Annotated in this window: 53 protein-coding genes, 1 pseudogene and 1 riboswitch; of the genes and pseudogenes, 22 read left to right on the top strand and 32 right to left on the bottom strand. The window is 73.1% G+C overall.

The genetic code is table 11. The features are described 5' to 3' along the window. Positions 1-144 precede the first annotated feature (144 nt). Entirely contained in the window at positions 145-423 is a 279-nt protein-coding gene (locus IF88_RS48205) for a DUF3099 domain-containing protein (RefSeq protein ID WP_051837537.1), read from the top strand. Positions 424-559: 136 nt separating this feature from the next. Continuing rightward, positions 560-823, top strand: coding sequence for a hypothetical protein (locus IF88_RS0125505; protein ID WP_051837531.1), 264 nt, complete (start codon positions 560-562; stop codon positions 821-823). A gap of 57 nt (positions 824-880) precedes the next feature. On the opposite strand, the gene moaA is transcribed toward IF88_RS0125505, so the two are convergent. From moaA to IF88_RS0125490, 3 genes are all read right to left on the bottom strand, one after another. Then, on the bottom strand, positions 881-1,870 hold the full coding sequence (gene moaA / locus IF88_RS0125500) for a GTP 3',8-cyclase MoaA (RefSeq protein WP_030716984.1): 990 nt from the start codon (positions 1,868-1,870) through the stop codon (positions 881-883). A 178-nt stretch (positions 1,871-2,048) separates the two neighbouring features. Further along, positions 2,049-3,674 carry a cation acetate symporter gene (locus tag IF88_RS0125495; protein ID WP_030716981.1) on the bottom strand — a complete coding sequence of 542 codons (1,626 nt, stop codon included), beginning with the start codon at positions 3,672-3,674 and terminating at the stop codon, positions 2,049-2,051. Beyond that, positions 3,671-4,036 carry a DUF485 domain-containing protein gene (locus tag IF88_RS0125490; RefSeq protein WP_030716977.1) on the bottom strand — a complete coding sequence of 122 codons (366 nt, stop codon included), beginning with the start codon at positions 4,034-4,036 and terminating at the stop codon, positions 3,671-3,673. The genes IF88_RS0125495 and IF88_RS0125490 overlap by 4 nt, the downstream gene beginning before the upstream one ends. Before the next feature lie 256 nt (positions 4,037-4,292). On the opposite strand from IF88_RS0125490, the gene IF88_RS0125485 reads away from it, so the two are divergent. Beyond that, positions 4,293-5,837, top strand: coding sequence for a S8 family serine peptidase (locus IF88_RS0125485; RefSeq protein ID WP_030716975.1), 1,545 nt, complete (start codon positions 4,293-4,295; stop codon positions 5,835-5,837). Positions 5,838-5,963: 126 nt separating this feature from the next. Here the strand turns inward: IF88_RS0125485 and IF88_RS0125480 are convergent, their stop codons facing one another. Genes IF88_RS0125480 through IF88_RS0125470 form a run of 3 tightly spaced genes read right to left on the bottom strand, consistent with a single transcriptional unit; the run spans position 5,964 to position 8,744 of the window. Beyond that, positions 5,964-7,007: a zinc-dependent alcohol dehydrogenase family protein gene (locus tag IF88_RS0125480; protein ID WP_030716972.1), complete on the bottom strand. Its 1,044-nt coding sequence runs from the start codon at positions 7,005-7,007 to the stop codon at positions 5,964-5,966. 55 nt (positions 7,008-7,062) lie between these two features. Then, positions 7,063-7,752, bottom strand: coding sequence for a lysoplasmalogenase (locus IF88_RS0125475; RefSeq protein WP_030716966.1), 690 nt, complete (start codon positions 7,750-7,752; stop codon positions 7,063-7,065). Next, positions 7,749-8,744, bottom strand: coding sequence for a sterol desaturase family protein (locus IF88_RS0125470; protein WP_037806973.1), 996 nt, complete (start codon positions 8,742-8,744; stop codon positions 7,749-7,751). The genes IF88_RS0125475 and IF88_RS0125470 overlap by 4 nt, the downstream gene beginning before the upstream one ends. A 113-nt stretch (positions 8,745-8,857) precedes the next feature. On the opposite strand from IF88_RS0125470, the gene IF88_RS0125465 reads away from it, so the two are divergent. Next, the gene (locus IF88_RS0125465; RefSeq protein WP_030716959.1) at positions 8,858-11,932 is read left to right on the top strand and encodes an NACHT domain-containing protein; all 3,075 of its coding nucleotides are present in this window, start codon (positions 8,858-8,860) and stop codon (positions 11,930-11,932) included. A gap of 20 nt (positions 11,933-11,952) precedes the next feature. Here IF88_RS0125465 and IF88_RS0125460 read toward each other — a convergent pair whose 3' ends face one another. The 4 genes from IF88_RS0125460 to IF88_RS0125445 are packed head-to-tail and all read right to left on the bottom strand — an operon-like array spanning position 11,953 to position 16,188. Continuing rightward, positions 11,953-13,179, bottom strand: a complete 1,227-nt coding sequence (locus IF88_RS0125460; RefSeq protein ID WP_030716956.1) for an amidohydrolase family protein — start codon at positions 13,177-13,179, stop codon at positions 11,953-11,955. Then, complete coding sequence (locus IF88_RS0125455; RefSeq protein WP_030716953.1) at positions 13,179-14,468, bottom strand: amidohydrolase family protein; 1,290 nt, start codon at positions 14,466-14,468, stop codon at positions 13,179-13,181. The genes IF88_RS0125460 and IF88_RS0125455 overlap by 1 nt, the downstream gene beginning before the upstream one ends. Positions 14,469-14,504: 36 nt before the next feature. After that, on the bottom strand, positions 14,505-15,389 hold the full coding sequence (locus tag IF88_RS0125450; RefSeq protein WP_030716952.1) for an SDR family NAD(P)-dependent oxidoreductase: 885 nt from the start codon (positions 15,387-15,389) through the stop codon (positions 14,505-14,507). A 1-nt stretch (position 15,390) separates the two neighbouring features. After that, positions 15,391-16,188, bottom strand: a complete 798-nt coding sequence (locus IF88_RS0125445) for an acetoacetate decarboxylase family protein (RefSeq protein ID WP_030716950.1) — start codon at positions 16,186-16,188, stop codon at positions 15,391-15,393. 127 nt (positions 16,189-16,315) lie between these two features. Between IF88_RS0125445 and IF88_RS0125440 the strand changes: the two genes are divergently transcribed. The 5 genes from IF88_RS0125440 (at position 16,316) to IF88_RS0125420 (ending at position 20,028) form a co-directional block, all read left to right on the top strand. Continuing rightward, a complete protein-coding gene (locus IF88_RS0125440) occupies positions 16,316-16,939 on the top strand; it encodes a TetR/AcrR family transcriptional regulator (RefSeq protein WP_030716947.1) in 624 nt (207 codons plus the stop codon). A 76-nt stretch (positions 16,940-17,015) separates the two neighbouring features. Beyond that, positions 17,016-17,993, top strand: coding sequence for a DEDDh family exonuclease (locus IF88_RS0125435; RefSeq protein ID WP_030716944.1), 978 nt, complete (start codon positions 17,016-17,018; stop codon positions 17,991-17,993). Positions 17,994-18,101: 108 nt separating this feature from the next. Beyond that, the gene (locus IF88_RS0125430; RefSeq protein ID WP_030716941.1) at positions 18,102-18,335 is read left to right on the top strand and encodes a hypothetical protein; all 234 of its coding nucleotides are present in this window, start codon (positions 18,102-18,104) and stop codon (positions 18,333-18,335) included. Between the two features lie 139 nt (positions 18,336-18,474). Then, positions 18,475-19,263, top strand: coding sequence for an SURF1 family protein (locus IF88_RS0125425; protein ID WP_030716938.1), 789 nt, complete (start codon positions 18,475-18,477; stop codon positions 19,261-19,263). Positions 19,264-19,272: 9 nt separating this feature from the next. Further along, entirely contained in the window at positions 19,273-20,028 is a 756-nt protein-coding gene (locus tag IF88_RS0125420) for an SDR family oxidoreductase (protein ID WP_030716936.1), read from the top strand. Positions 20,029-20,056: 28 nt separating this feature from the next. Here the strand turns inward: IF88_RS0125420 and amaP are convergent, their stop codons facing one another. The 8 genes from amaP to IF88_RS0125380 form a co-directional block, all read right to left on the bottom strand. Then, a complete protein-coding gene (amaP, locus tag IF88_RS0125415) occupies positions 20,057-20,614 on the bottom strand; it encodes an alkaline shock response membrane anchor protein AmaP (RefSeq protein WP_030716934.1) in 558 nt (185 codons plus the stop codon). 5 nt (positions 20,615-20,619) lie between these two features. Beyond that, entirely contained in the window at positions 20,620-21,180 is a 561-nt protein-coding gene (locus tag IF88_RS0125410) for a DUF6286 domain-containing protein (protein ID WP_030716930.1), read from the bottom strand. Continuing rightward, positions 21,177-21,545 (bottom strand): hypothetical protein, encoded by a 369-nt coding sequence (locus IF88_RS0125405; protein ID WP_030716927.1) that lies wholly within the window; start codon positions 21,543-21,545, stop codon positions 21,177-21,179. The genes IF88_RS0125410 and IF88_RS0125405 overlap by 4 nt, the downstream gene beginning before the upstream one ends. A gap of 7 nt (positions 21,546-21,552) precedes the next feature. Further along, entirely contained in the window at positions 21,553-21,738 is a 186-nt protein-coding gene (locus IF88_RS0125400) for a hypothetical protein (protein ID WP_030716925.1), read from the bottom strand. A 15-nt stretch (positions 21,739-21,753) separates the two neighbouring features. Beyond that, positions 21,754-22,191: an Asp23/Gls24 family envelope stress response protein gene (locus tag IF88_RS0125395; RefSeq protein ID WP_030716922.1), complete on the bottom strand. Its 438-nt coding sequence runs from the start codon at positions 22,189-22,191 to the stop codon at positions 21,754-21,756. Positions 22,192-22,363: 172 nt separating this feature from the next. Then, positions 22,364-23,143, bottom strand: coding sequence for an enoyl-CoA hydratase/isomerase family protein (locus IF88_RS0125390; RefSeq protein ID WP_030716921.1), 780 nt, complete (start codon positions 23,141-23,143; stop codon positions 22,364-22,366). Positions 23,144-23,309: 166 nt separating this feature from the next. Continuing rightward, a complete protein-coding gene (locus IF88_RS0125385) occupies positions 23,310-23,531 on the bottom strand; it encodes a helix-turn-helix domain-containing protein (protein ID WP_030010789.1) in 222 nt (73 codons plus the stop codon). A 384-nt stretch (positions 23,532-23,915) separates the two neighbouring features. Continuing rightward, a complete protein-coding gene (locus IF88_RS0125380; protein WP_030716919.1) occupies positions 23,916-25,514 on the bottom strand; it encodes an ABC-F family ATP-binding cassette domain-containing protein in 1,599 nt (532 codons plus the stop codon). Between the two features lie 290 nt (positions 25,515-25,804). On the opposite strand from IF88_RS0125380, the gene IF88_RS0125375 reads away from it, so the two are divergent. Then, positions 25,805-26,695, top strand: coding sequence for a neutral zinc metallopeptidase (locus IF88_RS0125375; protein WP_030716917.1), 891 nt, complete (start codon positions 25,805-25,807; stop codon positions 26,693-26,695). 63 nt (positions 26,696-26,758) lie between these two features. Further along, entirely contained in the window at positions 26,759-27,154 is a 396-nt protein-coding gene (locus IF88_RS0125370; protein WP_030716914.1) for a VOC family protein, read from the top strand. A gap of 130 nt (positions 27,155-27,284) precedes the next feature. Here the strand turns inward: IF88_RS0125370 and IF88_RS0125365 are convergent, their stop codons facing one another. Both IF88_RS0125365 and IF88_RS0125360 read right to left on the bottom strand, forming a co-directional pair. Next, positions 27,285-28,814 (bottom strand): hypothetical protein, encoded by a 1,530-nt coding sequence (locus IF88_RS0125365; protein ID WP_199808132.1) that lies wholly within the window; start codon positions 28,812-28,814, stop codon positions 27,285-27,287. A 132-nt stretch (positions 28,815-28,946) separates the two neighbouring features. Beyond that, on the bottom strand, positions 28,947-30,077 hold the full coding sequence (locus tag IF88_RS0125360; protein WP_030716908.1) for an alpha/beta hydrolase family protein: 1,131 nt from the start codon (positions 30,075-30,077) through the stop codon (positions 28,947-28,949). A gap of 354 nt (positions 30,078-30,431) precedes the next feature. Here IF88_RS0125360 and IF88_RS0125355 point away from each other — a divergent pair, with 354 nt between their 5' ends. The 7 genes and pseudogenes from IF88_RS0125355 (at position 30,432) to IF88_RS0125325 (ending at position 39,034) form a co-directional block, all read left to right on the top strand. Continuing rightward, positions 30,432-31,700 (top strand): inorganic phosphate transporter, encoded by a 1,269-nt coding sequence (locus IF88_RS0125355; RefSeq protein ID WP_030716907.1) that lies wholly within the window; start codon positions 30,432-30,434, stop codon positions 31,698-31,700. A 40-nt stretch (positions 31,701-31,740) separates the two neighbouring features. Beyond that, the gene (locus IF88_RS0125350; RefSeq protein WP_030012731.1) at positions 31,741-31,962 is read left to right on the top strand and encodes a hypothetical protein; all 222 of its coding nucleotides are present in this window, start codon (positions 31,741-31,743) and stop codon (positions 31,960-31,962) included. A gap of 158 nt (positions 31,963-32,120) precedes the next feature. Further along, a riboswitch (cobalamin riboswitch) is annotated at positions 32,121-32,207 on the top strand. Between the two features lie 58 nt (positions 32,208-32,265). Then, a complete protein-coding gene (locus tag IF88_RS0125345) occupies positions 32,266-33,225 on the top strand; it encodes a cobalamin biosynthesis protein (protein ID WP_030716905.1) in 960 nt (319 codons plus the stop codon). Next, positions 33,222-34,739: pseudogene (locus IF88_RS0125340) on the top strand (cobyric acid synthase); the annotation flags it as partial. The gene IF88_RS0125345 and the pseudogene IF88_RS0125340, both read left to right, overlap by 4 nt. Before the next feature lie 145 nt (positions 34,740-34,884). Then, on the top strand, positions 34,885-37,026 hold the full coding sequence (locus IF88_RS0125335) for a putative cobaltochelatase (protein WP_030716899.1): 2,142 nt from the start codon (positions 34,885-34,887) through the stop codon (positions 37,024-37,026). Continuing rightward, positions 37,026-37,625 carry a cob(I)yrinic acid a,c-diamide adenosyltransferase gene (gene cobO, locus IF88_RS0125330; protein ID WP_030716897.1) on the top strand — a complete coding sequence of 200 codons (600 nt, stop codon included), beginning with the start codon at positions 37,026-37,028 and terminating at the stop codon, positions 37,623-37,625. The genes IF88_RS0125335 and cobO overlap by 1 nt, the downstream gene beginning before the upstream one ends. Continuing rightward, positions 37,619-39,034 carry a cobyrinate a,c-diamide synthase gene (locus tag IF88_RS0125325; RefSeq protein ID WP_030716894.1) on the top strand — a complete coding sequence of 472 codons (1,416 nt, stop codon included), beginning with the start codon at positions 37,619-37,621 and terminating at the stop codon, positions 39,032-39,034. Before cobO ends, IF88_RS0125325 begins: the two co-directional genes overlap by 7 nt. 2 nt (positions 39,035-39,036) lie before the next feature. Here the strand turns inward: IF88_RS0125325 and IF88_RS0125320 are convergent, their stop codons facing one another. Next, positions 39,037-39,762, bottom strand: coding sequence for a ZIP family metal transporter (locus IF88_RS0125320; RefSeq protein WP_030716891.1), 726 nt, complete (start codon positions 39,760-39,762; stop codon positions 39,037-39,039). 142 nt (positions 39,763-39,904) lie between these two features. Between IF88_RS0125320 and cobC the strand changes: the two genes are divergently transcribed. Together cobC and IF88_RS0125310 are read left to right on the top strand one after the other, a co-directional pair. Further along, a complete protein-coding gene (gene cobC, locus IF88_RS0125315) occupies positions 39,905-41,350 on the top strand; it encodes an Rv2231c family pyridoxal phosphate-dependent protein CobC (protein ID WP_078893132.1) in 1,446 nt (481 codons plus the stop codon). A gap of 79 nt (positions 41,351-41,429) precedes the next feature. Next, positions 41,430-42,665, top strand: a complete 1,236-nt coding sequence (locus tag IF88_RS0125310) for a CapA family protein (protein WP_051837529.1) — start codon at positions 41,430-41,432, stop codon at positions 42,663-42,665. A 156-nt stretch (positions 42,666-42,821) separates the two neighbouring features. Here IF88_RS0125310 and IF88_RS0125305 read toward each other — a convergent pair whose 3' ends face one another. From IF88_RS0125305 to IF88_RS0125255, 11 genes are all read right to left on the bottom strand, one after another. Further along, complete coding sequence (locus IF88_RS0125305) at positions 42,822-43,760, bottom strand: SCO1860 family LAETG-anchored protein (RefSeq protein ID WP_030716885.1); 939 nt, start codon at positions 43,758-43,760, stop codon at positions 42,822-42,824. Between the two features lie 283 nt (positions 43,761-44,043). After that, the gene (locus IF88_RS0125300) at positions 44,044-45,129 is read right to left on the bottom strand and encodes an amidohydrolase family protein (RefSeq protein WP_030716884.1); all 1,086 of its coding nucleotides are present in this window, start codon (positions 45,127-45,129) and stop codon (positions 44,044-44,046) included. A 51-nt stretch (positions 45,130-45,180) separates the two neighbouring features. Then, positions 45,181-46,242 carry an aminotransferase class V-fold PLP-dependent enzyme gene (locus IF88_RS0125295; protein ID WP_030716882.1) on the bottom strand — a complete coding sequence of 354 codons (1,062 nt, stop codon included), beginning with the start codon at positions 46,240-46,242 and terminating at the stop codon, positions 45,181-45,183. A 70-nt stretch (positions 46,243-46,312) separates the two neighbouring features. Further along, positions 46,313-47,020 carry a DsbA family oxidoreductase gene (locus tag IF88_RS0125290; RefSeq protein WP_030716880.1) on the bottom strand — a complete coding sequence of 236 codons (708 nt, stop codon included), beginning with the start codon at positions 47,018-47,020 and terminating at the stop codon, positions 46,313-46,315. A 210-nt stretch (positions 47,021-47,230) separates the two neighbouring features. Continuing rightward, positions 47,231-47,437, bottom strand: coding sequence for an antitoxin (locus IF88_RS0125285; protein WP_030716877.1), 207 nt, complete (start codon positions 47,435-47,437; stop codon positions 47,231-47,233). 31 nt (positions 47,438-47,468) lie between these two features. After that, a complete protein-coding gene (locus tag IF88_RS0125280; protein WP_051837528.1) occupies positions 47,469-48,020 on the bottom strand; it encodes a GNAT family N-acetyltransferase in 552 nt (183 codons plus the stop codon). 63 nt (positions 48,021-48,083) lie between these two features. Next, complete coding sequence (locus tag IF88_RS0125275) at positions 48,084-49,532, bottom strand: peptidoglycan D,D-transpeptidase FtsI family protein (protein WP_030716869.1); 1,449 nt, start codon at positions 49,530-49,532, stop codon at positions 48,084-48,086. Between the two features lie 62 nt (positions 49,533-49,594). Beyond that, positions 49,595-50,308 carry a response regulator transcription factor gene (locus IF88_RS0125270; protein WP_078893131.1) on the bottom strand — a complete coding sequence of 238 codons (714 nt, stop codon included), beginning with the start codon at positions 50,306-50,308 and terminating at the stop codon, positions 49,595-49,597. Beyond that, the gene (locus tag IF88_RS0125265) at positions 50,305-51,594 is read right to left on the bottom strand and encodes a sensor histidine kinase (protein WP_030716863.1); all 1,290 of its coding nucleotides are present in this window, start codon (positions 51,592-51,594) and stop codon (positions 50,305-50,307) included. Before IF88_RS0125265 ends, IF88_RS0125270 begins: the two co-directional genes overlap by 4 nt. Beyond that, positions 51,591-52,601 carry a hypothetical protein gene (locus IF88_RS0125260; RefSeq protein ID WP_030716861.1) on the bottom strand — a complete coding sequence of 337 codons (1,011 nt, stop codon included), beginning with the start codon at positions 52,599-52,601 and terminating at the stop codon, positions 51,591-51,593. Before IF88_RS0125260 ends, IF88_RS0125265 begins: the two co-directional genes overlap by 4 nt. Positions 52,602-52,709: 108 nt before the next feature. Next, positions 52,710-53,492: an IclR family transcriptional regulator gene (locus IF88_RS0125255; protein WP_030716858.1), complete on the bottom strand. Its 783-nt coding sequence runs from the start codon at positions 53,490-53,492 to the stop codon at positions 52,710-52,712. 127 nt (positions 53,493-53,619) lie between these two features. Here IF88_RS0125255 and IF88_RS0125250 point away from each other — a divergent pair, with 127 nt between their 5' ends. Further along, positions 53,620-55,143 carry an aldehyde dehydrogenase (NADP(+)) gene (locus IF88_RS0125250; RefSeq protein ID WP_030716856.1) on the top strand — a complete coding sequence of 508 codons (1,524 nt, stop codon included), beginning with the start codon at positions 53,620-53,622 and terminating at the stop codon, positions 55,141-55,143. Between the two features lie 179 nt (positions 55,144-55,322). Next, positions 55,323-55,894: TerD family protein (locus IF88_RS0125245; RefSeq protein ID WP_199808131.1), on the top strand; the 572-nt coding region annotated here is incomplete at its 3' end.

Below are 55,894 nucleotides of genomic sequence, written 5' to 3'. Positions count from 1 at the left end.
TCTCCTCGCGGGTGCGGGGGCGGCGTACGGTGGGGAGGGTCCGGGCCGGGAAGCGCCCGGCTGGCGATCGGGCGGTGGAGCGTGGAACGGACGAAGCGGCAGAAGCGGAACGGGGCCGAGGTGTTCCGGATCACCGGTGCGCGGATGGGCCTCGACGAGGACGTGCGGGGCCGCCAGCGCCGGTACGTCATCTCGATGGGGATCAGGACGCTGTCGGTCATCGCGACCGTGCTGTTGTGGAACGTGCAGCGCCCGGTGGCCATCGTGACGCTCGTCGCGGGAGCCCTGCTGCCGTACGTGGCCGTGGTCATCGCCAACGCGGGGCGCGAGTCGACGCCCTCGCTGCCCTCCCACTTCATCCCCGCTCCGGTGCGGCCGGCGCTGGAGGCGGGAAACCTCAAGAAAAGCTCAGATCAATCATGAAGTTCCGGTGCACTCCACCGGGTCCTGCGTGACATACTGCTCACGCGCTCCGCATCCCCCGTCGGAGCGACGGACCGACGCCGGGCAGCTCCCCCCGTGGCTGCTCGGCGTCGCCTTTCCGTTCTAGGGTTGGGCCGTGACTTCCTCAGACACTTCCGGTGTCCCCGCCGGCCCCGACGAAACCCCCACCTGCTCCGCCAAGGGCTGCCGTGACGCGGCCGTCTGGGTCCTGGCGTGGAACAACCCGACGCTGCACACGCCGGAGCGGCGCAAGACCTGGCTGGCGTGCGAGGAGCACCGCGAACACCTCTCCCAGTTCCTGGGGGTCCGCGGTTTCCTCAAGGACGTCGTGAAGCTCGACGAGTGGGTGCAGCCGGAGGGCTCGGAGCGCCTGCGCTGACCGCGGCCGGCCGCTGAGCCCGGCAGTCGGCCGGGCCCGGCCGACTGCCCGGCCCGGTCAGCCGCCGATCGCGGACATCGGGCGGTCGGGCTGCAGGAACGACGGGTCGTCGAGGCCGGACCCGGCCTTCTTGCCCCACATCGCCACCTTCCACAGCCGGGCGATCTCCTCGTCCGGGGCGCCCGAGCGCAGGGCGGCGCGCAGGTCCGACTCCTCGGTGGCGAACAGGCACGTACGGATCTGGCCGTCGGCCGTGAGCCGCGTACGGTCGCAGGCGCCGCAGAACGGGCGGGTGACGGAGGCGATGACGCCGACGGTGGCCGGGCCGCCGTCGACCACCCAGCGCTCGGCCGGGGCGGAGCCGCGCTCGGCGGCGCCTTCCTCGGTGAGCGTGAAGCGGGTGCGCAGCGACTGCAGGATGTCCCCGGCGGTGATCATGCCGTCGCGCTTCCAGCCGTGCTGGGCGTCGAGGGGCATCTGCTCGATGAAGCGGAGCTCGTACTCGTTCTCCACGGCCCAGGCCAGCAGGTCGGGGGCCTCGTCGTCGTTGAGCCCGGGCATGAGGACGGCGTTGACCTTGACGGGGGTGAGGCCGGCCTCGCGGGCCGCGGCCATGCCCTCGATGACGTCCTTGTGCCGGTCGCGGCGGGTGAGGGTCTTGAAGACCTCGGGGCGCAGGGTGTCCAGGGAGACGTTGACCCGGTCCAGGCCGGCCGCCTTGAGGGCCTGCGCGGTGCGCTTGAGACCGATGCCGTTCGTGGTCAGCGACATCTTGGGGCGGGGTTCCAGAGCCGCGCACTGCTCGACGATCCCGACCAGGCCGGGCCGGAGCAGCGGCTCGCCGCCGGTGAAGCGGACCTCGGTGATGCCGAGCTGTGTGACGGCGATGCGGATCAGCCGGACGATCTCGTCGTCGCTGAGCAGATCGGACTTCCCGAGCCACTGCAGCCCCTCTTCGGGCATGCAGTACGTGCAGCGCAGGTTGCACCGGTCGGTGAGTGAGACGCGCAGGTCAGTGGCCACGCGGCCGTAGGTGTCGAGAAGCACTGTGGGCCCCCTCCCCTGTCCGGATCTAGAGGTACGCGCGACATTTGGATCTACTTCACGCGTTCTGTTTCGAGCCTACGCGACGCCCGTGTCGCGAAGATGTGCCCAAATGAACGAGACGTAACGTGGCCGCGTCGTAGGGACCTACGACGCGGCCACGCTGGGTGTTCGGATGATGTCAGTGCGCCCCTGTTCCCGTGAGGGAGCGCACCTCCAGCTCGGCGAACTTCTGGGGGTCGGCCTCCTCCTTGGAGAGGACGGTTCCGAGCCAGCCCAGGAAGAAGCCGAGGGGGATCGAGATGATGCCCGGGTTCTCCAGCGGGAACCAGAAGAAGTCCGCGTCCTTGAACATCGAGGTGGGCTTCCCGGAGACGACCGGGGAGAAGAGCACCAGGCCGACCGCCGAGATCAGCCCGCCGTAGATGGACCAGAGCGCGCCCTGGGTGGTGAAGCGCTTCCAGAAGAGGCTGTAGAGGATCGTCGGCAGGTTGGCGGAGGCGGCGACCGCGAAGGCGAGCGCGACCAGCCCGGCGACGTTGAGGTCGCGGGCCAGGGCCCCCAGGCCGATGGCGACGGCGCCGATGACGACCGTGGACCAGCGGGCGGCGCGCACCTCCTCCTTCTCGGTGGCCTTGCCCTTGCGGATCACGTTCACGTACAGGTCGTGCGCGAAGGACGAGGAGGAGGCGAGGGTGAGGCCCGCGACCACGGCGAGGATGGTGGCGAAGGCGACCGCGGAGATCACGGCGAGCAGGACGGCACCGCCGGTGGAGTCCGGGCCTCCGCCGACCGCCTGGGCGAGCAGCGGCGCCGCCGTGTTGCCCGCCTTGTTGGACTTGATGATCTCGTCCCGGTCGAGCAGGGCCGCGGCGCCGAACCCGAGGGCGATGGTCATCAGGTAGAAGGCACCGATGATGCCGATGGCCCAGTTCACGGACTTCCGCGCGGCCTTCGCGGTGGGCACCGTGTAGAAGCGGATCAGGATGTGCGGCAGGCCGGCGGTGCCCAGGACCAGGGCGATGCCGAGCGAGATGAAGTCCAGCTTCGAGGTCGAGTCCTTGCCGTACTTCATCCCCGGCTCGAGGAACTTCGCCCCCTGTCCGCTGTTCTCCGCGGCCTTGCCCAGCAGGTCGGAGATGTTGAAGTTGAACTTCACCAGCACCAGGAAGGTGATGAGGAGGGTGCCCGCGATGAGCAGGACGGCCTTGACCATCTGGACCCAGGTGGTGCCCTTCATGCCGCCGATGGTCACGTAGACGATCATCAGGACGCCGACGAGCGCGACGATGGCGACCTTGCCGCCGTCGCTGGTGATGCCCAGGAGCAGCGAGACGAGCACGCCGGCGCCCGCCATCTGGGCGAGCAGGTAGAAGATCGAGACCACGATGGTGGAGGTGCCGGCGGCGGTCCGGACGGGCCGCTGGCGCATCCGGTAGGCGAGCACGTCGCCCATCGTGTAGCGGCCGGAGTTGCGCAGCGGCTCGGCGACGAGGAGCAGGGCGACGAGCCAGGCGACGAGGAAGCCGATGGAGTAGAGGAAGCCGTCGTAGCCGAAGAGGGCGATGGCTCCGGCGATGCCGAGGAAGGACGCGGCGGACATGTAGTCGCCGGAGATGGCGAGGCCGTTCTGGAAGCCGGTGAACTGGCGGCCGCCCGCGTAGAAGTCGGCGGCGTCCTTGGTCTGGCGGCCGGCCCAGACGGTGATGATCAGGGTGGCGACGACGAACAGCCCGAACAGGGTGATGATCAGCGGACGGTGCTCGGAGGCGCCCGCGGCCGTCGTCAGGTGGAGCGCGCCGCTCATTCCCCCGCCTCCATCCGCGCCTTGATGGCCTCCGCCTTGGGGTCGAGCCGGGTGGCGGCGTGCCGCGCGTACAGCCAGGCGATGAGGAAGGTCGTCGCGAACTGGGCGAGGCCGAGCACGAGGGCGACGTTGATGTTGCCGAAGACCTTGGTCCCCATGAAGCCGCCCGCGTAGTTGGACAGCAGGACGTAGAGCAGGTACCAGGCGATGAAGGCCACGGTGAGCGGGAAGGCGAAGGAGCGGTAGGAGCTCCGCAGTTCGGCGAACTCGGCGCTCTGCTGGACGCTCGCGAAATCTTCGGCCGTGGGGCCGGCCAGGGGCGTTCCCGCGCTGCCCGGCGGCGGCGCTGCTTCGGTGGTCACGGGGGGATCTCCTTGTGACGCGGGTGCGGTGGGGACGACGGACAAAACAACCTCCGTGTGGGGGGCCGGTGGTGCTGAGCCCCCCTGTCAACGGCACGTACGGCGTGTCGGGACGGTTCAACACCCATGGATCTTCGGAATCCGATTTCTCGAACTGATGGCGCAGGGACGAACGGCAGCGCTAGGTTCGCTTGTCATGAACCCGTCCGACGCGACCGCGTGCGGACGGCTTTTCCAAAGATGATCTGGAGAACCCATGGCTCATCTGGGATCCGTCCGCCGGCGCGCCCTCGCCGTGCCGGTCGGCCTGGCGCTCACCGCCTCGCTCGCCTTCCTGCCCTCGGTCCCGGCCTCCGCCGCGCCGCTCGGCGACACGGCGGACGCGGCGACGGCTTCGAAGCCCTCCACCTCCGGGCCCGAGCTGTCGTACGTGGCGAACCTGAACGCGTACGCCACCGTGAAGGCGGCGAAGAAGGCCGTCGAGCGGGCCGGCGGAACGGTGGTGACGGCCTATGAGCAGATCGGGGTCGTCGTCGCACATTCCCAGAACCCTGACTTCGCCAAGCAGCTGCGCGCCCAGCGCGGTCTGTTCGTGTCGGTCGGCGCCACCCGGACGGCCCCGATGCAGGCGGTGCAGACCACCGAGGAAGGCGCGACGCAGCGGTTGAACGCGGCGGACGCCGCCAAGGCCGCGGCGCTCGCCCAGGAGGGTCAGGAGCCCCTGGAGCCCAACCAGTGGGACCTGCGGACGATCAAGGCCGACGAGGCTCACAAGATCAACGATGGCAGCCGGAACGTCACCGTGGGCGTCATCGACACGGGTGTGGACGACACCCACCCCGATCTCGCCCCGAACTTCTCCAAGGACCAGTCGGCCAACTGTGTGGGCGGCGTCGCGGACACCACCGAGGGCGCCTGGCGTCCGTACCCCGACGGCAGCGACCACGGCACGCACGTGGCCGGCACCATAGGCGCCGCGCGCAACGGCCTCGGCATCAGCGGTGTCGCACCGGGCGTGAAGATCGCCGCGATCAAGGTGAGCGAGCCCGGGACCAGCCTCTTCTACACCGAGGCGGTCGTCTGCGGCTTCATGTTCGCCGCCGAGAAGGGGATCGAGGTGACCAACAACAGCTACTACGTCGACCCGTACCTCTTCAACTGCAAGACCGACGACGACCAGAAGGCGCTGGTGGAGGCCATCGGCCGGGCCACCAGGTACGCCGAGCGCAAGGGCACGCTCCACGTGGCCTCGGCCGGCAACTCCGACCAGGACCTGGCGGCCGACTCCCTCGTCGACGAGACCAGCCCGAACGACACCACCCCGGTGCCGCGCACCGTCGACCCGAGCGTCTGCCTGGACCTGCCCACGCAGCTGCCGGGCGTGGTCACCGTCTCGGCCACCGGCGACAAGGGACTGCGCTCGTACTACTCCAGCTACGGCCTCGGGGTCGTCGACGTCGCCGCCCCCGGCGGGGACAAGTGGCAGGTCCCGGCCACCCCGGACGCCAACGGGCGCGTGCTGTCGACCGTCCCGGGCGGCGGCTACGGCTACAAGCAGGGCACCTCGATGGCCGCCCCGCACGTCGCGGGCGTCGCGGCGCTGCTCAAGAGCGCCCACCCCGGGGCCACGCCCTCCCAGCTGCAGGCCATGCTCAAGGCGCAGTCCACGAAGGCGGCCTGCCCGGCGCAGATCTACGACGCCGCGGGCGCACTGGTCAACGCCACCACCTGCAAGTCCAAGTGGGGCCAGACGGGCTACTACGGATACGGCGTGGTCGACGCGCTCAAGGCCGTGAAGTAGCCCCCGCGGCAGGAGCGGAGGACGGGAAACGGACGGGCCGGGCGGGGATCACCCCGCCCGGCCCGTCCGTTCAACGAGTCATCCGGCCATCAGTCCGACCGAGCATCCGGCCATCCGGCCATCCGGTCAGGGCGTGATCAGCACCTTGAGCGCGCTGCGGTCGTCCATCGCGCGGTAGCCGTCCGGGACCTCGTCCAGGGACACGGCCCGGTCGAAGACGGGCGACGGGTCGATCGCGCCGCTGAGCACGTCCTCCAGCAGCTCCGGGATGTACGCGCGGACCGGGGCGACGCCACCGCGCAGGGTGATGTTGCGGTCGAACATCACGCCGAGGTCGAGGCCGGTGCCGCTGCCGTGCGGGACACCGACGTAGCCGACGGCCCCGCCGTCGCGGGTGATGTTCACCGCGGTGCGCATGGACTGCTCGGTGCCGACCGCCTCGATGACCGCGTGGGCGCCCCGGCCGCCGGTGAGCTCGCGCACGGCCGCCTCGGCGGCCTCGCCGCGCTCGGCGACGACGTCGGTGGCCCCGAAGAGCCTGGCTATGTCGGTACGGACGGTGTGGCGGCCCAGTGCGATGATCCGCTCGGCGCCCAGGCGCTTGGCGGCGAGGACGCCGCACAGGCCGACCGCGCCGTCGCCGACGACGGCGACCGTGGAGCCCGGGCGGACCCCCGCGCCCAGCGCGGCGTGGTGGCCGGTGCCCATGACGTCGGAGAGCGCGAGCAGACCGGTCAGCAGGTGGTCGTCGGAGACGGCCTCGGCGGGCAGCTTGACCAGGGTGCCGTCGGCGTGCGGGACCCGGACGGCCTCGCCCTGGCCGCCGTCGTGGCCGACCGAGCCCCAGAAACCGCCGTGGTCGCAGGAGGTGAACAGGCCCTCCTTGCAGTACTCGCAGGTGCCGTCGGACCACATGAACGGCGCGACGACCAGGTCACCGGCGCTCAGGCCGGCCACGGCGGAACCGGTCTCCTCGACGATGCCCAGGAACTCGTGGCCGATGCGCTGGCCGGGCTGGCGCGCGGCCTCGCCGCGGTAGGCCCACAGGTCGCTGCCGCAGATACAGGCGCGCAGGACACGGACGACGGCGTCCTCGGGGCGCTGGATCGCAGCGTCGGGCACCTCCTCCACACGGATGTCGTGCGGGGCGTGGATGACGGTGGCGCGCATGGTGGTGCAGTCCTCCGGCTCGGGGTTGTTCAGTCTTGTACGACTGAGGACCGTCCTACGGTACGCCTGCTTCCCGGGTGGCTGTCGAACCGGTGGCCAGGAGGTACTGGGCGGCCACGTAGGTGGCCATGATCCAGAAGTCCGGGCGGGGCAGCTGGGGCCATGCGGCGACCCCGGAGGCGATGAGGGTGTCGGAGAGCAGGAACAGCGCGCCGCCGATGCCGGCCCGCAGGCCGAGGGCGCTGGAGCGGAACGCCATGGCGGTGAGCAGCAGGCTGTAGCCGGCGACCGGGATCCGCAGGTCGCCCGGCAGGTCGGACCAGAGCAGGGCGACTGTCCCGAGGAGGGCGAGTGCGTACGCGCCCCCGAGCAGCGGGTTCGCGGGCCGCTTGCCGAAGAGGACGAGGTAGCAGACGTGCCCGACGGCGAAGGAGCCCATGCCGACGAGGAACGCGGGCTCGGCGTCGAAGAGCAGGGCCAGGTCCCCGCCCCAGCCGAACAGCAGGGCGGCGACCAGCGGCCGGGGCGCGCCGCGGGTGATCACGTGGGCGACGAGCAGCGGCATCAGCAGCGGCTTGGCGACGAGGTGCCCGAGGTGCCAGTCGGCCAGCAGCGAGACGAGGTCGACGGCGGTGGCCGCGGCGAAGGCCACGAGGGCGAGGCGGCCGAGGCGGTCCCGGCCGGCCGGCGCGCGGCCGGCGGCCCAGGAGGGGGCCGGGCGTTCCGGGGACGGAGCGGTGCTCACGCGGTGGTCTCCCGTACGGAGGTCCGGGCGTCGGCGGCGGCGTCCACGGCGGGAGCTCCGGCGGGGGCGTGGGCTTCGGCGGCGACGTCCACGGCGGGGGCTTCGGCCGGGGCGTGGGTTTCCGGGGCGGGGGCCGCGGCGGCGGCCGGGGCGGCGGCCGGGGCGGCGGGCTGCCAGCCCGGACCGCGGAAGACCCGTCCGGCGCGCTCGCGCCAGTTCGCGGCGGCGCGCACGTCCTGTGCGATGGCCGCGTACTCGTGGGTGGCCACGCGCAGCGGGTTGTGGGTGTCGATGTTCTTGGTGAGCCCGTAGACGGGCCGCTCCGTCTCCCCCACCCAGGAGCCGAACATCCGGTCCCAGACGATCAGGATCCCGCCGAAGTTGCGGTCCAGGTATCCGCCCTGCGAGGCGTGGTGGACGCGGTGGTGGGAGGGGGTGTTGAAGACGTACTCGTAGGCGCGGGGCAGCTTGCCGATCCGCTCGGTGTGGACCCAGAACTGGTAGAGGAGGTTGAGTCCGTAGCAGAAGGGGATCGCCGCGGGGTGGACGCCGAGGGCCACCATCGGGAGGTAGAACCACCAGGTGGTGGCACTGGTCCAGGGCTGGCGCAGGGCGGTGGTGAGGTTGAACCGCTTGCTGCTGTGGTGCACCACGTGGCAGGCCCACAGGATGCGGATGACGTGGTGGAGCCGGTGCTGCCAGTAGTAGAGGAAGTCCTGCGCGAGCAGCATCAGCAGGGCGGTCCACCACAGGAACGGCACCCGCAGCGGGGTGAGTTCGTAGACCGCGGTGAAGACGGCGACGACCGGGATCTTCCACAGCAGGTCGAAGCCGATGCTGCCGAGCCCCATGGTGATGCTCGTGGCCGCGTCCTTGGTGTCGTACCCGGCCGCGTCCTCGTCGGGATGGATCCGGTAGCTCACCACCTCCAGGACGGTGAGCAGCACGAAGGCCGGTATGGACCACAGCACGACATCGGGCAGGTTCGGCATGAGCGCACCATAGAGGCGCCTCCGGGGGGACCGCTAGAGGTTGTTACCGATCGGTATCCATCGGGGTTACCGATGGTTCGCGAGATGATGTCCAGCCGAGGGGACGGTGGGGGATGACAGGTTTGGAGACGGCTCTTTTACGTACGGCGGGCACCGCGGCGGGGACACTGCTGCGGTCGCGCCTCGGCCAGGTACCCGGAGCGGGACTCGCGGACGCACCGGTGCGCCCGGCCGCCCGCTGGCGCCGCCCGGTACGGCTGGGCGAGCCCGAGATCCGCCGGCTGGCCGCGACGCTGGCGGACCGGCTGGGCGCGGCTGCGGCCAGGTTGCCGGAGCACGAACGGCTGGCCGTACTGGACACGGTGGCCGGGGCCTTCGCCCGGGCGGGGGCGGTGGACGTCGACGCCCTCTTCGCGGCGGACCTGGACCCGGCGGTGCTGGCGGCCGCCCTGCCCGTCCCGCCCGGGGCCGGCCTGAGCGCGGCGGCCGAAGCCGCGTACCGGGACCTGGTCCGGCTGTGCTGCGCCCACGTGCTGGAGTACGTGACGACCCTGCCGGGGTTCGGGGCCCGCGCGGGGGTGGAACTGGTACGCCGGACCGGCGAGTTGGCCCAGGCGGTGGACCGGCTGGCGAGCCGCTCCGACGGGGCCGCGTACGCCTTCGAGGAGCGGTACGCGCAGTACGTCGCCGACACCCACGGCCGCCTCCAGCTCTTCGGCCTCACCCTCAGCCGCTCCCGCCGGGAATGGCCGCTGGACGTGGCCTACATCAGCCTGGCGGTGAGCGGCGAACAACCGCTGCTGCCCGGCGGCCCGGAGGCGCACCAGACCCCGTTGAGGGCCGAGCAGGCCCTCGCCTCAACCGAGCGGGTCCTGCTGCGCGGCCCGGCGGGCTCGGGGAAGTCGACGCTGGTCCAGTGGCTGGCCCTCAACGCCGCCCGGCAGACGGACGGCCCGTGGAGCACCTGCGTCCCCTTTGTGCTGCGCCTGCGCTCCTTCACCTCGTCCGACAGCCTGCCGCTTCCCGAGGACTTCCTGCGCGCCAGCGGCGTCCCCCTGTCCGCACCGCCGGGCTGGGTGGAGGACCTCATGCTCAGCGGCCGGGCGCTGGTCCTGGTCGACGGCGTGGACGAGGTCCCGCAGCGACTGCGCGCCCGTACGGAGACCTGGCTGCGCTCGCTCGTCTCCGCCTTCCCGAGGGCCCGGTACGTGGTGACCACCCGGCCGTCCGCGGTCCCGGAGGACTGGCTCGCGGGCCAGGGGTTCACCACGCACTCCATGCTGGCGATGGAGCAGCAGGACATCCGGGCGTTCGTCGCGCACTGGCACGCGGCGGCCCGCGCGGAGGGGCAGGAGGCGGACGCGTACGAGGCCTCTTTGCTGGAAGCCGTGGGAGCCCGCCGCGACCTGGCCCGGCTGGCCACCAACCCGCTGATGTGCGCGCTGCTGTGCGCACTGAACCAGGACCGGCGGATGCAGCTGCCGCGGGCCCGCAAGGAGCTGTATGACGCCGCGCTGGACATGCTGCTGGTCCGGCGGGATACGGAGCGGGAGATCAGCGGGGTCGAGGGGGTCTACCTCACCCGGGACGAACAGATCGCTCTGCTCCAGCGGTTCGCCTACTGGCTGATCAGGAACGGCCAGGTGGAGGCGGGGCGGGACGAGGCCATCGGGATGGTGGACGAATGGCTGGCCGCGATGCCGCAGGTGCGCGGGCAGGGCGATGCGGAACAGGTCTTCTCCCACCTGCTGATCCGCAGCGGGCTGCTGCTGGAGCCGGCACCGGGCTCGGTGCTCTTCGTCCACCGCACCTTCCAGGACTACTTGGGCGCCAAGGCGGCCGTGGAGTCCCGCGACTTCGGTGTCCTGGTGAAGAACGCCCACGACGACACCTGGGACGACGTCATCCGCATGGCCGTGGGCCACGGCCGCCCCGACGAGCGGACCCACATCCTGCGGGGCCTGCTCCGCCGCGCCGACAAGACCAAAGGCGCCCGCAGCCGGCTGATCCTGCTCGCGGCGGCCTGCCTGGAACACGCCCCCGAACTGGACCCCGCCGTCCGGGCCGAGGTACAGGCCCGAACCGGGGAACTGCTACCGCCCACCCGGTTCTCTCAGGCGGACGAACTGGCGAAGGCGGGACCGCTGGTGCTGGAACTGCTGCCGGCCACGGAGCACCTGAACGAGGACGAGGCCGCGGCGGCGCTGCGAACGGCGTGGCTGGTCGGCGGCGACCAGGCGCTGGAGTTCCTGACGCGCTCACGGACGGACGACCGACAGAAGGTGAGGCAGCAACTGGCACACGGCTGGCCGCGGTTCCCGGACGCCAAGGCCTATGCCGAGACCGTTCTGGCCCACACCCGGCTGGAGGACGTAATGGTTCCGCTGGTCTGCGGGGCTCAGCTGGCCGCGTTGGACCACCTGCGCGGCCTCCATCAGCTCCACCTCACCTGGGACGGGGACCTGCCCGCCGAGGTCATGGCCCAGCGGCAGCTGACGCACCTGACGCTGTTCCGGAACACCGCCCTGACCGACCTCGGGCCTCTTGCCGGATTCGAGAACCTGATCTATCTGGGTCTGTACCACTGCCGGAACGTCTCGGGCCTGGAAGCGCTGACCGCGTTGCCGCTCGACTACCTCAGTCTGACGGCCGTTGCGGACACTCTCAGGCTCGCTCCTCTGACGGACATGGACGCGCTCCGCCAGCTCAGCCTCAATTACCGGCCGGCCGGAACGGACCGGGTGTCGGACCTGCCGGCCCATCCCCGGCTGCACACACTCCACCTTCAGCCCGACGCCTCGCCGCTGGCCCTGGACGACATAGCCCCCTGGCCGGAGCTGCGCTGGCTGACGCTCTGCGGCCGCCGGCAGGCCGCGGACTTCGCCGGGCTTCGCGGCACCGACCGGCTGACCGGACTCCAGATCCTGGACCACGAGGAACTCGACGCGGCGGTGGCTCTGCGCTGCCCTCGGCTGACCTCCCTCTTCCTGAACAACTCCCGGACCCCCGGTGGGCTGCACGCGCTGAAGGAGCTTCCCGAACTGACCAGGCTCAGTCTGTACAACGGTGGTGCATACGACCTCACGCCTCTCGCGGACCTGGACCGGCTCGCCATCGAGGTCGGCCACAACGTCCGGCTCAGGGGAGCCGATGCGATCCCGCCGGAGCGGCTCACCTACCCCTGGTGAGCCGCTCCTGCAAGGCCTGGCTACCAGACCCGGACCGAGCCCCCCTTGGCGAAGGCCGGGCTCGTGGCTTCCGATGGGGTGTGCGTCAGGGGTTCGGCTACCTCCGCGACCGTCGGGCCGTGCTTGGCCGCGAGGGGGTCCAGGAGGGAGAGGTCGAAGCCGTAGACGCGGGCCGCGTTGCCGCCGGCCATCGCCGCGACCTCCTCGCGCGGGAGGCCCGCGTAGGCGATGCGGAGGCCTTCGCGGGAGAAGGGGGTGGTGCCCTCGTCGTGCGGGTAGTCGCTGCCCCACATGATCTTGTCGAGGCCGATCCGGTCCCGGAGCGGGACCTCGTGGGGGCGCATGAAGCTGGCCCCCACGAAACAGTTCTCCCGCCAGACCTCGCTCGGGCCGCTGCCCATCGACTCCGCGAGGCCCGCCCCGAACTTGGCCTCCGCCGTGGCCGAGGCCGCGACCAGGCGGCCGTGGTAGTAGTCCAGCATCTCCAGCACGCCCGGGATCCAGCCGGATCCCTGTTCCGTCAGGACCAGTTTGAGGCCCGGGTTGCGGCGGAAGGCACCGCCGAAGATGAGGTGCCACAGGGCGCGGTGCGAGAACCACGTGGTCTCCACCATGAAGACCGCGCGGGCGGCCGGTTCCTCGCCCAGCGGCGGGGACGCCGAGCCGCCGTGGTGGTTGACCGGGACGTCCAGTTCGTCGCAGACCGCCCAGATGGGGTCGTACGCCGCCGAGTAGAGCTCCGGGACCGGGGAGCCGGGCGGGACGCCGGGCAGCAGGATGCCGCCCGTGAGGCCCGCCTCCTTCGTGCGGCGGATCTCCTTCACCGCCGCGTCCACGTCGTTGAGGAGGATCTGCACCACGCCCGCGCGCCGGCCCGGCGCGTCCGCGCAGAAGTCCGCCAGCCAGCGGTTGTGGGCCTGGAGGCCGGCCCAGCGCATCTCGTACTCGGCGGCCGTCGGCGGCTGCGCCATGAGCGAGGCCTTGGGGAAGAACGGCGGGATGGTGTTGGGGAAGACGACCTCGGCGACGATGCCGTCCGCCTCCAGCTCCGCGAGGCGCCGCGCGGAGTTCCAGTTGCGGTCCGCCGTGTCCGCGAGGAGGTCCTCGTACGGGTTCACGTAGCCGGCGGCCCAGGCGTCGAAGTCGTCGTGGTACCGCTTCTCCAGGTACGGCTTGTAGTCCAGCAGGTCGGCGCCCGCGTGGCAGTCCGCCGAGATGACCGTGTAGCGGTCCTGGCCGTCCGTCATCACGAGACCCCCAGTACCGGGAAGTCGCCGCCGGTGAGCCAGTGGCGGCCCGTCTCGCGCGAGCGTGCCCAGGAGGCCGCCACCGCCGCCTGGTCCGGGGACTGGCCCAGCTCGGCCTGGGTGGGGCCGATCCGGCGGGCGACGGGAGCGAGCTTCTGCGTGTCGAAGCCGAAGACCTCGGCCGCCGCGAGGCCGAGCATCCGGCGGGTCTCGTCGACGGGGATGTCGTGGAAGGTCTTGCGCAGCCAGTTCCGGGTGTCGGGCCAAGTGCCTTCCGGGTGCGGGAAGTCCGAGCCCCACAGGATGTTGTCCACGCCGATCTCGTAGCGCTGGGCGAGTTCGCGCCGTTTGGTGTTGGTGGCGCAGACGAAGACCTGGCGGTCCAGGTACTCGCTCGGCGGCCGCTTCAGCTCCTCGAACGGGGAGAGCTTCTTGCCGCCGTGCGCGCCGAGGTAGAGCCGGTCCATGAACCACAGCTGGTTCGGCAGCCACCAGCAGCCGGATTCCGCCACGCCGAACTTGAGGCCGGGGTGGCGCTCGAAGACCCCCGACCAGAGCAGGAACCACAGCGGGCGGGCCGGCCACCAGGTGACCTCGGAGACGAAGATGCCCAGGTGGTCGCCGTACTCGTGGCGCGGCGAGGACCCGGAGTGGGTGACGATCGGCATCCGCGTCTCGGCCGCCGCCGCCCACACGGGGTCGTAGCGGCGGTCGTGGTAGGGCGCCTTGTCCACCCACATGGCGGGGATCATCAGCGCGCCCAGCCCGGACTCCTTGGCCCGGTGGATCTCGGCGACGACCTTCGACGGTTCGCCCGTGATGGGGAGCAGGGCGACCCCGCAGTGCCGCTCGGGATGCTCGGAGACGAACTCCGCCAGCCAGCGGTTGTGGGCCTGCGCGCCCGCCATGCCGAGCTCGGGGTCCTGGTCGCCGGAGAGGCCGAGGCCCACTCCGAAGGGGGCCGCGGTCTGGCTGTCGACGGCGTCCGCGTCGGGGAAGACGACTTCGGCGGCCACGCCGTCGCCGTCGAGTTCCTTCAGCCGCTGCCCGGTGTCCCAGCCGCCCCGCAGGCCTTCCTCGTGGTCGTGGAACCACTTCTCGGCGAAGGCCTCGTTGCGGACGCCGAGCCGGGTGGCCTCCGCGCGGCGGGCGTCGCGCTCGCCGAGGAACTCGTCGAACTGGGGGTGGAAGCGGGAGTCGAGGTAGGGCCGGTACCGCTCCGTGGGCAGGCCCGCGTGGCAGTCGGAGGAGATGATCAGGTACGGATCTTCGTAGGGTGTGTCACTCACGATGTCACTCACGATGTCACTCACGACGAACGCCCCTCAGTCGAGGATGAAGCTTTCCAGGTAGGCGGGGTTGGCACGGTCGAGCATCGACTGCGACCGGGCCCGGATCTGCCGGTCGCTGTGCTCACTGGCCGGGAGCATCCAGAAGCGGTCGGTGCGGATGCCGTCGAGGACGTGCTCGGCGACCTCCTCGACGGGGGTGAATTCCACCGCGTGGCCGGCCTGCCTCATCGCTGCCTCGTACTGGTCGAGGCTGCGGTACGGGGACTTGCGCGGCCGCTCCTTCGCGTACCGCTCGGGCCGGTTGCGGTGCGACTCCCACAGTCCGGTGCGCAGCATGTGCGGGCCGGGGAAGAGGACGGAGGCCCCGACGGCGGCGCCCTCCGCCTTGAGGTGGGCGTAGAGCGACTCGGTCATGGTGACCACGGCCGCCTTGGTGACGGCGTAGACGGAGGCGGTGGGCAGGGGGGCGATGCCGCCGTCGCCGGAGGAGGTGTTGACGACGTGGCCGGGCGCGCCGCCCGCGATCATGCGGGGGACGAAGGCCTGGATGCCGTGGAAGACACCCCACACGTTGACGGAGAAGGCCCATTTCCAGTCGTTGGGCTCGTGCTCCCACATCCGGCCCTCGGCGCCGGAGCCGACGCCGGCGTTGTTGCACAGCACGTGCACGGCGCCGAAGGTCTCGTACGCCGCGTCGGCCAGCGCGGTCACGGAGTCGCGGTCGCTGACGTCGACGAGCCGTGCGAGCACCTGGGCGCCGTCCGCGGTGAGCTCGTCGGCGGCCTTGCGCAGGGCGCCCTCCTCCACGTCGGCGAGGACCACCCTGAGTCCCTCGGCGGCGAAGCGGCGGGCCATCGCGAGGCCGATGCCACTGGCGGCTCCGGTGACGACGGCCACCTGTCCCGGTTCGATCCGCATGTCAGACACTGCCTTCCGGAGGACCGTCGAGGATCTGCATCGGGTCGTCGTAGCGCTGGTGGATGTACGGGAGCAGGGCCTGGGCGCTGACCTGTTCGACGACCCGGCCCTTCTGGTCGGTGGTCTTCTCGCCGATGGTGATCTCCACGATCCGGCGGACGGGCAGGTCGGCGACGGGGTCGAACATCGACTCGCGCAGGACGATGTCCCCGGTGATGTGCTCCAGCTTGCGGACCTTCTCGTTGCGCGTGCAGTGGACGAGGACGGGGTCGGCGTCGAAGCCCGAACCGTCCACGGCGGGCAGGAACTTGAAGTAGAAGTCGGTCTTCTGGGTGGGCTCGGGCAGCGGCAGCGCGCGGTCCACCGCCCCGCGCACCTCGACGAAGGCGATCCCGTGCCGGGCGAGGGCGGCCCGGACGACGAGGCCGTCGCGTTCGACGGTGACCTCGCCCAGCTTCTTCGGCTCGCCGAAGACCTCGCGGCCGCCGATCAGGGCGCGCTCGTGGGTCATCGGCATGACCAGCGGGTACCAGCCGTCGACCCCGCCGTGCTGGGCGGCGACGGCCACCGAGCCGGCGCCGAGCGGGTAGCCGGGCAGGTCGACCTTGCTGATGTTGGCCCGCACGAGGGGCCGGTCGGCCGGCTTCAGGGGCGGCGGCAGGACCGCCGCCACGACGTCGGGGTCGCTCTCCCAGACGGCCACCACGCCGGTGGACCAGATGGCGGGGAGCTTGGAACTCTTCTCGCGCGACGCCGCGATCTCGGCCTCGGTCCGCGCTCCGTACCGTACCCGTGCCATGTGTCGCCCCATCCCTCGTCATTGAGCGGAGTCAGGTTCTGTAACACAGTTACACCGCCACCGATGAAGGGTAAAGACCCGTGCACGCACCAGAACTGACACTCCGACAGATCGGTGGCCCGCGACCATGGCCAGATCAACGCTGACCCGCGACGAGGTGCTGGACGCCGCCGTGTCCCTGGTCAAGCAGCACGGTCCGGCCGCCCTCACCATGCGCAAGCTCGCCGCCGAACTGGGCACCGCGGTGACGTCCATCTACTGGCACGTCGGCAACCGCGAATCGCTGCTCGACGCCCTCGTACGGCGGACCGTGGAGGAGATGGGCGCGATCAGGCCCGTGGGCCGCACCCCCGCCGACCGCATCCTGTCGGTGGCCCGGACCCTGCGCCGCGAACTGCGCGAGCGCCCGCACCTGATCGCGATGGTCCACGAGCGCGGCCTCACCGAGCGGATGTTCCTGCCCGCGCAGCAGGCGCTCGTCCACGAGGTGCACGCCGCGGGACTGCGCGGCGCCCGGGCGGCCGACGCGGTGCGCGCGATCCAGTTCCAGATCGTCGGCTTCCTGCTCGTCGAGCGCAACCGTGAGCGCTCCCCCGCCCAGTCCCCGGCCGAGAGCGAGCTCTGGGACCCGGCCGCGGCCCCCCACGACCCGGCCCTCGCCCGCGCCCTGGCCCGCCCGGCCGACCCGGAACGCCTGTTCCTGCTGTCCGTACGCGCCCTGACGACGGCCCTGCTGAAGGCCGGCTCTTGAGCGCCGGCGAACCTGTCGCGGAGCCGGGCCGAGGAGGCATCGCGGCAACGGCTGTCAGTCGGGGCCGATATCCTCTGTGACCATGCTCGACGACCGTACGACCGCAGAGACGACGTGGCCGACCGCCTACCCACAGGGGTACGCGGTCGTCGACGTGGAGACGACCGGGCTCGCCCGCGACGACCGGATAGTCTCCGCCGCCGTCTACCGTCTCGACGCGCAGGGCAATGTCGAGGACCACTGGTACACCCTGGTCAACCCGCAGCGGGACCCGGGACCGGTGTGGATCCACGGGCTGACGAGCGAGGTGCTCGCCGGCGCCCCGCTCTTCAAGGACATCGCCGAGGAGTTCGCCGGCCGGCTCGCGGACCGGGTGCTGGTCGCGCACAACGCCATCTTCGACTGGCAGATGATCGCCCGGGAGTACGCGCGGGCCGCCGAGACCGCGCCGGTCCGTCAGCGGCTGTGCACCATCGCCCTGTCGAAGGAACTGGACCTCCCGCTGCCCAACCACAAGCTGGAGTCGCTCGCCGCGCACTTCGGCGTCGTCCAGCAGCGCGCCCACCACGCGCTCGACGACGCCCGGGTGCTGGCGGAGGCCTTCCGCCCGTCGCTGCACGCGGCCGCGCAGGGCGGCGTACGGCTGCCCCTGCTGGAGTGCCGGCCGCTGACGGAGTGGTCGGACTCGGCCGCCGCCCCGCGCGTGGGGTACCAGTCCTCCTACCGGGGCGGCGGCTGGCGGCCCTCGCGCAAGCGGCCGCCGTGCCCGCACCCGAATCCGGGGCGGTACAAGGACGGCGAGCCGCTGAAGCAGGGCATGCGGATCGCCTTCTCCGGTGACACCTCGGTGGAGCGGGAACTGCTGGAGGACCGCGCGGTCGAGGCGGGTCTGCACATCGCGACGAGCGTGTCGCGGCTCACCAGCCTCCTCGTGACGAACGACCCCGACTCGGCGACGTCGAAGACGGTCAAGGCGAAGTCCTTCGGCACGCCGGTCGTCGACGAGGCCGCCTTCACCCAGCTGCTGCGGGACGTGGCCCCGGCGGAGTCCTGAGCCCGAGCCACGGCGACGGGAGGTGCCGTTGCGCCGGCCGGGTGCAGGCGCGGCGACTCACCCCGCTGGATCTTGTTCCGCTCCCCCGCCGTGCGCAGCATTCGGCGCATGGCACGTTGTGAGGTCTGCGGAAACGACTACGGCATGTCCTTCGAGGTTCATGCACAAGGAGCGGTTCACGTCTTCGACTGCTTCTCCTGCGCCATCCACCGCATGGCGCCCGTCTGCGAGCACTGCCGGGTCTCGATCATCGGGCAGGGCGTCGAGGTCTCGGGGCAGTGGTTCTGCGGGGCGCACTGCGCCCGCGCGGAGGGGAAGGTGGGCATCGTCGACCGCGTCTGACTCCCCCGCCCTTCCCCCTCCTCCTTCCCCTCGTCCTTCCCCTCGTCCTCCCCCTCGCCCCTCCCCCGATCACGTACCCGTGACCCCGGACGGCCACCCGGCCGCCGGGGTCCTCCGCGCTGGGGGTACCGTCGTGGGCGTGTACCGCTTTGTGCTGACCCGGCAGTGGGTGTGCCTCACCCTCATCACCCTCGCCCTCATCCCCGTGATGATCAAGCTGGGGTTCTGGCAGTACCACCGCCATGAGCACCGGGTCGCGCAGAACCAGCTGATCGAGGCGAACCTGCGGGCGAAGCCGGTCCCCGTGGCCGAGGTCACCTCCCCCGGCCACAAGGTCCCCCGCGCGGACTTCTGGCGTGCGGTCACCGCGACCGGCACGTACGACTCCGCGCACGAGGTCGTCGTACGGATGCGCACCGACAACGACGACAAGGTCGGCTTCCACGTCCTGACCCCGCTGGTGCTCCCCGACGGCCGGGTGGTCCTGGTCAACCGGGGCTGGGTGCCGGGCGGCGACGACCCCCGCGCCTACCCGCCGGTGCCGGCCGCCCCCGCGGGCGAGGTCACCGTCACCGGCCGGCTGAAGGCCGACGAGACGAGCGGCGGCAGCGGCATCAAGGACCGCAAGGGCCTGCCGGACCGCCAGGTCATGCTGATCAACAGCGCGCAGCAGGCGGAGTACCTGGGCCGGCCGGTCCTCGGCGGGTACCTGGAGCTCACCGCCCCGTCCCCCGAGGCGGGCCCGGAGACCATCGCCGATCCCGACCACGATTCGATCGGCCCCCACATGGCGTACGCCGTCCAGTGGTGGCTGTTCGCGGCCGCGGTGCCGGTCGGCTGGGTGGTCCTCGTACGGCGGGAGAAGCGCGACCGCGAGGAGGCGGCGGCCAAGGCCGAAGCCGTCGAACAGGAGCCCGCGACGGCGTAGCGTGTCGGCATGGATCTTGGACTGAAAGACCGTGTCTACATCGTCACCGGGGCCACGCGCGGCCTCGGCTTCGCCTCCGCCCGGGAACTGACCGCCGACGGCGCGAAGGTCCTCGTGACGGGCCGGGACGAGAAGCGGGCGGCCGACGCCGCCGCCGAGCTCGGCCCGAACGCCGTGGGTGTCGCGGCGGACAACTCCGACCCGGCGGTGGCCGGGCGGCTCGTCGCCACCGCGCGCGAGCGCTTCGGCCGCCTCGACGGCATCCTCATCAGCGTCGGCGGCCCGGCCCCCGGTTTCGCGGCCGACAACACCGACGAACAGTGGTCGGCGGCCTTCGAGTCGGTCTTCCTGGGCGCGGTCCGCCTCGCGCGGGCGGCGGCCGCCGAGCTGGGCGAGGGCGGGGTCATCGGCTTCGTCCTGTCGGGCTCGGTCCACGAGCCGATCCCCGGGCTGACCATCTCCAACGGCCTGCGCCCGGGCCTGGCGGGCTTCGCGAAGTCCCTCTCGGTGGAGCTCGGCCCGCGCGGGATCCGGGTCGTCGGCCTGCTCCCGGCGCGCATCGACACCGACCGCGTGCGGGAGCTCGACGCGCTCGGCGGCGACGCCGACGCGGCCCGCGCCGGGAACGAGTCCCGCATCCCGCTGCGGCGTTACGGCGCCCCGGAGGAGTTCGGCCGCACGGCGGCCTTCCTGCTGTCCCCGGCCGCCTCGTACCTGACGGGCGTCATGCTCCCGGTCGACGGCGGCTCCCGCCACGGCTTCTGACCCGCTGTGGGGCTCCGCCGTGTCCGGGCTAAGTGACGCGCTGCGCCCGGTGTGACGTCACCTTGAGGCGGGCCTCGGCCGGGAGTTCGGCGAGGCCCGCCGAGGTACGGGCGTGGGTCAGGACCGGGCCCGCGACGGCGGCCAGCGTGTCGGCGGGCACCGCCTGGGGTTCCAGTTCCAGCGCGACCCGCAGCGCGGGCGAGCCGCGCCGCCCGCGCAGCGCGACCCGGCAGCCGGCGACCCCGTCCAGCGCGCCGGCCTCCGCGGCCACCGCCTCCTCCAACGCCCGCCCGCGCAGCAGGGCGAAGGCCCCGTCGCCGGTGTCCACGACCACCGCGGGCAGCCGCGAGCGCCTCAGCTGGGACAGCAGCCACCACAGGGCCAGCAGCACGACCACCCCGAGCCCGGCGAGCACCGCCCACCACCACCAGCCGTCGGCGTGCCAGTACCGGTGCCTCGCCCCGGCCGTCAGCAGCGGCGCGTGCCGCCCGTGCAGCGGCCACCAGCCCGTCAGCAGCACGATGCCGGCCGCCAGCAGGACCGCTCCGGCCACCGCCAGCAGGATCCGGTTCACCACCCCGAGCATCCCGCTCACCTCCTGACCCGTACGCGCGCCCGCGGCGGGTGCGCGAGGCCCAGTTCCTCGATGCCGACGGCGAGCACGGCGTCCAGGTCGGCCCGTACGTCGTCCAGTTCGCGGAAGTGCGAGGTGGCCCGCACCCCGACGTGGGATCGGCCCACCTTGACCCGGACCGAGCGCACCCCGGACACCTCCATGGCCCGGTCCCGCAGGACCTGCGCGGCGTCCTTGCGGCCGAGCCCGGCGTGTACCGCCGCGCCCTGGCCGGGCGTCCGCATGGTCAGGATCCGGCGCAGCCCGGGGGTGAGCGCCAGCAGCAGGAGGACCGCCCCGGCCACGGCCAGGGCCCCGCCGGTCAGCTGTACCGACAGGTCGGCGGGGGTCGCCGTCTCCAGTCGGTGGGCGAGGTCGCGGCGCCAGCTCATGGCGGGCCGGCCGGACCGTACGGCGGCCAGGTCGTACAGGAACAGGGCCGCCACCCCCAGCACGGCCAGGGCGGTGAGCGCGGCGGGCACCCGGCGGGCGGAGCGGAACCGGTGGGCGCGGCCGGGGCCGGGGCCGGGGGCCGTCACCGCAGCCGCCGGTCCCGCCCTGCGGCGGTCCGGGTGTGGGCGGAGTGCAGGTGTTCGACCTCGATGTCCACCTCGGGCACGGTCATCTGCGCGCACTCCTCGACGCGCAGGGCCACCCGGGCGCGTACGGCGGCGCACTGGGCGGCGACGTCGGAGGGGTAGTCGAGCTCCAGGCTCAGCCGTACCCGTGCGATGTCGTGGTGCACGCTGACGGTGGCGTGCGGGGGCGCGCCCGAGGGGGCGGCGAGGGCCTCCCCGGCGGCCTGGGCGGCGATCTTGGCGACGACCCGGTCGGCGATGAGGGTGGATCCGCGGTCGGCGGCGGCCACCCGCGGCGGGGTGGCCCGTGGCTGGGTGGTGGTCATCGGCCCCTCACCCGCGCCGGTCGTCACGGCGGCGGAACAGGTCCCCGGCGTCCAGGTCCCCGTCGAGGAAGCGCCCGACGACGAACCCGAGGGCGCCGAGGGCCGCCACCAGGAGGAAGGCGCCGAAACCGCCGAAGTACCCGGCGAACGCCAGGGCCATTCCGGCGAACAGGCCGGCGATCGCCATGCTCATTGCGACTCCTCTCGACTAGTGGAGACGGGGCTCCGGCTCCTCGTCGGGCTCGTCCGGCAGCTTGACGTCGCTGACGGCGATGTTGACCTCGACGACCTCCAGGCCGGTCATCCGCTCGACCGCCGAGATGACGTTCTCACGGACCGCCCGCGCCACGTCGCGGATCGACACGCCGTAGTCGACGACGATCTCCAGGTCGAGGGCGGTCTGGACCTCGCCGACCTCCGCCTTGACCCCGCGGCTGACGGAGGCCTTCTGGCCGCCGGGCACGCGGTCGCGGACGGCACCGAAGGTACGGGAGAGGGCGGTGCCGCTGCCCATGGCGTGTACGCCGACCACCTCGCGGGCGGCCAGCCCGGCGATCTTCTCGACCACGCCGTCGGAGATGCTCGTGCGTCCCCGGTCGCCGGGTTCCTTGGCGGAGTCACCGCGGCCTGGTGCGGATTCGGTCATGGCGTGCCCTTTCGCGCGTGCGGAACCGGACTCACTCCGCTCCACGTTAGGCGCGCGGCCGCGCCGGCGCGTCGGGACTACGCCGCTCGGCCGGATCCGGTTCCCGGGTTCCGCCCGTACCTGGAGCTCCGCCGGGTACGGGCGGGGGCCGGTCCCGCAGTGGTGCCGTGGGCTAGTCGGACAGCCCCGCGAGGTCGCGCAGACGGCGGGCCTGGGCGGCGCGCTCGGCGGTGCGCTGGTCGTCGTACGGGCGGGAGTGCGCGGCGCGCAGGAGTGCCTTGGTCTCGATCACGGCGTCCCGCGGCGGGGCCAGCAGGGCGGTGGTGAGGTCCTGGACGGCGGCGTCGAGCTCGTCGGCCGGGACGACCAGGTTGGCGAGGCCGACCCGCTCGGCTTCCTCGGCATGCACGAAGCGGCCCGTCGCGCAGATCTCCAGCGCGCGGGCGTAGCCGACCAGGGAGGTCAGGGGCTGGGTTCCGGCCAGGTCGGGGACCAAGCCCAGGCTGGTCTCGCGCATGGCGAACTGCACGTCGTCCGCGACCACGCGCAGATCGCACGCGAGCGCGAGCTGGAAGCCGGCGCCGATCGCGTGCCCCTGCACGGCGGCGACGGAGATGATGTCGTTACGCCTCCACCAGGTGAACGCCTCCTGGTACTCGGCGATCGTGGAGTCGAGCAGTTCGTCCGATCCACGTGCCAGATCGAGGAAGGACGGCTCGCCCTCGAAGCCTTCGGGGGTGAACGCCTGCCGGTCGAGCCCTGCGGAGAAGGACTTGCCCTCACCGCGCAGCACGACGACCCGGACGGTGCCCGGCAACGACCTCCCGGCCTCGGCCAAAGCCCGCCAGAGCGCGGGGGATTGGGCATTTCGCTTGGCCGGATTGGTCAGTGTCACCGTGGCGACCGTGTCGTCGACGGTGAGTCGTACGCCGTCCTTGTCGAGCAGAGCCATCTGTGTATGCCTCCGGTGTGCAGTCGGCCGCAAGCCCGGCCTAAGTGACTGCACAGTAACCACCCAGTCGGCCACGGAGCCGACCGGGGGTCACCGAAGGAAACGTCGGAACTGTGAGCTGTGGAGCCGTTGGAGCCTTGGAGCGTTGGAACCGATGGGACCGGGGTCAGGCCGTAGCCGCCTTCTTACCGCGCGTCGCGCCTCCGCGACCGCGCAGCGAAACCCCGGACTCACTGAGCATCCGGTGGACGAATCCGTAGGACCGACCGGTCTCTTCGGCCAGCGCCCGGATACTCGCACCGGAGTCGTACTTCTTCTTCAGGTCTGCCGCGAGCTTGTCGCGCGCGGCGCCGGTTACCCGGCTGCCCTTCTTCAGAGTCTCGGCCACCCGTGCCTCCTCATGGGAAGTGCGCTCTGGACTTCTCATGATCACCCCTCCCACGCTTCCTGGCCACCCATTCAGCAAGGTCGGTACGGCGGCATTTCTCAAGCCGTGGACACGCGAGCAGAACGGAATCTTCTCTTCCGCCGCATGACTTCCGTCACACTTCGCCGCCCCCGCCGGGAATCGCCAGGTCAGAGGCGGGGCAGCGGAAAAAGAGCGGCCCCGGTCGCGCACCTTCACGGGTGCGGCCGGGGCCGTCGAACGACGCGCAACGGTACGAGACCGTCTCACTCAGATGATGGATCACCCCTGAGCCGAATGATCCATAAGGAACTGGATCAGGGTCACCGCAGGCCCGGACCGTGATCGGACCGAACCCCTCCGGGGTCAGGCGAGCGCCACCAGGTCCCGGTAGTCCGGGCCCCACAGGTCCTCGACGCCGTCCGGGAGCAGGATGATCCGCTCCGGCTCCAGCGCCTCGACGGCGCCCTCGTCGTGCGTGACGAGGATGACCGCGCCCTTGTACGTGCGCAGGGCGCCCAGGATCTCCTCGCGGCTGGCCGGGTCGAGGTTGTTCGTGGGCTCGTCGAGCAGCAGCACGTTCGCCGAGGAGACGACCAGCGTGGCCAGGGCCAGGCGGGTCTTCTCGCCGCCGGAGAGCACCCCGGCGGGCTTGTCCACGTCGTCCCCGGAGAAGAGGAAGGAGCCGAGCGTCTTGCGTACGGCGACGAGGTCCAGGTCGGGCGCGGAGGAGCGCATGTTCTCCAGGACCGTACGCTCCGGGTCCAGGGTCTCGTGCTCCTGGGCGTAGTAGCCGAGCTTGAGGCCGTGACCGGGGACGACGGTGCCGGTGTCGGGCTTCTCGGTGCCCGACAGCAGGCGCAGCAGGGTGGTCTTGCCGGCGCCGTTGAGGCCGAGGATGACGACGCGGGAGCCCTTGTCGATGGCCAGGTCGACGTCGGTGAAGATCTCCAGCGAGCCGTAGGACTTGGAGAGGCCCTCGGCGGTCAGCGGGGTCTTCCCGCAGGGCGCCGGGTCCGGGAAGCGCAGCTTGGCGACCTTGTCGGAGACGCGGACGGCGTCCAGGCCGGCGAGCAGCCGGTCGGCGCGCTTGGCCATGTTCTGCGCGGCGACGGTCTTGGTGGCCTTGGCGCGCATCTTGTCGGCCTGCGAGTTCAGGGCCGCGGCCTTCTTCTCGGCGTTCTGGCGCTCGCGCTTGCGGCGCTTCTCGTCGGCCTCGCGCTGCTGCTGGTAGAGCTTCCAGCCCATGTTGTAGACGTCGATCTGGGCGCGGTTGGCGTCCAGGTAGAAGACCTTGTTGACGACGGTCTCGACCAGGTCGACATCGTGGGAGATCACGATGAAACCGCCGCGGTAGTTCTTCAGGTAGTCCCGCAGCCAGACGATGGAGTCGGCGTCGAGGTGGTTGGTGGGCTCGTCGAGGAGCAGGGTGTCGGCGTCCGAGAAGAGGATCCGGGCGAGCTCGACGCGGCGGCGCTGACCGCCGGAGAGGGTGTGCAGCGGCTGGCCGAGGACCCGGTCGGGCAGGCTGAGCGCCGCGGAGATCGTGGCGGCCTCGGACTCGGCGGCGTACCCGCCCTTGGTGAGGAACTCGGTCTCCTGGCGCTCGTACTGCTTGAGCGCCTTCTCACGGGTGGCACCGGCGCCGGTGGCGATGCGCTCCTCGTTGGCGCGCATCTTCTTGATCAGTACGTCGAGACCGCGCGCGGACAGGATCCGGTCGCGGGCCAGGACGTCGAGGTCGCCGGTGCGCGGGTCCTGCGGGAGGTAGCCGACCTCGCCCGAGCGGGCGATGGAGCCGGCGGCGGGCTGTCCCTCGCCCGCGAGGCACTTGGTGAGGGTGGTCTTGCCCGCTCCGTTGCGGCCGACCAGGCCGATGCGGTCGCCCTTGGCGACGCGGAAGGAAGCGGACTCGATGAGGATGCGGGCGCCGGCGCGCAGCTCGACGCCGGTGGCGGTGATCACGGAAATACTCCAGGGCGGGTCGGGACGGCGGAAGGGGGGCAGGACGCGATGCTTCGACGCCGCTAATCCGCGAGGAGATTTGCCATGGGAGACATTCTACCGGGGGTGTGCAACTGGTTTCCGGGCGCGGGCCGGACCGCCCGGCGGCCGGGAGCCGCTCCGCCGCGCCCTCCGTTCGGCTCAGGCATCCCGGGGAGCGCCGGGGCGCGTACCGGCAGGAATGGGCCGATACTCGCCGCAGGGGCGGCTGCCCGGCCCGCCCGGTCCCACGAAGAGAGGGCGGTGCGGGGATGCAGTTCGACGACGACGCCAACCTGGACACCTCCGAGGTCAAGGATGTGCGCGGCAGCCGCGTCCCCGGCGGGAGGGCCACGATCGGCGGCGGCCTCGTCGGCATCATCGCGCTCGTCCTGGGACTGCTCTTCGGGGTGGGTCCGGACCAGCTGGGACTCTCCTCCGGGGACCAGGAGCCGGGGCCGGCCGCGTCCTCCGTCAACGAGGTGCAGCAGGAGTGCAGGACGGGGCGGGACGCGAACGCGCGGGAGGACTGCCGGCTGGTCGCGGTGGTCAACAGCACGCAGGACTTCTGGAGGCAGGAGTTCGCCCGGCGCGGCGGCCAGTACAGCCCGGCGTCGACGGTGTTCTTCACCGGCCGGGTGAACACCGCGTGCGGGGCGGCCACCTCGGCGGTGGGCCCCTTCTACTGCCCCGCGGACCGGCAGGTCTATCTGGACCTCGGCTTCTTCAACGAGCTGCGGACGAAGTTCGGCGCGAGCGGCGGCCCCTTCGCCCAGGCCTACGTCGTCGCCCACGAGTACGGGCACCACATCCAGAACCTGCTCGGCACGCTCCAGCGCTCCCAGGACGGGCGGCAGGGCGCGAACAGCAACGCCGTCAAGGTCGAACTGCAGGCCGACTGCTACGCGGGGGTGTGGGCGCACAACGCGACGCGCACCCCGGACGAGTCCACCGGGCGGCCGCTGATCACGAACCTGACCGACCAGGACATCAGGGACGGGCTGGACGCGGCGGCCGCGGTCGGCGACGACCGGATCCAGGAGAAGTTCCAGGGCCGGGTGACCCCGGAGTCCTGGACGCACGGCTCGGCCGAGCAGCGGCAGCAGTGGTTCTACCAGGGCTACCGCACGGGCGACATGGCCCAGTGCAACACCTTCCGCTGACTGTCGGTGCCGCCTGCCATGCTGGTGTGACGCGGGTCACCGTCACGAGAGGGAGTGATCGTCATGGCAGGCGTTCCGTCCATCTGTCCCACGCTGCTCTACCGCGACGCGAAGGCCGCCATCCGGCTGCTGACCGAGGCCTTCGGATTCAGCCAGGTCGCGGTGTACGAGGGTGAGGACGGCTCGGTGGTGCACGCGGAGCTGGCCTACGGCAACGGCATGGTGATGCTGGGCAGCAAGGGCACCGGCGGGGTCTTCGACAAGGCCATGGAGGGTGCCGGCCCCTCGGGGGTCTATGTCGTGGTCGACGACGTGGACGCCCACCACCGGCGTGCCGCCGAGCACGGGGTGGAGATCGTGATGGAACCCAAGGACCAGGACTACGGCTCGCGCGACTACATGGCCCGGGACGGCGAGGGCAACATCTGGAGCTTCGGCACGTACGCGCCGCCGGTCTGAGCCCCGCGGCGCCGCCGCGCCGCGGGCCGGAGGCGTCCCGGTGCCGGTGCTTTCACGGACCCGCGGCGGACGCCCCCGGCAGGGACGGGCCCGGGCGCGACGCCTCATGCTGCGCCGCGCCCGGCAGGGGCTAGGCGCCGCCGGTGTGGACCTGGAAGGCGGCCCGGCGGACGGCCTTGGCCAGGGCCGGGTCCGGATGGGCGGCGGCCAGCGCGACCAGGACCTGCACGGTGCGCGGATGGCCGACGGCGCGGACCTCGTCCAGCAGCCGGGGGACGGTGGTCCGGACGGCCGAGTCCAGGTGGCGGGCCAGCAGCTCGGCCTCGCCGTGGTCGGCGATGGCGGCCGCGGTGTCCACCCAGAGCCAGGTCGACTCCTCGGCGGTGAGGACGTCCTGCGCCTCGTCGGGGTCGATCCCGTCGTGCTCGGCGAGCCAGAGCAGGGCGTAGGGCCGCAGGGTGGGCTCGCGCACGGTCGCGCGCACCTCGGGTTCGGCGGGGGCGCCGACCACGCGCAGCGCCTCGAAGGCGAGGCCGCGCAGCAGGGCGTCCTCGCCGCGGGCGGCCTGGAGCAGCTCGGCGACGGCGTGGCCGACGGGCCGGGCGGCGAGCCAGGCCTGGTACTCGGCGCGGGCCGGGCCGGGGGTGAGCCGGGCGCAGCCGTGCAGCATGGCGGCGGCGGACTGCTCGATGTTCCCGGCGGGGCTCTGCGCCGCGACGCAGATCTGCTCCAGCTTGACCCAGACGGCCCAGCTGCCGAGCGGGGTGAGCGCGGCCCGGGCGGGGCCGAGGGTGACGGCGTCCACGGCGGCGAGTCCGCCGAGCGCCCAGCGCAGCAGCCGGGCGAGCGGGACGGGGGCGGGCCGGGCCTCCGCGGACCCGGCGGGCGCGGGCCGGGCCTGCCCGTCCGGGTCGGGGACTGAGGCCGGGGCGGGGGCGGGGGCCGGGGCTGAGGCCGGGGCCTGGGCTTCCGGTTCGCCGGGGGTGGTGGTGCGGGCCGCCGCGGGCTCGGCCTCGTAGGGGATCTCGCACCGCTCGTCGCGCAGTTCGGTGACGCGCTGGCCGAGCAGGTCGAGCAGGTCGGGGACGGTCACCGGGCCGTCGGAGAGCTGGAGCAGGGAGAGGAGCTGGGGCATCGCCTCGACGACCTCGGCGACGGCCGCGGGCGCGATGTCGGCGGGGGCGGGGTGGACGAGCGACCAGGCGTCGAAGAGGGCGACCCAGCCGCGCAGCACGGCGGTGTCGTCGCGGTCCCAGGCCCGCAGCCGCCAGCCGGGCCGGGCGTGGCCGCCGTGCACCTCGACCAGTCCGGCGAGCCGTGCGCGGTCCCAGCCGACGCGGATCTGCCCGTGCGTCAGGCCCAGTTCCCCGGCGGCGCGTTCGACGTCCGAGGGCGGCAGGGCGCCCGTGGGTGCGGGCCGGCCGCCGTCTCCGGCGCCGAGGTTGCGCTCGGCCCAGCGGGTCAGGCGTACGGCGTCGGCGAGCGAGGCCCGGGCCCGGTTCGCGAGGTCGGCCGTGGCGGGGGTGCCCGCCGGGGGCCTCGGGGCGGGCCGACTGCGTCGGTCGGTCACCGCCTTGCGTGCCGCGGCGACGGAACGCGGGGAGACGAGTCGGAGTCTGGAGTCGCGAGCCAACTGCTCATCAGGCTTTCGGGACGTCACGGAAGCAGTCTCGCCCGTCACTGGCCGAAAGCCCAAACGGAATCAGCCGTTACCACCACCTGCCCGCGGTGCAGACCGGGACAACACGCCCGCAGGACCTGGTCCGTCACACGGCCTTCACATGACGGGCCCTCACATGAGGGGGGTGAGGAAGCGGCGCAGGGCCTCCTCGTAGCCGGCCGGGTCGGCGTTCCACATGGCCCCGTGCCCGGCCCCGGGCACGGTGTGCAGGCTGACGAGGTCGGGGCGGGCCGCGGCGAGCCGGCGGGAGGGGCCCCAGGGGGCGAGGGCGTCGTCCGGTCCGTGGAAGATCAGTACGGGCACGCGCAGGGCCCCGGGATCCGCCCCCGGCGGCCGGCGGTCGGCGCGCAGGCCCGCGCGGCCCTCGGCGGCCCAGACGGCCAGCGGCAGCACCACGGCGGGGGTGCGGCGCGCCGCGGCGAGCCCGCGCAGGGTCGTGTGCCAGTCGAGCACCGGCGAGTCCAGGACCAGTCCGGAGATCCGGTCGGCCAGCGCGGAGCGTTCGGCGGCGTGCAGGGCCATGGTGGCGCCGGTGGACCAGCCGTAGAGGACCACGCGGCGGGCGCCGTAGCGCACGGCGTAGCGGATGGCGGCGTCCAGGTCCCGCCACTCCGATTCGCCGAGGTGGCCGATGCCGTCGGGGGAGGCGGGGGCGCCGAGGTCGCCGCGGTAGGCCAGGTCCAGGACGGGCAGCCGGTGGCGGTGCAGCAAGGGCATGACCACCATCGGGTGCTCGCGGGTGCCGCCGAGCCCGTGCGCGGCGATCACCCACGTGTCCCGGGCGGCGGGCACGAACCAGGCGGGCAGCGCGCCGAGCTCCCCGGGGACGTCCACGTCGGCGTGGTCGAGCCCGAGGGCGGTGCTCGGGTTGCCGACGTACACCTGCGGCGTGAGGGTGACGCGGGTGCCGGGGGCGAGGGCGCCGTGGTTGACGGTGAGGAGCCGCCGTACGACGGTGTCCGGGTAGTGGTCGGCGTCGGCGACCACGGGGCCGACGACGGCGTGCACCCCGGGTGCGACCAGGCCGTAGGTGCCGGGGCGCAGGGAGGCCAGCGAGCGGGTCAGCGAGACCCGGCCGGCGGCGGTGGAGTGGACGCTGAGCCGCTGCCCGCCGGGGAGCGGGCGCCCCGGTTCGGAGCGCAGGGCCGCGTCGGCGGCGTACCGTCCGGCCGCGACCGCGGCCGCACCGGCGCCGAGGAGGGCCGTGGTGACGGCCGCTGCCGTTGCTGTCGCGGTACGCACCGTTCCAGTGTCCCGGCGGGGCGTGCGGAGGGCCACCGGAACACACCGGAGCGCCACCGACGGCTCATCGGAAGAGATCGCTCCGCCGTTCGCCGCGGGAGCGCCGCGGGCACAGTGATCTAGGTCTCTTTCCTGGGTCCGGGCAGGGGGTCCCCTACCCCTCCGCCGCGGTCCGGAGGGGTGCATTCACCCGGCTTTGACGTGCATTTATCGAGCTATCTACGTCAGAATCAGGACGAATATCCCGATCGCACCCCGGGCCAGTACACCGCTCCGCCCGAGCCAGTTCACCTTCCGTTCATCCAGGTTGCCTACGGTCGCCGAGCCACTGACGTCAAACAGAAGCCTGGGTAAATGGAGCACATAACGCTTCTCCTCGGGATCGTGATCATTACCGCTCTCGTGTTCGACTTCACGAACGGTTTCCACGACACGGCCAACGCGATGGCCACCACCATCTCGACCGGCGCCCTCAAGCCCAAGACGGCGGTGGCCATGTCCGCCGTGCTCAACCTCGTCGGCGCGTTCATGTCCGTGGAGGTCGCCAAGACGATCTCCAAGGGGCTCGTCAACGAAGAGGGCATCCAGCCAGAGGTGATCTTCGCCGCCCTGGTCGGCGCGATCCTCTGGAACCTCGTCACCTGGCTGGTCGGACTGCCCTCCAGCTCCTCGCACGCCCTGATGGGCGGCCTGATCGGCGCCGCGGTCGCCTCCGCCGGCATCGGCGCGGTCAACGGCAGCGTCGTCGTCACCAAGGTGCTCATCCCCGCTGTCGCCGCTCCGCTGGTGGCCGGCACCGCCGCGTTCCTGGCGGCCAAGCTCACCTACAAGCTGGGCGACAAGGTCGGCGAGAAGACCTCCGCCAAGGGATACCGCGCCGGTCAGATCGCCTCGGCCGGTCTCGTCTCCCTCGCGCACGGCACCAACGACGCGCAGAAGACGATGGGCATCATCACCCTGGCGCTCATCGCCGGCGGCGCGATCGCACCCGACGCGAACCCGCCGGTCTGGGTCATCGTCTCCGCCGGCATGGCCATCGCGATGGGCACCTACCTGGGCGGCTGGCGCATCATCCGCACCATGGGCAGCGGCCTGACCGACCTGCACCCGCAGCAGGGCTTCGCCGCCCAGACCTCGGCCGCGTCCGTCATCCTCGCCTCCTCGAACCTGGGCTTCTCGCTCTCCACCACCCACTCGTGCTCCGGCGCGGTCATGGGTGCGGGCCTGGGCCGCAAGGGCGGTGTGGTCCGCTGGTCCACCGCGACCCGCATGTTCGTCGCCTGGGGCCTGACCCTGCCGGCCGCCGCGCTGGTCTCGGCCGGTGCCGAGCTGGTCATGCGCATCGGTGACGTCGGCATCGCCGCGGTCACGCTCTTCCTGATCGGCTCCTGCCTGGCCATCTGGTTCATCTCGCGCCGCCAGGTCGTCGACCACAACAACGTCAACGACGTGGAGACCGCCCGCGCCGAGGAACCGGGTGTCGTCACCACGGCGATCGCCGCGGTCACCGTCCCGCCGACCGTCGCCGCCGCCGGCACCATCGCCGCGGTCACGGACGAGGACCTCAAGGCCACCATCCCCGCCGCGACGCAGACCCCGGCGGCTCCGGCCGCCGCGGTCTGACCGAGACAGACAGAGACCCGGACATTCAGAAAGCGGCAGTATGAAGATCGACTGGGAAGCGCTCGGCTCCGTCTTCGGGGTCAGCCTCTTCGCCACCGTCGCCCTCGTGGCCCTCTTCACCCTGGGCCTGGTGGGCCTGTCCAAGCACGAGACCGCCACCGAGCAGGGCGGCACCGCCACCCTCGCCCGCAGCGGCGCGTACGCCTGCTTCGCGGTCATCGCCGCGGCCGTGGGCTACGGGATCTACCTGATCGTCGCCTGATCATCCGCCCCGCGGCCGATCAGGCGTGAAGGCTCCCTCCGGGTTTGTCCCGGAGGGAGCTTTTTGCATCCCGCACCCGTACCGCGCCGCAGGTCAACGGCGAGTTGACGGGCCTTCTCGGTGCGTGGTGGACTGCCCGAGCCAATACGGCGGCATGGAGAGGAAGTCCGGTGCGAATCCGGCGCGGTCCCGCCACTGTCACCGGGGAGCTCACGCCGCGCGTGCGCCCCGGGAGCCAGGAACTCTCGCCGCCGGACACGTCGAACCAGGGCGCGGACCCTGAGTGAGGACATACCTGCCACCATGCGTGCCGATCGCGTCTTCGCGTACGGCGTCACGGCGGGCCTGATCGGCGACCGGATCCTCGGTGATCCCCGCCGAGGGCACCCCGTGGCCGCCTTCGGACGGGCCGCCGCCGCCGTCGAACGAGCCCTGTGGCGCGACGACCGCGCCCGCGGCCTCCTGCACACGCTGGTGTGCGCCGGAGGCGCGGCCGCCGTCGGCGCGCTGGGCGCCCGCGCCGTGCGCTCCCGGCCCGCTGCCGCCCGTATCGCCCTGACCGCCGCCGCCACCTGGGCCGTCGTCGGCGGTACCTCGCTGGGCCGGGAGGCCCGCGCCATCGGCGGGGCGCTCGCCGCCGGGGACACCGAGGTGGCCCGGGAGCGTCTCCCGCACCTGTGCGGGCGCGACCCGCAGTCCCTGGACGGGCAGCAGATGGCCCGCGCCGTCGTGGAGTCGGTCGCGGAGAACACCTCCGACGCGGTGGTCGGGGCCCTGGTGTGGGGTGCTGTCGGCGGCGTCCCCGGCTTGCTGGCCTTCCGCGCCGTGAACACCCTGGACGCGATGGTCGGCCACAAGTCCCCCCGCTACCTGCGCTACGGCTGGGCCTCCGCCCGGCTCGACGACCTGGCCGGCTGGCCGGGGGCCCGGCTGACGGCCGCCGCCGCCGTACTGGCCGGTCCCGACCGGCGGGGAGCCGTACGCGCCTGGCGTGCGGACGCCGCCGCGCACCCGAGCCCGAACGCCGGGCCCGTCGAGGCCTCCTTCGCGGGAGCGCTCGGCGTACGCCTGGGCGGCACCCTGGCGTACGGCGGCCGCGTCGAGCACCGGGCGGTGCTGAACGGCGGGGCCGGCCGGTCGGTGGAGGTCGCGGACATCGAGCGGGCGGTACGGCTGTCGCGACAGGTGACCTGGCTGGCGCTCGGGGCCTGTGTGGCCGCGCGGACGCTGGTCTCCGGCAGGAAGAGGAAGGGACGTCGATGAGCGGCGCGAAGCTCGGCGGCGGACTCCTGGTCGCCGGTACCACGTCGGACGCCGGCAAGAGCGTGGTCACGGCGGGCATCTGCCGCTGGCTGGCCCGCCAGGGCGTGAAGGTGGCGCCGTTCAAGGCGCAGAACATGTCGCTGAACTCCTTCGTCACGCGGGAGGGCGCCGAGATCGGGCGCGCCCAGGCGATGCAGGCCCAGGCGGCCCGCGTGGAGCCGACCGCGCTGATGAACCCGGTGCTGCTCAAGCCCGGGAGCGACCGCAGCAGCCAGGTGGTGCTGCTGGGCAAGCCGGTGGGCGAGATGAGCGCCCGTGGCTACCACGGGGGCCGGCAGGAACAGCTGCTCGGCATCGTCACGGACTGCCTGGAGCAGCTGCGGGGCACGTATGACGCCGTGATCTGCGAGGGGGCGGGAAGTCCGGCCGAGATCAACCTGCGCCGGACGGACATCGTGAACATGGGCGTCGCGCGGGCCGCGCGGTTCCCGGTGGTCGTGGTCGGGGACATCGACCGGGGCGGGGTCTTCGCGTCCTTCTTCGGGACGACGGCGCTGCTGTCGCCGGAGGACCAGTCGCTGATCTCCGGCTACATGGTGAACAAGTTCCGCGGCGACGTGTCACTGCTGGAGCCGGGCATGGAGATGCTGCGCGGCCTGACCGGACGGGCCACGTACGGGGTGCTGCCCTTCCGGCACGGGCTGGGCATCGACGAGGAGGACGGCCTGCGGGTGTCCCTGCGCGGTGCGGTGCGCGAGTCCGTGGTGGCGCCGCCCGTCGGCGAGGACGTGCTGCGGGTCGCGGTGTGCGCGGTGCCGCTGATGTCGAACTTCACGGACGTCGACGCGCTCGCGGCGGAGCCCGGGGTCGTGGTGCGGTTCGTGGACCGGGCCGAGGAACTGGCCGACGCGGACCTGGTCGTCGTACCCGGCACCCGGGGCACGGTGAAGGCCCTGGCCTGGCTGCGCGAGCGCGGGCTCGCGGACGCGCTGCTGCGGCGGGCCGCGGAGGGGCGGCCGGTGCTCGGCATCTGCGGCGGGTTCCAGGTGCTGGGCGAGCGGATCTCGGACGAGGTCGAATCGCGGGCGGGGGAGGTCGACGGCCTCGGGCTGCTGCCCGTACGCGTCCGCTTCGAACGGGAGAAGACCCTGGCGCGGCCGGTGGGCTCGGCGCTCGGGGAGCCTGTCGAGGGGTACGAGATCCACCACGGGGTGGCCGAGGTCCTCGGCGGGGAGCCCTTCCTGGACGGCTGCCGGGTCGGGTCGGTGTGGGGAACCCACTGGCACGGCTCGCTGGAGTCGGACGGCTTCCGCCGGGCGTTCCTCCGTGAGGTGGCGGCGGCCGCGGGGCGCCGGTTCGTCCCCGCCCCGGACACCTCGTTCGCCTCCCTCCGCGAGGAACAGCTGGACCTGCTGGGCGACCTGATCGAGGAACACGCCGATACGCGTGCGCTGCTGAAGCTGATCGAGTCCGGTGCGCCCACGGGCCTGCCCTTCCTCCCCCCGGGCGCCCCGTGACGGGCCGAGCCCTGCGGGGCTCTCCCCGACGCTCTGAAATACAGCCCCGCCGGCGTTCGAGGCGCGGGGTCCGGGGCGGAGCCCCGGCAACGGCGCCGCACACGGCAACGGTCCACACGACCTTCCAAGGAGTGAGCAACGCATGAGCACGCCCTATCCGTTCACCGCAGTGGTCGGCCAAGCCGACCTGCGGCTGGCGCTCCTGCTCAACGCCGTGAGCCCGGCGGTCGGTGGTGTGCTCGTGCGCGGCGAGAAGGGGACCGCCAAGTCCACCGCCGTGCGCGCGCTGTCGACCCTGCTGCCGCAGGTCGACGTCGTGCCCGGCTGCCGGTTCTCGTGCGCGCCGGCCGCGCCCGACCCGGCCTGCCCCGACGGCCCGCACGAGCCCGGCCCCGGCAGCGCCCGCCCGGCCCGCATGGTCGAGCTGCCCGTCGGCGCCTCCGAGGACCGCCTGGTCGGCGCCCTCGACATCGAACGGGCTCTCGCCGAGGGGGTGAAGGCCTTCGAGCCCGGCCTGCTCGCCGACGCCCACCGCGGGATCCTCTACGTCGACGAGGTCAACCTCCTCCACGACCACCTGATCGACCTGCTGCTGGACGCCGCCGCCATGGGCGCCTCGTACGTCGAGCGCGAGGGCGTCTCCGTCCGGCACGCGGCCCGCTTCCTGCTCGTCGGCACGATGAACCCCGAGGAGGGCGAGCTGCGCCCGCAGCTGCTCGACCGGTTCGGGCTGACGGTCGAGGTCGCCGCCTCCCGCGAGCCCGCCCAGCGGGTGGAGGTGGTGCGCCGCCGGCTCGCGTACGAGGACGATCCCGCGGGCTTCGCCGGCCGCTGGGCCGGGGACGAGAACGAGGTCCGCGCCCGGGTGGTGGCCGCGCGGGCACTGCTCCCGCAGGTCGTGCTCGGGGACACGGCGCTGCTGCAGATCGCGGCGACCTGCGCCGGTTTCGAGGTCGACGGCATGCGGGCCGACATCGTGATGGCGCGCACCGCGACCGCGCTGGCCGCCTGGGCCGGGCGGACCTCCGTACGGAAGGAGGACGTACGGCAGGCGGCGCTGCTGGCGCTCCCCCACCGGCGGCGCCGCAATCCCTTCGACGCGCCCGGGCTCGACGAGGACATGCTCGACCGGATCCTGGACCAGTTCCCCGACGAGGAGCCCGAGCCGGACCCGGAACCCGACCAGAACCCGGACCCGGACGCCGATCCGGATTCCGAGGGCCCGGACGACAACGGCGGTGGCCCCGACGGCGGTGGCGGGGTGCCCCCGCAGAGCGGCGGCCCCCAGGGCTCGGACGCCCCGGCGGATTCCACCGACACCGGCGGACCCACCGAGGCCCCGGGCGAGACCCCGTCGGACGCCCCCGAGTCCCCGCAGCCCTCCGCCCAGGAGGCCGGCGGGCCCGAGCAGGCCGCCGTACGGGCCGCCGAGCCGTTCCGGACCAAGATGCTCAGCGTGCCGGGGCTCGGCGAGGGCGCGGCCGGACGGCGTTCGCGCGCCCGCACCGCCCACGGCCGGACCACCGGCGCCCAGCGCCCCCGCGGCCACCTGACGAAGCTGCACCTGATGGCCACCGTGCACGCGGCCGCCCCGCACCAGAGGGCCCGCGGCCGGGACGGGCGCGGCCTGGTCATCCGCAAGGACGACCTGCGTCAGGCCACGCGGGAAGGCCGCGAGGGCAACCTCGTCCTCTTCCTCGTCGACGCCTCCGGCTCCATGGCCGCCCGGCAGCGCATGAGCGCGGTCAAGGGCGCCGTGCTGTCGCTGCTCCTGGACGCGTACCAGCGCCGGGACAAGGTCGGCCTGATCACCTTCCGGGGGGCCACGGCCGAGCTGGCGCTGCCCCCGACCTCCTCGGTGGACGCGGCCGCGGCCCGACTGGAGCAGCTGCCGACGGGCGGCCGCACCCCGCTGGCCGCCGGGCTGCTGAAGGCCCACGAGGTGCTGCGGATCGAACGGCTCAGGGACCCCTCGCGCCGGCCGCTGCTCGTCGTCGTCACCGACGGCCGGGCCACCTCGGCCGGCACCGCCGCGGGCCGGACGGACAGCACCCCGCGGGAGCTGGCGGGACGCAGCGCGCGGCTGCTGCAGGCCGGGGGCGTCGCCTCGGTGGTCGTGGACTGCGAGTCGGGACCCGTCCGGCTGGGGCTGGCCGGCGTACTGGCCGCCGACCTCGGCGGACCCGCCGTCACGCTGGACGGGCTGCGGGCCGACTCGCTGGCCGGGCTCGTGAAGAACGTACGTACCGCAGTGACATCCGACAGCAACAGGAGGGCCGCGTAATGCCTCAGGGACAGCCGTCCGTCGTTCCGGACGACGGACTCACCACGCGTCAGCGCCGCAACCGCCCGCTCGTCTTCGTGCACACGGGCCCCGGCAAGGGCAAGTCGACGGCGGCCTTCGGGCTGGCGCTGCGCGCCTGGAACCAGGGCTGGTCGATCGGGGTGTTCCAGTTCGTCAAGTCGGCGAAGTGGAAGGTCGGCGAGGAGAACGCGCTCAAGGTGCTCGGCGCCTCCGGCGAGGGCGGCGCGGTCGCCTGGCACAAGATGGGCGAGGGCTGGTCCTGGGTCCAGCGGGACGCGCAGCTCGACAACGAGCAGGCGGCCAAGGAGGGCTGGGAGCAGGTCAAGCGCGATCTGGCCGCCGAAACGCACAAGCTGTACGTGCTGGACGAGTTCGCGTACCCGATGCACTGGGGCTGGATCGACGTCGACGAGGTCATCGAGGTGCTGCGCGACCGTCCCGGTACCCAGCACGTGGTGATCACGGGCCGCAACGCGCCGGAGAAGCTGGTGGAGTTCGCGGACCTCGTCACCGAGATGACCAAGGTCAAGCACCCGATGGACACCGGCCAGAAGGGCCAGAAGGGCATCGAGTGGTGACCTCGTTCAACGTTCCCCGGCTGGTCATCGCCGCGCCCTCGTCGGGCAGCGGCAAGACCACCGTCGCCACGGGCCTGATGGCGGCCTTCTCGGAGCGCGGCCTCGCCGTGTCCCCGCACAAGGCCGGGCCCGACTACATCGACCCGGGCTACCACGCGCTGGCCACCAGCCGGCCGGGGCGCAACCTCGACGCCTTCATGTGCGGGCCGGAGCTGGTCGCCCCGCTGTTCGCGCACGCGGCGGCCGGGTGCGACCTCGCCGTGGTCGAGGGCGTGATGGGGCTCTACGACGGGGCGGCGGGCCGGGGCGAACTGGCGTCGACGGCGCAGGTCGCGAAGTTGCTGCGGGCGCCGGTGGTGCTGGTGGTCGACGCCTCCTCGCAGTCGCGGTCGGTGGCGGCGCTCGTCCACGGATTCGCGTCGTTCGACCCTCAGGTGCGGCTGGGGGGCGTGATCCTGAACAAGGTCGGCTCCGACCGGCACGAGGTGATGCTGCGGGAGGCCTTGGAGGAAGCGGGGATGCCGGTGCTCGGCGTCCTGCGGCGGGCTCCGCAGGTGGCCACGCCCTCGCGCCACCTGGGCCTGGTGCCGGTGGCGGAGCGCCGCGCGGATGCGCTGGCCGCGGTGGCGGCGCTGGCCGAGCAGGTCAGGGCGGGCTGCGACCTGGACGCCCTGATGGCCCTGGCCCGCACGGCCCCGTCACTGGCCTGCGAGGCGTGGTCTCCCAATTCAGCCTCGCCGGCGTTTGAGGCGCGGGGTCCGGGGCGGAGCCCCAGCGACGGCGCCGCACCCGCGGACCTCAAACGGCCGGTCGTCGCCGTCGCGGGCGGGGCCGCGTTCACGTTCTCCTACGCCGAGCACGCGGAGCTCCTCACCGCGGCCGGGGCGGACGTCGTCACCTTCGACCCGCTCCGGGACGAGGCGCTCCCCGCCGGAACCACCGGCCTGGTGATCGGCGGCGGCTTCCCCGAGGTGTACGCGCCGGAGCTGTCCGCCAACGAACCGCTCCGCGAGGCCGTGGCCCGCTTCGCCGAGGCGGGCGGCCCGGTGGCCGCCGAGTGCGCCGGGCTGCTGTACCTCGCGCGGTCGCTGGACGGCAAGCCCATGTGCGGCGTGCTCGACGCCGACGCCCGGATGTCGGACCGGCTCACCCTCGGCTACCGCGAGGCGGTCGCGGTGTCGGACAGCGCGCTCGCCGCCAACGGCACCCGGCTGCGCGGGCACGAGTTCCACCGGACGGTGATCGAGCCGGGCGCCGGGGCCGCGCCGGCTTGGGGGTTCACGCACCCCGAACGCCGGGTCGAGGGCTTCGTACAGCAGGGCGTGCACGCCAGCTACCTGCACACGCACTGGGCGGCGGAGCCGTCCGTCGCGCTCCGCTTCGTCGCAGCGGCGGCGGCCCGGCCGTGAGATCAGTCCGCGATGCCCACCACGAGCCAGATCCCGGCCACCCCGCCCACCGTGCACATCAGCGTGGACAGGGCGGGGTGCCTGTGGTGGGCCTCGGGCAGGATCTCGGCGGCCGCGAGGTAGAGCAGGACGCCGCCGAAGAACCCGAGGTACGCGCCGAGAGGTTCCTCCGGAAGGGTGAACAGCAAAGTGGACGCCGCGCCGACGACCGGGGCGACGGCGTCCGCGAAGAGCATCATCAGGGCCTTGCGGCGGTCGTTCCCGTAGAGGCGGGTGAGCGTGTACGTGTTGAACCCGTCGGCGAAGTCGTGGGTGATGACCGCCAGCGCCACCGCCACGCCCATCCCGCCGCCGACCTGGAACGCGGCGCCCAGGGCCACGCCGTCGGCGAGGCTGTGGCCGACCATCGCCGCGGCCGCGGTGAGCCCGACCTGCGGGACGCGGGCGCCGTCCTCGGCGCCGTGCGCGGCCTGGCGGACCGCCAGGAGCCGCTCCACGACGTGGGCGACCAGGAATCCGCCCACGAAGAGGAGCAGGGCGAGCGGGACGCCGAACACCTCGTCGCCCGCCGCGTGGAGGGACTCCGGGAGCAGGTCGAGGCCGACGACTCCGAGCATCAGCCCGCCGGCCAGGCCCAGCACGAGGTGGCGGCGGTCGGTGACGCGCTGCGCCGCCCATCCGCCCGCCAGGGTCATCAGGAACGCGCCCAGCGCCACGATCACGGCCATGTGCCCCTGAATACAGACTCCGCGCCCCGCGCGCACTTCCGCGCGCGGGTAGCGGGCATCGGAGTGTTGACGACGTACCGCTGCCCGTGACGTACGGGTGCGGTGATGTGCGGGTGATGTGCCGGTGAGGGTGAGGGTGACGATGACTACGGAGGGAGGACTCCCGGTGGGCGATTACACGACCCGTCTGGTGGTCGGGGTCGGCGGACGCGCGGGGGTGTCCGTCGCGGAGGTCTGCGCCCTGATCGAGGAGACGCTACGGGGGGCCGGGCTGACCGCGGAGGCGGTGACGGCCCTGGCCACGGTGGAGTCGAAGGTGGACGAGGCGGGGATCGCGGGCGCGGCGGAACGTTTCGGCGTACCCCTCGTCGGCCATCCCGCCGAACAGCTGGCCGCGATCGACGTGCCGCATCCCTCGGACACGGCGCGCGGCGCCGCCGGGACCCCTTCGGTGGCGGAGGCCGCGGCCCTCGCGGCGGGCGGGGAACTCCTGGTGCCCAAGCGGCGGTCGGTGGCGGCCACGTGCGCGGTGGCCACGGCACACGCGCACGACCTGCGCCACCACGGGGACGCCGAGGTGGCCGACGCCGGCTCCACGCTGGTGGACCTGGCGGTCAACGTACGGGCCGACACCCCGCCGGCCTGGCTCAAGGAGCGGATCGCCGCCTCCCTCGGGGACCTCGCCGCCTACCCCGACGGCCGGGCGGCCCGCGCGGCCGTGGCGGCCCGGCACGGGCTGCCGGTCGAGCGGGTGCTGCTGACGGCGGGCGCCGCGGAGGCCTTCGTCCTGATCGCGCGGGCGCTGGGCGCCGTACGGCCGGTGGTGGTGCATCCGCAGTTCACCGAGCCGGAGGCGGCCCTGCGGGACGCGGGGCACCGGGTGGAGCGGGTGGTGCTGCGGGCGGCGGACGGGTTCCGGCTGGACCCGGCGGCGGTGCCCGAGGACGCGGACCTGGTGGTGATCGGCAATCCGACCAACCCGACGTCCGTCCTGCACCCGGCGGCGACGCTGGCCGCGCTGGCCCGGCCGGGCCGGATCCTGGTGGTGGACGAGGCGTTCATGGACGCCGTCCCGGGCGAGCGGGAGGCCCTGGCCGGACGGATGGACCTGCCGGGGCTGGTGGTGCTGCGGAGCCTGACGAAGACCTGGGGGCTGGCGGGACTGCGGATCGGTTACGTGCTGGCCGAGCCGGAGGTGATCGCGAAACTGGCGGCCGCGCAGCCGCTGTGGCCGGTGTCGACCCCGGCCTTGGTGGCGGCCGAGGCCTGTGTGGCTCCGGCGGCGCTGGCCGAGGCGGAGGAGGCGGCGCGGCGGATCGCGGTGGACCGGGCTCATCTGCTGGCCGGGCTCGCGGAGTTCGACGAGGTGACGGTCGTGGGAGTGGCGGAGGGGCCGTTCGTGCTGATCCAGGTGGCGGGGGCCGCGGAGGTCCGCACCCGGTTGCGCGCCCTCGGCTTCGCCGTCCGCCGCGGGGACACCTTCCCGGGGCTGGACCGCTCCTGGCTGCGGCTGGCGGTCCGGGACCGGGTGACGACGGGCCGGCTGCTCCAGGCCCTGGACCACGCCCTGGCGCTCGCCGCGCGTTGAACCGGGGCCGGGCCGGCGCCGGGCCGGAGGGGTGGGCCGCGCCTACGATGGCGGGACAGGCGGAGAACGGGGGCGGTCCATGAAGGTGGCGGGGCGGATAGGGGTCGGCCTGGCGGGGCTGGTGGTGATCGGCGGCGGGGTCCTCGCCGCGCCGCGGCTCCTCGACCACGGCGGCAGGGCGACGGCGCCCGAGCAGCGGCTGCGGGGCGAGCCCGTACCGGCGCCGAGCGCCGCGTCCCCCGCGCCCACCGGACCGGGGCACGGGCCCTTCACCCTGGTGGCGACCGGCGACATCATCCCGTACCCCTCGATCGTCCAGCGGTCGGCGGACGACGCCGGCAAGGCCGGGGAATACGACTTCCGGAAGATACTCGCCGGGGTCAAACCTCTGGTCTCCGCCGCCGACCTGGCGATATGCCACCACGAGATACCGTACGGGCGCCCCGGCGGCCCCTACACGGGCTATCCCACCTTCAAGGCCCCGCACCAGCTGGCGGACGCCCTCAAGGACGCCGGGTACGACGGCTGTTCCACCGCCTCGAACCACACCCTGGACGACGGCTACGAAGGTCTCGCCCGCACCCTGGAACACCTCGACCGGGTCGGCATCCCGCACGTCGGCTCGGCCCGCAGCGCGGAGGAGGCCAAGGCCCCGGCCCGGCTCACGGCCGGCGGCGCGCAGGTCGCCCAGCTCTCGTACACGTACGGCACGAACGGCATCCCGCTCCCCCAGGACAAGCCGTGGGCCGTGAACCTGATCGACAAGGACCGGATCCTCGCCGACGCCCGCGCCGCCCGGGCCGGCGGAGCGAACGTGGTGGTGGTCAGCGTCCACTGGGGCACCGAGTGGCAGACGGCGCCGGACGAGCAGCAGGAGGAACTGGCGCAGGCGCTGACCGCCTCCCGCTCGGCCGACGGCCTCCCCGACATCGATCTGATCATCGGCACGCACAACCACGTGCCGCAGCCCTACGAGAAGATCAACGGCACTTGGGTGGTCTTCGGGATGGGCGACCAGGTCGCCAGCTTCGTACCGGCCGACAAACTGCGCGGCAACCAGTCCTCGGTCCCCCGGTTCACCTTCGCCCCGGCGGCGGCCCACCCCGGCCGCTGGGAGGTGGTGAAGGCCGAATACCTCACGCAGTACTCGGACATGGGGCCGCCGTTCCGTGTCGTCTGCGCCTCCTGCGCGGCCTCCGACACCTCCCTGCCCGCCGCGAAGCGGAGCGAGTACGCCCGGATCGACCAGCAGGTCACCGAGGCCGTGATGTCGCGCGGCGCGGGCGGGCAGGGGCTGGAGCACGCCACCCACTGAGCGGCACGCCCACCGTCGAGCCCGCCCGCCGTGGAGCAGGCCCGCCGTCGAGCACGCACGCCGTGGAGCACGCCCCCGCTGAGCACTCCCCTCCGTGTGCTCCTCGGGGGCGGCGGCCGGGTGGTCCGAGCGGCCCGGGTGGGTCCGGACGCGGTCCTACGAGGCCCTGCCCCGTCGGGTCACCAGGAGCGCGACCCCGCCGATGCCGAGCAGGAACAGCGCCCCGCCCGCGACGTAGGGGGTCAGTGAACCGCCGCCGGTCTCGGCCAGGTTGGCGTCGGCGGTGACACCCGGGGCGATGCCGGAGCCGGTGCCCGTCCCGGTCTGGGGCTTGACGTCCGGGTCCGCCGCCGGCGGGGCCGACGAGGGCGCCTGGCCCGTCGGGGTCTCGCAGTGCGCCTCGGCGAGCACGATCTCGCCGTCCACCTGGGCCACGTTCAGGTTCAGCGGGTTCACCGAGACCTTCAGGCGCAACGCGGCCGCGGCGGCCGTGGTGGAGGTGGTCTGCGTCCCGGACAGCTCCAGGGTGACCACGCCCACGCCCGGGACCTCCAGCGTGGTCGGGCCGCCCGCCGACAGGGTGACCTTCTTGCCGAGCGCCGTCACCTTCCCGAGGACGTTCGCGCTGGCCACTGGCTTCTTGCCCGCCTCGCAGACGGCCTTGGAGGTGACCTTCTCCACCTCGATGAGGGAGAGCAGGGGCAGCCCGGGCACGTGCACCGAGGCCTTGGCGAGGTTCGCCTCGGCCTCCGCCCGGTTCTTGTCCGCGGTCGCCTTGGACGTGGCCACGTCGGCGCGCAGGACGCTGACCGGCTTGTTCCCCTCGACCCCGTCGAGGGTGACCGTCAGCGCCGTCTTCTCGGCCGTCGCCGGGGCGCTGACCTCGTTGAGGGTCGCCTTCATCGGAACGTGCACGGTCTTGTTGAGCAGGCCCACGTCGAGTCCCGCGCGCAGGACGACGGCGCCGGCCTTGCCCTCGCCGCCCGCCCCGGCTCCGCCTCCTCCCGTGGCGAGGGCGGGCGGGGCGGTGAGGAGGGCCACCGCTCCCGTGGCGAGCAGGACGGCCGCGGGCATGCGGAAGGTGTTGCTGTTCAAGGTGGTGGAACCCCCGGGGAGATGGGTGCCGTCGCGCCGCCAATGGGAGACATTGCGCGCGCCGACGGCCTCGACCCCGGAATCTTTACGCACTCTGAGTGAACGGGCGGCAACCCGACGTGAGTTCACTCCAAAGGGTGGTTTCCATGCATGTATTCGATTTGCCGCACCTCAGGAGGAACGCGAGTTCCCTCCTTTCACGGACGGCCGGTCCGTGCGGCCGTCTCCAACGACCGACGGGGCTCCGATGTCACGCGCCGTCAACAGGGCGCCGACGCACGGCTCAGGCCCTGACCTCGCCGTTCACGACGACCCGCGACGGCTGCGCCAGCGCGCGCACGTCCGCCCGCGGGTCGGCGCCGTAGACCACGAGGTCCGCCGGCGCCCCCTCCGTGAGACCGGGCCTGCCGAGCCACTCGCGCGCCGCCCAGGTCGTGGCCGAGAGGGCGTCCAGCGGCGGGATCCCGGCCTTCACCAGCTCCTCCACCTCCGCCGCGACCAGGCCGTGCGGCAGGGAACCGCCGGCGTCGGTGCCGACGTAGACCGGGATGCCCGCGTCGTAGGCGGCCCGTACGGTGTCGTACCGGCGCTCGTGGAGCCGCCGCATGTGCGCCGACCAGCGGGGGAACTTCGCCTCGCCGCCCGCCGCCATCTTCGGGAACGTCGCGATGTTCACCAGGGTCGGGACGATCGCGACCCCGCGCTCCGCGAACAGCGGGATGGTGTCCTCGGTGAGGCCGGTGGCGTGCTCGACGCAGTCGATGCCCGCCTCGACCAGGTCGCGCAGCGAGTCCTCCGCGAAGCAGTGCGCGGTGACGCGGGCGCCCAGCCGGTGCGCCTCGGCGATGGCCGCCTCGACCTCGGCGCGCGGCCAGCAGGCGGCCAGGTCCCCGGCGTCGCGGTCGATCCAGTCGCCGACCAGCTTCACCCAGCCGTCGCCGCGCAGCGCCTCGCGGCCCACGTACGCGACCAGGTCGGCCGGCTCGATCTCGTGCGCGTAGTTGCGGATGTAGCGGCGGGTGCGCGCGATGTGCCGGCCGGCTCGGATGATCTTCGGCAGGTCCTCGCGGTCGTCGATCCAGCGGGTGTCGGAGGGCGATCCGGCGTCGCGGATGAGGAGGGTGCCGGCGTCCCGGTCGGTGAGGGCCTGGCGCTCGGCGGTCGCGGCGTCGACCGGGCCGTGGGAGTCCAGTCCCACGTGACAGTGCGCGTCGACCAGCCCCGGCAGTGCCCAGCCGGTCACCGTGGTGACCTCGCGGGCCCCGGGCGGGCGCTCGTACGAGACCCGCCCGCCGACCACCCAGAGCTCGTCGCGGACCTCGTCGGGCCCGACCAGCACCCGCCCCTTCACGTGCAGCACATCGCTCATGGCGGCACTGTACGTGCGCGCCCTGCGGGCACGACCGGGCCCCCGGTCACGTCAGGGCGCGGAGAGGGCGTCCAGCAGCCGGTCCACGTCCGCCTCGGTGGTGTAGAGGTGGAACGAGGCCCGCAGGGCGCCCGCGCGGGCGGACGTGGCGACGCCGGCCGCCTGGAGGGCGGGCTGCCGGTCGGCGAGGCCCGGCACCGAGACGATGGCGGCCCCGCCGGGCACGGGCTCGTGGCCGAGGCGGGCGAGCCCGGCCCGGTAGCGGGCGGCGAGGGCGGTGTCGTGGGCGTGGACGGCCTCGATGCCGATCCGCTCCAGCAGGGCCAGCGAGGGCTCGGCCGCGTGGTAGGCGAGGAAGGCCGGGGACTCGTCGAACCGGCGCGCCCCACCGGCCAGTTGAGGCATCGGTCCGTAGGTGGCGTCCCACATCGACTCCGCCGCCACCCATCCGGCGTGCAGCGGGATCAAGGTGTGCTGGGCCTCCTGCGAGACGGTCAGGTACGAGACCCCGCGGGCGCCGAGCAGCCACTTGTAGCCGGCGGTGACCGTGTACTCGTACGGCGACGCGTCGAAGGGGAGCCAGCCCGCCGCCTGGGTGGCGTCCACGAGCATCCGGACCCCGTACGCCGCCGTCGCCGCGCGCACCGCGGACAGGTCGGCCATCCGCCCGTCCGCGGACTGGACGGCGCTCAGTGAGACCAGGGCGGTGTCCGGGCCGACGGCCTCGGCGAGGGACTCCAGCGGCGCGAAGCGGACCTTGAGGTCGCCGCGCACCACGAAGGGGTTGATCACGGAGGCGAAGTCGCCCTCCGGGCACAGGACTTCGGCGCCCGGCGGGAGCGAGGCCGCGACGAGGCCGACGTGGGTGGCCACGGCCGAGCCGACGGCCACCCGCTCGACGTCCACCCCGACCAGGCGGGCGAAGGCGGCCCGGACCCGGTTCACGCGGTCGAAGTCACCGAATCCGGCGGGGACTGCGGCCCCCGCCGCCTCGGCCAGCTCACGTACGGCCGCGACGGCGGAACGCGGGAGGACCCCGCAGGTGGCGGTGTTGAGGTAGGCGGTGGAGTGGGCGAACTCGGCACGGGTCGCTTCGGCGATCGGAAGATCCATGCCTTCAACTCTGCGCCAGGAACGACCCAAAGTCTATTGCCAGGTTTCCTGCGCCTACCCCAAGTGATCCTTATGCCTGCGGGACCGCGCACGCCCCGTCGGGCTCACACGCCTCGGCCCCGGCGGCCGGCTCCTCGACCTCCCGCCCCGCCCACGCCTGCTCCAAGGCCCGGGTGAACACCTCGGCCGGCTGCCCGCCGGAGATCCCGTAGCGGCGGTCGAGGACGAAGAACGGCACGGCGTTCGCACCCAGCTCGGCGGCCTCGCGCTCATCGGCGCGGACCTCGGCGGCGTAGGCGGAGTCGTCGGCGAGCACGGCGCGGGCCTCGGCCTCGTCGAGCCCGGCCTCGACGGCGAGCACGACCAGCGTCTCGGGGTCGAAGACGGAGCGCTCCTCGGCGAAGTTGGCCCGGTAGGCGAGGTCGAGCAGCTCCTCCTGCCGGCCCCGGGCGGCGGCCAGGTGCAGCAGGCGGTGGACGTCGAAGGTGTTGCCGTGGTCGCGGCCCTCGGTCCGGTAGTCGAGCCCTTCGGCGCGGGCGCTGGCGGCGACGTGCTCCTCCATGCCGCGCGCCTCGTCGAGGGTGCGGCCGTACTTCTTGGCGAGCATCTCCACGACGGGAGCGGTGACCCCCTTGGCACTGCCCGGGTCGAGCTCGAAGGACCGGAACACGACCTCCACCTCGTCGCGGTGCGCGAACTCGGCGAGTCCCTTCGTGAAACGGGCCTTGCCTACGTAGCACCAGGGACAGGCGATGTCGGTCCAGATCTCGACGCGCATGATCCTTCTTCTCTCCGGGTTCGGGGGACAAAACGGTTTCACCTTCAACCACCCCGGGCTCCGTCTCATTCCCCGGACATGCCAGGGGTGCGGGCGTGCGGGCGCGGGCAGCGGACGCGCGGGCAGCAGGCGTGCGGGCAGCATGCGGGGACTGCACCGCCGGGTGAGCGGGCGCAGTCCCCGTGGGCATGCGGGTCCGGAGGCCGGTCGTCAGCGCTGGGGCGGCCGGGGGTCCCCGGGGGCGGGGGGCTCGTTGCCGCGGATCTGCTCGTTGAGCTTCTGCTGCGCCGTGTCGACCTGGCTCTGGTACTTGTTCCCGGTCCTCGTGTCGAAGGCGTCTCCGGCCTTCTCGACTCCTTGGCGGGCCTGGTCAGGATGTCCCTTGATCAGGTCTTTGAGCTTGTCGAGCATGGACATGAGGCGTCCTCTCTACGGAATGCCGGTCGCTTCAAGCTTCTCCGCGAAGGGCGCTGTCCGCACCCGGAGCGTCCGCGGGCCGCTCGACCGGGTCGGCGGCGGGCGGGGGACCGATCCGGAGCCAGAGGGTGCGGTGGGTGCCCGTGTGGGAGGTGGACGGGTCCGGGCGCCAGCCGTGGGCGGCGTAGAAGGCCTGGGCGCGGAGGTTGTGCTCGTAGACCTCGAGGCGGACCCGGCTGACTCCGGCGCGGCGCCAGACGTCGAGGCAGGCGGCGTGCAGGGCGGCGCCGGTGCCGCGGCGCCAGTGGACCGGGTCGACGTGGAGCTGGGTGAGGGTGGTCTCGCCGTGCTCCGTGCGGAAGGCGGCGACCCCGGTGAGCTCGCCGTCCTGTTCGGCGCAGAGCACCGCGCCCTCGGCGGGGTCACGGGCGACGGCCCGGGACCAGCCCTCGCGGGTCCGCTGGAGCTCGGCGTCGCCCGCGTAGGCCTGTTCGGGGATGTGGCCCTGGTAGTACGTGGCCCGGGCCCGGGTGTGCAGGGCGGCGATGGCGTCGAGGTCTGCGGGCTCCGCGGCTCTGATCACGGGAAGGCAAACGCGCCGGAAACCCCTTGGGTTCCCGGCGCGTCGGCCCTGACCGCGGCGCGGCTACTTCTTCAGCCACGCCTCCATCATCTTCTGGGCGATGGGGGCGGCCAGCTTGCCGCCGCCGATCTCGGAGCGGTCGGTGTCCGAGTTCTCGATCACCACGGCGACCGCGATCTGCTTGCCGCCCAGCTTGCCGTACGAGGTGAACCAGGCCAGCGGGGCGAGGCTGTTGTTGACGCCGCGCTGGGCGGTACCGGTCTTGCCGCCCACCTCGGCGCCCGTCACCTGGGCCGGCTTGCCGCCGCCCTCGGTGGCGACCGTGCGCATGGCGTCCCGGATCATCGACGCGGTCTTCTCGTTCATCACCTGCTGGGACTTCGGGTCCTTGAAGCTCTCCAGCACGTCGCCGTTGCCGTCGGTGACCTCGGAGACCAGGTGCGGGGCGACGAGCCTGCCGCCGTTCTCGATCGCGGCCGTCACCATCGCCATCTGGAGCGGCGTGGCCTGCACGTCGAACTGGCCGATACCCGTCTGCGCGACCTGGTCGATCGACATCTTCTTCGACGGGTACTTGCTCGGCGGGTTCGTGCGGACCGGGGTGTCGATCTGGACGTTGAAACCGAGCTTCTCGGCCGTCGCGCGCATCTTGTCCTGGCCGAGCTTGGACGCGAGCTCGGCGAAGACGTTGTTGCAGGACAGCCGCAGGGCGGTGCGCACCGAGACGTTGTTGCATGCCGCGGAGCCCGCCTCGCTGGGCAGCAGGGTGCGGGTGCCGGGGATCGTGTACGGGTCGGCGATGCCGGTCTGCTGGTCGAGGTTGGTGACGAGGCCGTTCTCGATGGCCGCGGCGAGGGTGACCAGCTTGAAGGTGGAGCCGGGCGCCTGCGGCTTGCGCAGCGCCACGTTCTCCAGGGCCTTGCCCTTGTCCGCGGAGAGTTCGGCCCAGGCCTCCTTGTCGTTGGCGCCGGCGATGCTGCCCGGGTCGAAGGAGGGGTTGTTCACCACGGCGAGGATCTCGCCGGTCTTCGGGTCCATGGCGACCGCCGCGCCCTGCTTGCCCTGGAGCGCGTCGTAGGCGGCCTTCTGCACGTCCTTGTCAATGGTGGTCAGGACGTTGCCGGGGGCGGCCCGCTTGTTGGTGAGCATGTCCATCACGGTCTTCAGCCGGTTGTCCGAACCGTTGAGGACGTTCTTGTAGATGCCCTCCAGCATGGTCGTGCCGTAGGCCTGGGAGCTGTACCCGGTGATCGGCGCGTAGAGGGGGCCGTCGACGTACGTCCGCTTGTAGCCGAAGTCCTTGCCGCCCGTCTTCACCGAGCCGGTGATCGCCTCCCCGCCCACGATGATGTTGCCCAGCGGGTTCTCGTACTGCCCGATGAGGTTCCGGCGGTTGTGCTTGTCGTCTGCGAGGGCCTGGCCTTGGTATGCCTGCACCCAGGTGACGCGGACCAGCAGGGCCAGCACCAGGAGCAGACAGAAGACCGACGCACGCCTGATCGTCTTGTTCATCCCCCAGAAGGACGTCTCGGTGGCCCCAGCCGTTCCGCTCTGCCCCGATTGTGGCGGGGTTCTCAGCTTTTCTTCATGATGAAGCCCCCCTCGTAGGCCGCGATGACCGCCTGGGTGCGGTCGCGGGAGCCGGTCTTGGTGAGGACCGACGCGACGTGCGTCTTGACCGTCTGCGGTCCGACGCCGAGGCGCTCGCTCATCTCGTGGTTGGACAGCCCGGTGGCCATCAGGCGCAGTACGTCGGCCTCGCGGTCGGTGAGCCGGGCCACCCAGGGCGCGGTCGCGGGCGGGGCGCCGGCGGCCGTGCGGGCGGCCGCGAGGGAGCGCACCGCGGCGGGGAAGAGCAGTGAGTCGCCGCGGGCGACGAGCCGGACCGCGCCGATCAGCTCGTCGGGGTCGGCCCGCTTGAGGAGGAAGCCCGCGGCTCCCGCGCGCAGCGCGTCGTAGACGTGGGCGTCGTTCTCGAAGGTGGTGACGACCACGATCCGGGGCGGCTCGGCCATGGTGGCGAGGATCTGCTCGGTGGCCCGGATCCCGTCTATCTCGGGCATCCGGACGTCCATCAGCACCACGTCCGGGGCCAGGGAGCGGACCAGCGGGACCGCTTCGGCGCCGGTGGCGGCCTCGCCGACGACCTGCAGGTCGGGCTCTGCCTCCAGGATGACCCGCAGCGCGGTGCGGACCATCCGCTCGTCGTCGCAGAGCACGATGCGCAGCCGCGGACGGCCCGCCGGCGCGGACGCGGTCGCCTCGGCCGTCGGGTTCGGCGGGTTCATCGGCCGCCCCCCGCGAGCGGGAGGACGGCCCGCAGCCGCCACCGGTCCCCGTACGGTCCGGCCTCGACGCTGCCGCCGAGCAGCGCGGCCCGTTCCGCGGAGCCGCGCAGTCCCCGGCCCCCGGTGGTGCGGGGTTCCCGTTCGCCGGGGGCGGCGGGCGCATTGGTCATGATGATCTCCAGTTCACGGTGTCCGTTCTCATGGCCGGCCCGTACCCGGATCCGCAGGTCCACCGGGCCGGTGCCGTGGCGGAGGGCGTTGCTGAGGCCCTCCTGGACGATCCGGTACGCCTCGCGGGAGGCGATCGCCGGAAGCCCTGCCCAGTCCCCGCCGGGGCCGGTGTCCTGGTGTGCGGTGACGGTGACGCCGGCCGCCCGGGTGCGGGCCAGCAGCCCGTCGAGGTCGACCGCGAGGGTCGGCGCGGGCGCGGCGTCCGGCCGGGCGGGGTCCCCGTCCCGCAGCAGGCCCAGTACGGCGTCCAGCTCGCCCACCGTCCGCCGCGTGGTGTCCTCGATCGCGGCCAGCGCCTCCCGTACGAAGCCGGGATCGCGCTCCAGCATCCGCCGGGCGGCGACCGCCTGGAGGGTGACGGCGCTCAGCGCGTGCCCGACGGCGTCGTGCAGCTCCCGGGCCAGCCGGTTGCGCACCGCCAGGTCGGCGGCCCGCTCCTCGGCGGCGGCCAACCGGTCCGCCGCCGTCGGCCCGAGCAGTACGGGCGCCATCCGGGCCACCAGCGCCCCGGCCCCCGCGGCGCACAGGACGAGCCCGGCCAGCAGGCCGATCCCGAGCAGGGGGGCCACGTACGGACCGGCCTCGGTGCCGAACCAGCCCAGTCCGAGCTCGGTCTCCCGCAGTCCGCTCACGAGCGGCAGCGTGATCAGCACCACCGCCATGGGCGGCACCGCGAGGGTCATCCCGCTGACCACCGCGCCGACCCCGAGGTGCAGGGTCCACCACGCCGAGGTCCGCCCCCGCGCGGCCCAGGACCGCGCCGGCCCTTCCGCCAACCGCTCCCCCGGCACCCCGCACATGGCCCGGACGGCCGCCACGGACAGCGGCCGGACCAGCCCGAAGACGGCGGTCACCGCGACTAGCGGCAGGGCCGCCGCATAAGCGGCCAGGGTCAGCGGGAGGGAGCTGAGCACATTGACCCCGCCGGCCGCCATGCCCACCCCGACCTGGGTGAACAGGAAGTACGGCATCAGCAGCGCCCCGCCGAGGATCTGGTGCACCCAGCGCAGCCGGGCCCGCGCCCCCAGCAGCCGGCTCAGGGCGCCCCGCGTCATCCTTCGCCGCGGGATATGAGGAACCGGCTGAGGACGACGGCGGCGAGCGATCCGGTGATCATCTGGCCAGCGTAGGCCAACAGGACTGCGGCGGACGGCCCTTCACCACCGTCCAGCTGCGGTCCCAGCGAAGCGAGCAGCGTCCAGGCACCCCAGGTGAGGGTCGCGCCCGCTCCGACCCAGGCGAGAGCGAGCGGCCACCGCGCCCGGAGCCCCCCGCCCCGGACCAGCAGCAGCGTCCCCGCCACGGCGGCGAGCGCGCACAGCGCATGGACCGCCGCCACCACGCCCGTCTCCGCGGAGTGGGTGGCCGCCCGCTCCGCCGCCAGCCCGGCAGTGCCGCCGAAGGCCCAGTACGCGTACACCGCCGCGACCGCCAGGCCGGCCGGGGCCGAGGCCGCCGCCACCACCCCCGTGGACGACGGCAGCCTCCCCCGGACTCCGTCCGGGTGGACCCCCGCCCCCGTCACGCCCCGCCACAGCCGGCCCCAGCGCTCTCGCGCATAGGGCACGAACAGCCCGGCCAGGGCGAGCCCTTGGACCATGAAGCCGCTGTAGACCACGTTGAACACCCAGGGGTCCAGGAACGGCTCGCGCGCGGCCACCACGGCCGGGTCCGCCCCGAAACCGAGCGCCCGTATGAGCAGTTGGCCCGGGAACGCGACGACGATCGGGGTCAGCAGTCCCGTGGCCACGAAGACCGGGACGGCCAGCAGCCAGGCGGGCCCCCGTATGCCCCAGGGCCTGGTGAGCACCAGGACGAGCAGGAGGACGCTCGCGTCCATGGCCAGCGTGACGGTATTGGCCGCGATGAAGAACGGCCCGGGCTCCAGCAGCACGCTGCCGTCCGGTATCCCGATCCGGCTCCCCGACAGCCAGGCGGTCTTCAGCGCCAGGTACGGCACGGTGGCCGCGATGGCCACCGCCCCCAGGATCCGCCGCCCGGCCCCCGGGGCGGGGGCCGGCGGCCTCGTCGCGTACGCCGTCCGAACGGCTCGTGTGCTCATGACCCAACGGTCCCGCGCCTACCGCCCCCGCCGCCTCCCCCTCATTGGGGAACCGTCTCCCCCACCCGGGGGAGGAACCACACCCTCCGCCGCCTCACACCCGCCGCCTCACATCCGCCGCGTCACCACCGACAGCCGGTCCCGTGCCTCGAACAGCGCCGCCTTGATGACCTGTTCGTGCGCCGCCGTCAGCCGGGCCACCGGCACCGAGCAGCTCACCGCGTCCCGCGCCGGCGTCCGGTACGGGACGGCCACCCCGAAGCAGCGCAGCCCCAGCGTGTTCTCCTCCCGGTCCAGCGCGTACCCCTGCTCCCGCACCAGCGCCAACTCCTCGACGAGCTGCTCGCGGTCGGTGATGGTGTGCTCCGTGACGGCCTCCAGCCGCCTGGGCAGCAGGGCGCGCACCTCATCGTCCGTGTGCGTGGCCAGCAGCGCCTTGCCGAGCGCCGTCGAGTGCACGGGCAGCCGCCGCCCGACCCGGGTGAAGGGCCGCAGGTAGTGCTGGGACTGCCGGGTGGCGAGGTACACCACGCTCGTCCCGTCCATCCGCGCCAGGTGGATGGTCTCCGTCGTGTCGTCGGAGAGCCGGTCCAGGGTGGGCCGGGCCGCCGCGACCACCTCGTCGCCGTCGATGTACGAGCTGCCGACCAGCAGGGCCCGTACGCCGATGCCGTACCGCGTGCCCGTCGCGTCCGTCTCCACCCAGCCCAGGTTCACGAGCGTGCGCAACAGCATGTACAGGCTGGACTTCGGCAGGGAGAGGTCGTGCTGGATGTCGGCCAGGCTGTGCAGCCCGGGCCGGGCCGCGAAGTGCTCCAGCAACAGGACGGTCCGCACCGCCGATTTGACCGGCGCCGCCGCAACCGGGATCCCCGACTCGGTCGTCGTCATACGCCTGCTTCCCCTCTGGTCGCCTCTTGTCACGCGGAGGACGCGGAAATAGAGTCCGCAGCAGATGTGATCATTCATCCACCGGAACCGCGTTCAGAATACTGAACGATCCAGGAGGCAGTGGGCCATGACAACGACACCAGTCTGGAGTGTGGACCCCCGCACCGGGAAGCAGCGCGAGCAGGTTGCGGTGGAGGCCACGTCCCTGGAGGTGGACGAAGCCGTACGGGCGGCCCATGCGGCCCGCGGCCCGCTCGCCGACGCCACCGTCCGCGCCGCCTTCCTGCGCGCCGCCGCCACGCTGCTCGACGAGGCCGCCGCCCACGTCATCGAGGCCGCCGACGCCGAGACCGCGCTCGGCCCGGGCCGGCTCACCGGCGAACTGGCCCGTACCACCGGCCAGCTGCGCGCCTTCGCCGACGCCGTGGACGAGGGCGCCTACCTCGACGTCCGGATCGACCGCGCCGACCCCTCCCTCAGCCCGCCCCGCCCCGAACTGCGCCGCTACAAGGTGCCGCTCGGCGTGGTCGCGGTCTACGCCGCCTCCAACTTCCCGCTCGCCTTCTCCGTCCCCGGCGGGGACACCGCGAGCGCGCTGGCCGCCGGCTGCCCGGTGGTCGTCAAGGCGCACCCCGACCACCCGGCCACCTCCGAGCTGTGCGCCTCGCTGCTGCGCCGGGCCGCGGTCGCCACGGGGCTCCCGGCCGAAGTGGTGACCGTGGTCCACGGCTTCGACGCCGGCCTGGAGCTGATCCGTCATCCGCTGGTGGCCGCCGCCGGATTCACCGGTTCCATCCGGGGCGGCCGGGCGCTGTTCGACGCGGCCGCCGCCCGGCCCGTGCCGATCCCCTTCCACGGCGAACTGGGCTCCCTCAACCCCGTCGTGGTCACCCCGGCCGCGGCCGCCGAGCGGGCCGAGGAGATCGGCGCCGGGCTCGCGGGCTCGGTCACCCTCGGCCTCGGCCAGTTCTGCGTGAAGCCCGGGCTGGTGCTGGTCCCCGAGGGGGCGGCGGGCGACCGCCTCACCGACGCGCTCACCAAGGCGCTCGGGGAGACGGAACCCGGGGTGCTGCTCGACCACCGGATGCGCGACAACTTCATCTCCGGGGTGCGCGAGCGGGCCGGGCTGCCCGGCGTCGACGCGCCCGTCACCCCGGGCTCCGGCGGGGAGCACACCGTCGGCGCGGGCTACCTGACCGTGACCGCCGCGGACCTGCTCGGGGGCGGGGCGTACGACCTCCTCCTGGAGGAGTGCTTCGGCCCGGTCACCGTCGTCGTGCGGTACGCCGACCAGGGCGAGGCGGGCGCGGTGCTCGGCCGGCTCCCGGGGAACCTGAGCGCCACGCTCCAGCTGTCGGCCGCCGAGACGGAGGGCGCGCCGGGCCCGGCCACCGAGCTGATCGGGCAGGTCACGGGGCTGGCGGGGCGGATCGTGGTCAACGGCTGGCCGACCGGGGTGGCGGTGGCCCCGGCCCAGCACCACGGCGGCCCCTACCCGGCGGCGACCTCGCACTCCACCTCGGTGGGCGGGACCGCGATCGAGCGCTGGCTCCGGCCGGTGGCCTACCAGTCGGTACCGGACGCGCTCCTTCCGGCGGAGCTGCGCGAGGCGAACCCGCTGGGGCTCCCGCGCCGGGTCACGGGCGGCTGAGCCAAGCCGGCACCGCGGCCGGGGCAGGGCCTCGCCCCAGCCGGGCTGCCCGGCGGGGCCCCGGGCCGCCGCCCGTGATCCGTTGCCTGCCCCGCCCGCGGCGGGGCAGGCTGCACCCCACGCTGAAATCTCGCGCGAGGGTAAGGGAACGGCAAAGCCCCTCCGGTCGTTCTCCCGGCATGACCGCTATGACCCCTGGTTCCAATCTGCCGCTCAATGCCGTCCGTGTGACGGTGGACGTGGCTGCGCCGGTGCGGCTCGACGTATCGGCCCTGCTCCTGACGGCCGACGGCAAGGTGCGCTCCGACGCCGACTTCATCTTCTTCAACCAGCCCTCCGGCCCCGGTGTCAGCTACCGGTCCGGCGGGGGTGCGGCGCCGGACTCGATCACCGTGGACACCGGCGCGGTACCGCCGGGCATCGAGCGGATCGTGGTCACGGCCAGCCCGGACGCCGCCGGGCAGACCTTCCAGGGCATCGAGCCCACGGCCACCGTGCGGGGCGCCGACGGCGGCGCGGTGATCGCCTCCTTCACCCCGCCGCAGCTGGGCACCGAGACCGCGCTCGTCGTCGTCGAGATCTACCTGCGCGGCGGCGTGTGGAAGGTGCGCGCGGTCGGCCAGGGGTACGCGAACGGCCTCGCCGGCATCGCCACCGACTTCGGCGTCTCCGTGGACGAGGAGCCGGCTCCCGCAGCCGCCGCCGTCGCCCCGCCCGTCGCCCCGGCACCCCCCGCGCCGCCCGCCCCGCC

Origin of the sequence: Streptomyces sp. NRRL F-2580 (assembly GCF_000720115.1) — a bacterium.
In the GTDB taxonomy this organism is placed as follows: domain Bacteria; phylum Actinomycetota; class Actinomycetes; order Streptomycetales; family Streptomycetaceae; genus Streptomyces.
This window is presented reverse-complemented; position numbering and strand designations above follow the sequence as displayed.

Excerpts from the sequence above, each read along its gene's own strand:
- IF88_RS0125345 (WP_030716905.1), top strand. The coding sequence starts at position 32,266 with ATGCGTGCCGATCGCGTCTTCGCGTACGGCGTCACGGCGGGCCTGATC.
- IF88_RS0125270 (WP_078893131.1), bottom strand. The coding sequence starts at position 50,308 with ATGAACCCGCCGAACCCGACGGCCGAGGCGACCGCGTCCGCGCCGGCG.
- IF88_RS0125495 (WP_030716981.1), bottom strand. The coding sequence starts at position 3,674 with ATGAGCGGCGCGCTCCACCTGACGACGGCCGCGGGCGCCTCCGAGCAC.
- IF88_RS0125265 (WP_030716863.1), bottom strand. The coding sequence starts at position 51,594 with ATGACGCGGGGCGCCCTGAGCCGGCTGCTGGGGGCGCGGGCCCGGCTG.
- cobO (WP_030716897.1), top strand. The coding sequence starts at position 37,026 with ATGCCTCAGGGACAGCCGTCCGTCGTTCCGGACGACGGACTCACCACG.
- IF88_RS0125355 (WP_030716907.1), top strand. The coding sequence starts at position 30,432 with ATGGAGCACATAACGCTTCTCCTCGGGATCGTGATCATTACCGCTCTC.
- IF88_RS0125250 (WP_030716856.1), top strand. The coding sequence starts at position 53,620 with ATGACAACGACACCAGTCTGGAGTGTGGACCCCCGCACCGGGAAGCAG.
- IF88_RS0125390 (WP_030716921.1), bottom strand. The coding sequence starts at position 23,143 with ATGGCTCTGCTCGACAAGGACGGCGTACGACTCACCGTCGACGACACG.
- IF88_RS0125295 (WP_030716882.1), bottom strand. The coding sequence starts at position 46,242 with ATGGATCTTCCGATCGCCGAAGCGACCCGTGCCGAGTTCGCCCACTCC.
- IF88_RS0125370 (WP_030716914.1), top strand. The coding sequence starts at position 26,759 with ATGGCAGGCGTTCCGTCCATCTGTCCCACGCTGCTCTACCGCGACGCG.
- IF88_RS0125465 (WP_030716959.1), top strand. The coding sequence starts at position 8,858 with ATGACAGGTTTGGAGACGGCTCTTTTACGTACGGCGGGCACCGCGGCG.
- IF88_RS0125470 (WP_037806973.1), bottom strand. The coding sequence starts at position 8,744 with ATGCCGAACCTGCCCGATGTCGTGCTGTGGTCCATACCGGCCTTCGTG.
- IF88_RS0125440 (WP_030716947.1), top strand. The coding sequence starts at position 16,316 with ATGGCCAGATCAACGCTGACCCGCGACGAGGTGCTGGACGCCGCCGTG.
- IF88_RS0125260 (WP_030716861.1), bottom strand. The coding sequence starts at position 52,601 with ATGAGCACACGAGCCGTTCGGACGGCGTACGCGACGAGGCCGCCGGCC.
- IF88_RS48205 (WP_051837537.1), top strand. The coding sequence starts at position 145 with ATGGGCCTCGACGAGGACGTGCGGGGCCGCCAGCGCCGGTACGTCATC.
- IF88_RS0125375 (WP_030716917.1), top strand. The coding sequence starts at position 25,805 with ATGCAGTTCGACGACGACGCCAACCTGGACACCTCCGAGGTCAAGGAT.
- IF88_RS0125290 (WP_030716880.1), bottom strand. The coding sequence starts at position 47,020 with ATGCGCGTCGAGATCTGGACCGACATCGCCTGTCCCTGGTGCTACGTA.
- IF88_RS0125310 (WP_051837529.1), top strand. The coding sequence starts at position 41,430 with ATGAAGGTGGCGGGGCGGATAGGGGTCGGCCTGGCGGGGCTGGTGGTG.
- cobC (WP_078893132.1), top strand. The coding sequence starts at position 39,905 with ATGACTACGGAGGGAGGACTCCCGGTGGGCGATTACACGACCCGTCTG.
- IF88_RS0125275 (WP_030716869.1), bottom strand. The coding sequence starts at position 49,532 with ATGAACAAGACGATCAGGCGTGCGTCGGTCTTCTGTCTGCTCCTGGTG.
- IF88_RS0125320 (WP_030716891.1), bottom strand. The coding sequence starts at position 39,762 with ATGGCCGTGATCGTGGCGCTGGGCGCGTTCCTGATGACCCTGGCGGGC.
- IF88_RS0125405 (WP_030716927.1), bottom strand. The coding sequence starts at position 21,545 with ATGACCACCACCCAGCCACGGGCCACCCCGCCGCGGGTGGCCGCCGCC.
- IF88_RS0125335 (WP_030716899.1), top strand. The coding sequence starts at position 34,885 with ATGAGCACGCCCTATCCGTTCACCGCAGTGGTCGGCCAAGCCGACCTG.
- IF88_RS0125395 (WP_030716922.1), bottom strand. The coding sequence starts at position 22,191 with ATGACCGAATCCGCACCAGGCCGCGGTGACTCCGCCAAGGAACCCGGC.
- IF88_RS0125450 (WP_030716952.1), bottom strand. The coding sequence starts at position 15,389 with ATGCGGATCGAACCGGGACAGGTGGCCGTCGTCACCGGAGCCGCCAGT.
- IF88_RS0125485 (WP_030716975.1), top strand. The coding sequence starts at position 4,293 with ATGGCTCATCTGGGATCCGTCCGCCGGCGCGCCCTCGCCGTGCCGGTC.
- IF88_RS0125420 (WP_030716936.1), top strand. The coding sequence starts at position 19,273 with ATGGATCTTGGACTGAAAGACCGTGTCTACATCGTCACCGGGGCCACG.
- IF88_RS0125350 (WP_030012731.1), top strand. The coding sequence starts at position 31,741 with ATGAAGATCGACTGGGAAGCGCTCGGCTCCGTCTTCGGGGTCAGCCTC.
- IF88_RS0125460 (WP_030716956.1), bottom strand. The coding sequence starts at position 13,179 with ATGACGGACGGCCAGGACCGCTACACGGTCATCTCGGCGGACTGCCAC.
- amaP (WP_030716934.1), bottom strand. The coding sequence starts at position 20,614 with ATGCTCGGGGTGGTGAACCGGATCCTGCTGGCGGTGGCCGGAGCGGTC.
- IF88_RS0125285 (WP_030716877.1), bottom strand. The coding sequence starts at position 47,437 with ATGTCCATGCTCGACAAGCTCAAAGACCTGATCAAGGGACATCCTGAC.
- IF88_RS0125255 (WP_030716858.1), bottom strand. The coding sequence starts at position 53,492 with ATGACGACGACCGAGTCGGGGATCCCGGTTGCGGCGGCGCCGGTCAAA.
- IF88_RS0125445 (WP_030716950.1), bottom strand. The coding sequence starts at position 16,188 with ATGGCACGGGTACGGTACGGAGCGCGGACCGAGGCCGAGATCGCGGCG.
- IF88_RS0125300 (WP_030716884.1), bottom strand. The coding sequence starts at position 45,129 with ATGAGCGATGTGCTGCACGTGAAGGGGCGGGTGCTGGTCGGGCCCGAC.
- IF88_RS0125400 (WP_030716925.1), bottom strand. The coding sequence starts at position 21,738 with ATGAGCATGGCGATCGCCGGCCTGTTCGCCGGAATGGCCCTGGCGTTC.
- IF88_RS0125430 (WP_030716941.1), top strand. The coding sequence starts at position 18,102 with ATGGCACGTTGTGAGGTCTGCGGAAACGACTACGGCATGTCCTTCGAG.
- IF88_RS0125480 (WP_030716972.1), bottom strand. The coding sequence starts at position 7,007 with ATGCGCGCCACCGTCATCCACGCCCCGCACGACATCCGTGTGGAGGAG.